This window comes from Pseudonocardia benzenivorans CB1190, from assembly GCF_000196675.2.
GTDB lineage: Bacteria > Actinomycetota > Actinomycetes > Mycobacteriales > Pseudonocardiaceae > Pseudonocardia > Pseudonocardia benzenivorans.
The window spans coordinates 2,222,532-2,279,093 of the sequence record NC_015312.1 but is presented as its reverse complement, the minus strand read 5'-3'; the positions used below and the strand labels follow the sequence as shown (position 1 = coordinate 2,279,093).

Annotated in this window: 51 protein-coding genes and 1 pseudogene (2 of these 52 running past the window's edge); 31 read left to right on the top strand and 21 right to left on the bottom strand. The window is 74.0% G+C overall.

Annotated elements, in window-relative coordinates:
* The 4 genes in view from PSED_RS10875 to PSED_RS10860 are tightly spaced (at most 53 nt apart) and all read left to right on the top strand, a layout consistent with a single transcriptional unit that may run on beyond the window.
* Window positions 1-528: the 3' portion of an ACP S-malonyltransferase gene (locus tag PSED_RS10875; protein WP_041759506.1), read on the top strand. Its footprint begins 405 nt before the window's first position; the window shows 528 of its 933 coding nt (coding positions 406-933); its start codon lies off the left edge, out of view; its stop codon occupies window positions 526-528.
* The gene (locus PSED_RS10870) at window positions 525-1,514 is read left to right on the top strand and encodes a beta-ketoacyl-ACP synthase III (protein WP_013674291.1); all 990 of its coding nucleotides are present in this window, start codon (window positions 525-527) and stop codon (window positions 1,512-1,514) included. Before PSED_RS10875 ends, PSED_RS10870 begins: the two co-directional genes overlap by 4 nt.
* A gap of 53 nt (window positions 1,515-1,567) precedes the next feature.
* Window positions 1,568-1,810, top strand: coding sequence for an acyl carrier protein (locus tag PSED_RS10865; protein ID WP_013674290.1), 243 nt, complete (start codon window positions 1,568-1,570; stop codon window positions 1,808-1,810).
* A complete protein-coding gene (locus PSED_RS10860; RefSeq protein ID WP_013674289.1) occupies window positions 1,807-3,051 on the top strand; it encodes a beta-ketoacyl-[acyl-carrier-protein] synthase family protein in 1,245 nt (414 codons plus the stop codon). The genes PSED_RS10865 and PSED_RS10860 overlap by 4 nt, the downstream gene beginning before the upstream one ends.
* Window positions 3,052-3,122: 71 nt before the next feature.
* On the opposite strand, the gene PSED_RS10855 is transcribed toward PSED_RS10860, so the two are convergent.
* From PSED_RS10855 to PSED_RS10840, 4 genes are all read right to left on the bottom strand, one after another.
* On the bottom strand, window positions 3,123-3,677 hold the full coding sequence (locus tag PSED_RS10855; RefSeq protein WP_013674288.1) for a hypothetical protein: 555 nt from the start codon (window positions 3,675-3,677) through the stop codon (window positions 3,123-3,125).
* A 120-nt stretch (window positions 3,678-3,797) separates the two neighbouring features.
* On the bottom strand, window positions 3,798-4,286 hold the full coding sequence (locus tag PSED_RS10850) for a DUF3145 domain-containing protein (protein WP_013674287.1): 489 nt from the start codon (window positions 4,284-4,286) through the stop codon (window positions 3,798-3,800).
* Window positions 4,287-4,465: 179 nt separating this feature from the next.
* Entirely contained in the window at window positions 4,466-5,545 is a 1,080-nt protein-coding gene (locus PSED_RS10845) for an MBL fold metallo-hydrolase (protein WP_013674286.1), read from the bottom strand.
* 10 nt (window positions 5,546-5,555) lie between these two features.
* Window positions 5,556-6,230: a transglutaminase-like domain-containing protein gene (locus tag PSED_RS10840; protein ID WP_041759502.1), complete on the bottom strand. Its 675-nt coding sequence runs from the start codon at window positions 6,228-6,230 to the stop codon at window positions 5,556-5,558.
* Between the two features lie 227 nt (window positions 6,231-6,457).
* On the opposite strand from PSED_RS10840, the gene PSED_RS10835 reads away from it, so the two are divergent.
* Entirely contained in the window at window positions 6,458-6,670 is a 213-nt protein-coding gene (locus tag PSED_RS10835) for a helix-turn-helix domain-containing protein (protein WP_013674284.1), read from the top strand.
* Between the two features lie 23 nt (window positions 6,671-6,693).
* Here the strand turns inward: PSED_RS10835 and PSED_RS10830 are convergent, their stop codons facing one another.
* Both PSED_RS10830 and PSED_RS10825 read right to left on the bottom strand, forming a co-directional pair.
* Complete coding sequence (locus PSED_RS10830; RefSeq protein WP_233899385.1) at window positions 6,694-7,419, bottom strand: pirin family protein; 726 nt, start codon at window positions 7,417-7,419, stop codon at window positions 6,694-6,696.
* 260 nt (window positions 7,420-7,679) lie between these two features.
* Window positions 7,680-8,186: an NUDIX hydrolase gene (locus PSED_RS10825; RefSeq protein ID WP_013674283.1), complete on the bottom strand. Its 507-nt coding sequence runs from the start codon at window positions 8,184-8,186 to the stop codon at window positions 7,680-7,682.
* Window positions 8,187-8,251: 65 nt separating this feature from the next.
* On the opposite strand from PSED_RS10825, the gene PSED_RS10820 reads away from it, so the two are divergent.
* The gene (locus tag PSED_RS10820; protein ID WP_013674282.1) at window positions 8,252-9,247 is read left to right on the top strand and encodes an alpha/beta fold hydrolase; all 996 of its coding nucleotides are present in this window, start codon (window positions 8,252-8,254) and stop codon (window positions 9,245-9,247) included.
* A gap of 237 nt (window positions 9,248-9,484) precedes the next feature.
* On the opposite strand, the gene PSED_RS10815 is transcribed toward PSED_RS10820, so the two are convergent.
* From PSED_RS10815 to PSED_RS10805, 3 genes are all read right to left on the bottom strand, one after another.
* The gene (locus PSED_RS10815) at window positions 9,485-12,349 is read right to left on the bottom strand and encodes a vitamin B12-dependent ribonucleotide reductase (RefSeq protein WP_013674281.1); all 2,865 of its coding nucleotides are present in this window, start codon (window positions 12,347-12,349) and stop codon (window positions 9,485-9,487) included.
* Between the two features lie 170 nt (window positions 12,350-12,519).
* Window positions 12,520-12,999 carry a transcriptional regulator NrdR gene (nrdR, locus tag PSED_RS10810; protein WP_013674280.1) on the bottom strand — a complete coding sequence of 160 codons (480 nt, stop codon included), beginning with the start codon at window positions 12,997-12,999 and terminating at the stop codon, window positions 12,520-12,522.
* Window positions 13,000-13,621: 622 nt separating this feature from the next.
* Window positions 13,622-13,900 carry a LysM peptidoglycan-binding domain-containing protein gene (locus tag PSED_RS10805; RefSeq protein WP_041760946.1) on the bottom strand — a complete coding sequence of 93 codons (279 nt, stop codon included), beginning with the start codon at window positions 13,898-13,900 and terminating at the stop codon, window positions 13,622-13,624.
* 871 nt (window positions 13,901-14,771) lie between these two features.
* On the opposite strand from PSED_RS10805, the gene lexA reads away from it, so the two are divergent.
* The 4 genes and pseudogenes from lexA to PSED_RS10790 all read left to right on the top strand — a co-directional run bounded on the left by lexA (window position 14,772) and on the right by PSED_RS10790 (window position 18,317).
* Window positions 14,772-15,503 (top strand): transcriptional repressor LexA, encoded by a 732-nt coding sequence (gene lexA / locus PSED_RS10800; protein WP_013674278.1) that lies wholly within the window; start codon window positions 14,772-14,774, stop codon window positions 15,501-15,503.
* A 731-nt stretch (window positions 15,504-16,234) separates the two neighbouring features.
* A pseudogene (locus tag PSED_RS35635) lies at window positions 16,235-16,738 on the top strand (pentapeptide repeat-containing protein); the annotation flags it as partial.
* Window positions 16,739-17,266: 528 nt separating this feature from the next.
* Window positions 17,267-17,851: a hypothetical protein gene (locus PSED_RS10795; RefSeq protein WP_013674277.1), complete on the top strand. Its 585-nt coding sequence runs from the start codon at window positions 17,267-17,269 to the stop codon at window positions 17,849-17,851.
* Window positions 17,852-17,906: 55 nt separating this feature from the next.
* On the top strand, window positions 17,907-18,317 hold the full coding sequence (locus tag PSED_RS10790; protein WP_013674276.1) for a hypothetical protein: 411 nt from the start codon (window positions 17,907-17,909) through the stop codon (window positions 18,315-18,317).
* A 708-nt stretch (window positions 18,318-19,025) separates the two neighbouring features.
* Here PSED_RS10790 and hflX read toward each other — a convergent pair.
* From hflX to PSED_RS10770, 4 genes are all read right to left on the bottom strand, one after another.
* Window positions 19,026-20,396, bottom strand: a complete 1,371-nt coding sequence (gene hflX, locus PSED_RS10785; RefSeq protein WP_233899443.1) for a GTPase HflX — start codon at window positions 20,394-20,396, stop codon at window positions 19,026-19,028.
* Between the two features lie 177 nt (window positions 20,397-20,573).
* Window positions 20,574-21,449, bottom strand: a complete 876-nt coding sequence (gene dapF / locus PSED_RS10780; protein ID WP_013674274.1) for a diaminopimelate epimerase — start codon at window positions 21,447-21,449, stop codon at window positions 20,574-20,576.
* Between the two features lie 5 nt (window positions 21,450-21,454).
* The gene (gene miaA / locus PSED_RS10775; protein ID WP_013674273.1) at window positions 21,455-22,450 is read right to left on the bottom strand and encodes a tRNA (adenosine(37)-N6)-dimethylallyltransferase MiaA; all 996 of its coding nucleotides are present in this window, start codon (window positions 22,448-22,450) and stop codon (window positions 21,455-21,457) included.
* On the bottom strand, window positions 22,447-23,166 hold the full coding sequence (locus PSED_RS10770) for a class III extradiol ring-cleavage dioxygenase family protein (RefSeq protein ID WP_013674272.1): 720 nt from the start codon (window positions 23,164-23,166) through the stop codon (window positions 22,447-22,449). Before PSED_RS10770 ends, miaA begins: the two co-directional genes overlap by 4 nt.
* Before the next feature lie 943 nt (window positions 23,167-24,109).
* On the opposite strand from PSED_RS10770, the gene PSED_RS10765 reads away from it, so the two are divergent.
* The 4 genes from PSED_RS10765 (at window position 24,110) to PSED_RS10750 (ending at window position 27,136) form a co-directional block, all read left to right on the top strand.
* Window positions 24,110-25,483 (top strand): DUF349 domain-containing protein, encoded by a 1,374-nt coding sequence (locus PSED_RS10765; protein WP_132975374.1) that lies wholly within the window; start codon window positions 24,110-24,112, stop codon window positions 25,481-25,483.
* Window positions 25,484-25,639: 156 nt separating this feature from the next.
* Window positions 25,640-25,930 (top strand): hypothetical protein, encoded by a 291-nt coding sequence (locus PSED_RS10760; protein WP_041759497.1) that lies wholly within the window; start codon window positions 25,640-25,642, stop codon window positions 25,928-25,930.
* A complete protein-coding gene (locus PSED_RS10755; protein WP_013674269.1) occupies window positions 25,927-26,634 on the top strand; it encodes an SDR family NAD(P)-dependent oxidoreductase in 708 nt (235 codons plus the stop codon). Before PSED_RS10760 ends, PSED_RS10755 begins: the two co-directional genes overlap by 4 nt.
* A gap of 106 nt (window positions 26,635-26,740) precedes the next feature.
* Window positions 26,741-27,136 carry a cupin domain-containing protein gene (locus PSED_RS10750; RefSeq protein WP_013674268.1) on the top strand — a complete coding sequence of 132 codons (396 nt, stop codon included), beginning with the start codon at window positions 26,741-26,743 and terminating at the stop codon, window positions 27,134-27,136.
* A gap of 6 nt (window positions 27,137-27,142) precedes the next feature.
* Here PSED_RS10750 and PSED_RS10745 read toward each other — a convergent pair whose 3' ends face one another.
* The gene (locus PSED_RS10745; protein WP_013674267.1) at window positions 27,143-28,582 is read right to left on the bottom strand and encodes an MFS transporter; all 1,440 of its coding nucleotides are present in this window, start codon (window positions 28,580-28,582) and stop codon (window positions 27,143-27,145) included.
* 109 nt (window positions 28,583-28,691) lie between these two features.
* Between PSED_RS10745 and PSED_RS10740 the strand changes: the two genes are divergently transcribed.
* Window positions 28,692-30,707, top strand: coding sequence for a M13 family metallopeptidase (locus PSED_RS10740; protein ID WP_013674266.1), 2,016 nt, complete (start codon window positions 28,692-28,694; stop codon window positions 30,705-30,707).
* 25 nt (window positions 30,708-30,732) lie between these two features.
* Here the strand turns inward: PSED_RS10740 and PSED_RS10735 are convergent, their stop codons facing one another.
* The 4 genes from PSED_RS10735 to PSED_RS10720 all read right to left on the bottom strand — a co-directional run bounded on the left by PSED_RS10735 (window position 30,733) and on the right by PSED_RS10720 (window position 37,488).
* Complete coding sequence (locus tag PSED_RS10735) at window positions 30,733-31,977, bottom strand: carboxylate--amine ligase (RefSeq protein ID WP_013674265.1); 1,245 nt, start codon at window positions 31,975-31,977, stop codon at window positions 30,733-30,735.
* A 346-nt stretch (window positions 31,978-32,323) separates the two neighbouring features.
* Window positions 32,324-34,177 carry an acyltransferase family protein gene (locus tag PSED_RS10730; RefSeq protein WP_013674264.1) on the bottom strand — a complete coding sequence of 618 codons (1,854 nt, stop codon included), beginning with the start codon at window positions 34,175-34,177 and terminating at the stop codon, window positions 32,324-32,326.
* 132 nt (window positions 34,178-34,309) lie between these two features.
* Entirely contained in the window at window positions 34,310-36,121 is a 1,812-nt protein-coding gene (locus PSED_RS10725; protein ID WP_013674263.1) for a bifunctional homocysteine S-methyltransferase/methylenetetrahydrofolate reductase, read from the bottom strand.
* Window positions 36,118-37,488 (bottom strand): PucR family transcriptional regulator, encoded by a 1,371-nt coding sequence (locus PSED_RS10720; protein WP_041759495.1) that lies wholly within the window; start codon window positions 37,486-37,488, stop codon window positions 36,118-36,120. Before PSED_RS10720 ends, PSED_RS10725 begins: the two co-directional genes overlap by 4 nt.
* A 279-nt stretch (window positions 37,489-37,767) precedes the next feature.
* On the opposite strand from PSED_RS10720, the gene PSED_RS10715 reads away from it, so the two are divergent.
* The 12 genes from PSED_RS10715 (at window position 37,768) to PSED_RS10660 (ending at window position 51,356) form a co-directional block, all read left to right on the top strand.
* A complete protein-coding gene (locus PSED_RS10715) occupies window positions 37,768-38,340 on the top strand; it encodes a methylenetetrahydrofolate reductase C-terminal domain-containing protein (RefSeq protein ID WP_013674261.1) in 573 nt (190 codons plus the stop codon).
* Complete coding sequence (locus PSED_RS10710; protein ID WP_013674260.1) at window positions 38,337-39,323, top strand: methylenetetrahydrofolate reductase; 987 nt, start codon at window positions 38,337-38,339, stop codon at window positions 39,321-39,323. Before PSED_RS10715 ends, PSED_RS10710 begins: the two co-directional genes overlap by 4 nt.
* Window positions 39,313-40,815 (top strand): hypothetical protein, encoded by a 1,503-nt coding sequence (locus tag PSED_RS10705; protein WP_013674259.1) that lies wholly within the window; start codon window positions 39,313-39,315, stop codon window positions 40,813-40,815. The genes PSED_RS10710 and PSED_RS10705 overlap by 11 nt, the downstream gene beginning before the upstream one ends.
* Window positions 40,815-41,945, top strand: coding sequence for a uroporphyrinogen decarboxylase/cobalamine-independent methonine synthase family protein (locus PSED_RS10700; protein ID WP_013674258.1), 1,131 nt, complete (start codon window positions 40,815-40,817; stop codon window positions 41,943-41,945). The genes PSED_RS10705 and PSED_RS10700 overlap by 1 nt, the downstream gene beginning before the upstream one ends.
* Window positions 41,946-41,947: 2 nt before the next feature.
* Window positions 41,948-43,183 carry a methionine adenosyltransferase gene (gene metK / locus PSED_RS10695; RefSeq protein ID WP_013674257.1) on the top strand — a complete coding sequence of 412 codons (1,236 nt, stop codon included), beginning with the start codon at window positions 41,948-41,950 and terminating at the stop codon, window positions 43,181-43,183.
* The gene (gene purU, locus PSED_RS10690) at window positions 43,183-44,109 is read left to right on the top strand and encodes a formyltetrahydrofolate deformylase (protein WP_013674256.1); all 927 of its coding nucleotides are present in this window, start codon (window positions 43,183-43,185) and stop codon (window positions 44,107-44,109) included. The genes metK and purU overlap by 1 nt, the downstream gene beginning before the upstream one ends.
* 17 nt (window positions 44,110-44,126) lie before the next feature.
* Window positions 44,127-45,125 carry a carbohydrate kinase family protein gene (locus PSED_RS10685; protein WP_013674255.1) on the top strand — a complete coding sequence of 333 codons (999 nt, stop codon included), beginning with the start codon at window positions 44,127-44,129 and terminating at the stop codon, window positions 45,123-45,125.
* The gene (gene folD / locus PSED_RS10680) at window positions 45,122-45,955 is read left to right on the top strand and encodes a bifunctional methylenetetrahydrofolate dehydrogenase/methenyltetrahydrofolate cyclohydrolase FolD (protein ID WP_013674254.1); all 834 of its coding nucleotides are present in this window, start codon (window positions 45,122-45,124) and stop codon (window positions 45,953-45,955) included. The genes PSED_RS10685 and folD overlap by 4 nt, the downstream gene beginning before the upstream one ends.
* Before the next feature lie 362 nt (window positions 45,956-46,317).
* Complete coding sequence (locus PSED_RS10675; protein ID WP_013674253.1) at window positions 46,318-46,737, top strand: PEP-utilizing enzyme; 420 nt, start codon at window positions 46,318-46,320, stop codon at window positions 46,735-46,737.
* A 14-nt stretch (window positions 46,738-46,751) separates the two neighbouring features.
* Window positions 46,752-48,185: a hypothetical protein gene (locus PSED_RS10670; RefSeq protein WP_013674252.1), complete on the top strand. Its 1,434-nt coding sequence runs from the start codon at window positions 46,752-46,754 to the stop codon at window positions 48,183-48,185.
* Window positions 48,186-48,273: 88 nt separating this feature from the next.
* Window positions 48,274-48,894 (top strand): MarR family transcriptional regulator, encoded by a 621-nt coding sequence (locus PSED_RS10665; protein WP_013674251.1) that lies wholly within the window; start codon window positions 48,274-48,276, stop codon window positions 48,892-48,894.
* Window positions 48,891-51,356 (top strand): pyruvate, phosphate dikinase, encoded by a 2,466-nt coding sequence (locus tag PSED_RS10660; RefSeq protein WP_013674250.1) that lies wholly within the window; start codon window positions 48,891-48,893, stop codon window positions 51,354-51,356. Before PSED_RS10665 ends, PSED_RS10660 begins: the two co-directional genes overlap by 4 nt.
* 38 nt (window positions 51,357-51,394) lie before the next feature.
* Here the strand turns inward: PSED_RS10660 and PSED_RS10655 are convergent, their stop codons facing one another.
* From PSED_RS10655 to PSED_RS10645, 3 genes are read right to left on the bottom strand one after another with little or no spacing between them, the layout of a single operon-like run.
* Window positions 51,395-52,138: a tyrosine-protein phosphatase gene (locus PSED_RS10655; RefSeq protein WP_013674249.1), complete on the bottom strand. Its 744-nt coding sequence runs from the start codon at window positions 52,136-52,138 to the stop codon at window positions 51,395-51,397.
* A complete protein-coding gene (locus tag PSED_RS10650) occupies window positions 52,135-53,097 on the bottom strand; it encodes an HAD family hydrolase (protein ID WP_013674248.1) in 963 nt (320 codons plus the stop codon). The genes PSED_RS10655 and PSED_RS10650 overlap by 4 nt, the downstream gene beginning before the upstream one ends.
* Before the next feature lie 7 nt (window positions 53,098-53,104).
* A complete protein-coding gene (locus PSED_RS10645; protein ID WP_013674247.1) occupies window positions 53,105-54,112 on the bottom strand; it encodes a DUF7064 domain-containing protein in 1,008 nt (335 codons plus the stop codon).
* 195 nt (window positions 54,113-54,307) lie between these two features.
* Between PSED_RS10645 and PSED_RS10640 the strand changes: the two genes are divergently transcribed.
* The 4 genes from PSED_RS10640 to eutJ all read left to right on the top strand — a co-directional run.
* Complete coding sequence (locus PSED_RS10640) at window positions 54,308-54,601, top strand: EutN/CcmL family microcompartment protein (protein ID WP_013674246.1); 294 nt, start codon at window positions 54,308-54,310, stop codon at window positions 54,599-54,601.
* A 38-nt stretch (window positions 54,602-54,639) separates the two neighbouring features.
* Window positions 54,640-54,969, top strand: a complete 330-nt coding sequence (locus PSED_RS10635; protein ID WP_013674245.1) for a BMC domain-containing protein — start codon at window positions 54,640-54,642, stop codon at window positions 54,967-54,969.
* Between the two features lie 84 nt (window positions 54,970-55,053).
* The gene (locus PSED_RS10630) at window positions 55,054-56,442 is read left to right on the top strand and encodes an aldehyde dehydrogenase family protein (RefSeq protein WP_013674244.1); all 1,389 of its coding nucleotides are present in this window, start codon (window positions 55,054-55,056) and stop codon (window positions 56,440-56,442) included.
* Window positions 56,443-56,562: the 5' portion of an ethanolamine utilization protein EutJ gene (eutJ, locus tag PSED_RS10625; protein WP_013674243.1), read on the top strand. Its footprint extends 747 nt past the window's final position; the window shows 120 of its 867 coding nt (coding positions 1-120); it begins with the start codon at window positions 56,443-56,445; its stop codon lies off the right edge, out of view.

The following is a 56,562-nucleotide window of genomic DNA, read 5'->3' as shown; positions in this document are numbered from 1 at the left end:
GGGAACCCCGACGACGTGCTCGCACGGCTGTCCGAGCTCGGCCTCGAACCGGCGAACATGAACGGCGCCGGGCAGATCGTCGCGGCCGGACCGCTGTCCGCGCTCGCGGCGCTGGCCGAGAACCCGCCCGAGCGCAGCCGGGTGAAGGCGCTGCCCGTCGCGGGTGCGTTCCACACGCGGTTCATGGCTCCCGCCGAGGACGCCGTGCGCACGCACGCCGCCGGCATCGAGCCCGCCGACCCCGAGCGGCCGCTGCTGTCCAACGCCGACGGGACCGTCGTGACCTCGGGCGCCGAGGCGCTGTCGCGGCTGGTCTCGCAGGTGACCCGGCCGGTGCGCTGGGACATGTGCATGGCCACATTGCGTGAGAGGGAGGTGACCGCGGTGATCGAGCTGCCGCCCGCGGGGGCGCTGGTCGGACTCGTCAAGCGCGAGCTGAAGGGGACGGCCACGTTGGCACTGAAGACGCCCGACGACCTCGACGCCGCGGCCGCCCTGGTCGCCGAGCACGCGGGGGCGCAGGCATGAGCGCTCGGTTGACCCTCCCGGCGGCGGTGCCAGGCGCACGCATCCTCGGCGTCGGCAGCTACCAGCCCGAGAAGATCCTCACCAACGACGACCTGGCGAAGCGCGTCGACACCAACGACCAGTGGATCCGCGAGCGCGTCGGCATCGTCGAGCGCCGCGTCGCCGCCGAGGACGAGCTGCTGGTGGACATGGCCGCCGAGGCCGGCCGCAGCGCCGTCAAGGACGCCGGGCTCACCCCGGCCGACGTCGACACCGTCATCGTCGCGACGTGCACGATGCGCTACCCCATCCCGAACGCCGCCGCGCAGACCGCCGAGAAGATCGGCGTCAGCGCTCCCGGCGCGTTCGACCTCAACGCCGCCTGTGCCGGGTTCAGCTACGGGATGGGTGCCGGTGCCGATCTCATCCGCGCGGGCTCGGCCCGCACGGTGCTGGTGATCGGCGCCGAGAAGCTCACCGACTGGCTCGACTGGGACGACCGCTCGACGTGCATCATCTTCGCCGACGGTGCCGGGGCGGCCGTGCTCGGTCCGGCCCCCGACGCGGAGTCGGTGGGCGTCGGGCCGGTGGCGTGGGGGTCCGCGGGCGACCTGTCCTCGATGATCGAGATCCGCGAGCACAACCAGGCGCTCGCCCAGGAGGGCCAGTCGGTCTTCCGCTGGGCCACGACGAAGATCGCGCCCGTCGCGCTGCGTGCCGTCGAGCTCGCCGGCCTCACGCCCGCCGACATCGACGTGCTCATCCCGCACCAGGCCAACCTGCGGATCGTCGAGTCCGTCGCCAAGCGGCTGCGGGCCAAGGGCGCGCGCGAGGACATGGTCGTGGCCGACGACATCATCCACTCCGGAAACACCTCGTCGGCGTCGATCCCGCTGGCGCTCGACCACATGCGTGCCGACGGCCGGGTCCGCTCCGGCGACGTCGCGCTGCTGGTCGGGTTCGGTGCGGGCCTGTCCTATGCCGCCCAGGTCGTGGTCTGTCCCTAGGATTCCGTTCCGACCACGCGACACCCCGAGTTTCCCACCAGAAGGAGCACCCAGTGGCTGACAACGCCGAGATCCTGTCCGGCCTCTCCGAGATCGTCGAGGAGGTCGCCGGTATCGACGCCGGTGACGTCTCGGCCGAGAAGTCCTTCGTCGACGACCTCGACATCGACTCGCTCTCGATGGTCGAGATCGCCGTCCAGGCCGAGGACAAGTTCGGTGTGAAGATCCCCGACGAGCAGCTCGCCGAGCTCAAGACGGTGGGCGACGCGGTGGACTACATCGCGAAGAACCAGTGACGGGGGCCCCAGTCGAGGTCGTCGTCACCGGGTACGGCGCGACCACCCCGCTCGGCGGGGACGCCGCGTCGACCTGGGAGGCGCTGCTGGCCGGGAAGTCGGGTGTCGGACGGACCGACGCGGAGTTCGTCGAGCGCTTCGACCTGCCCGTGAAGATCTCCGCGCAGCTGGCCGTCGAGCCCACCGAGGTCATCCCGCGGGTCCAGGCCCGCCGGCTCGACCGGTGCGAGCAGGTCGCGATCGTCGCGGCCCGCGAGGCGTGGGCGCACGCCGGGCTCGGCGGCGACGAGCCGAAGGTCGAGCCGGAGCGGGTGGCGGCGGTCGTCGGCACCGGCATCGGCGGGGCGATGACCCTGCTCGGCCAGGACGACCTGCTCGAGTCCGGCGGCCTGCGCAAGGTGTCGCCGCTGACAGTCCCGATGCTCATGCCCAACGGCCCCGCGGCCGTCGTCAGCCTCGAACTGGGGGCCCGTGCCGGTGTCCACGCGCCGGTGTCGGCGTGCGCGTCCGGCGCCGAGGCGCTGGCCTGGGCGTACCGGCTCATCCAGGAGGGCGACGCCGACGTCGTCGTGGCCGGGGGCGCCGAGGCCTGCATCACCGGCATCACGGTGGCCGGCTTCGTGCAGTCCCGCACGTTGAGCAGCCGCAACGACGAGCCCGAGAGGGCGTCGCGGCCGTTCGACACCGGCCGCGACGGGTTCGTGCTCGGCGAGGGGGCCGGCATCCTGGTCCTGGAGCGGGCCGACTTCGCCAGGGCCCGGGGGGCGACGATCCACGGCCGGCTCGCCGGTCACGGACTCACCGCCGACGCGTACCACATCACCGGGCCCGACCCGGAGGGCTCGGGCCAGTCCCGGGCAATGCTCAAGGCCGTCCGCAGCGCCGGCCTGGAACCGTCGGACATCGACCACGTCAACTGTCACGCGACCTCGACGGTCGTCGGCGACGTGGGCGAGTCGGCCGCGATCCGCAAGGCGCTCGGCGACCGGCCGGTGCTCACCGCACCCAAGTCGTCGATGGGACACCTGGTCGGTGCCGCGGGCGCGGTCGAGAGCCTGTTCACGATGCTCTCGATCAAGGAGGGCGTCGTCCCGGCGACGCTGAACCTGGAGAACCTCGACCCGGGCGTCGAGCTCGACGTCGTGGCCGGGGAGCCGCGCAAGATGGAGCTCAACGCCGCGGTGAACAACTCGTTCGGGTTCGGCGGGCACAACGCCTCCGTGGTGTTCACGAAGGTCTGAGCAAGGTCTGAGGAAGGCCGACGGGCCCGGCACGCATGCTGCGTGCCGGGCCCGTCGTCAGTCGTGGGCGGTCAGCAGGGCTCGGAGAGCAGGCTGCCCGCCGAGCCGGTCTCCAGCCGCGGCGGCGCGCCCGTCATCGGGTACGTGCCGCGCCAGCAGATCCGCGGCACCCGCAGGTCGGCCGGGGCGTCGTCGAGCGACTGCGTGGACACGAACCGGACCAGCACCAGCAGCCGGCCGGGCGCGAGATCGTCGATGCGGTCGACGCGGATCGTGCCGTCGGTGGCCGTGTCGATCGACGCCGTCCACTGCTCCCGCGGCTGCTGCGCCACCCGCTCGGGCACGACCGTGGCGCTCCACAGGTCGTAGTCCCGGGAGTTGATGGCGTCGAAGTAGTGCTGCAGCTGGCTGCGCACCGCGTCGGCCGACGGATGCCGCTCCGCGTCGGCGCTGAGCTCGACCGTGGGCGCTCCCGCGCCCGAGGACGGCGGCGCGGGCGGCGCGCCGGTGGGCGCCACGCCCTCGAACGACCGTCCGCCCAGTACGTACGCGGACACCCCGGCCGCGATCAGCAACGCCAGCAGCGCGACGGCGAGCGCAGGCGTGTACCGGACCCCCGACCTCACGTGGCGTCGTCCTCCCCCGTCGTGCCGCGCCCGGGCCCAGTCTCCCCGACGGCCACGATCAGGTGACGACGACCCCGTCCCGGACGATCACCGCGCCCGTCGGCCGGTCCGGTCCCCCGCTCAGCCGACCTGGTGCAGCCAGGTGACGGGCGCGCCGTCGCCCGCCAGCCGGAAGGGCTCCAGCGCCGCGTCCCACGCCGAACCGAGCAGCGCATCGATGCTCGCGTGCACCTTCGCCGCCGCGGCACCGGCCACGACGGCGCGCAGCTGGTCCTCACCGACGACGATGTCGCCGTTCGCGCTCGTCCGACCGCTCCACATGCCGAGGCCGGGGACGTAGCAGAACCGCTGACCGTCGACACCCGGACTGGGCTCCTCGGTGACCTCGAAGCGCAGCATCGGCCAGGCGCGCAGCGCGCTCGCGAGAGCACCGCCGGTGCCCGCGGGACCGGACCAGGTGACCTCGGTCCGGAGCTGTCCGTGCGCAGCGGACTGGGGGGTCCATTGAAGGCTGACCTTGCCCCCGAGGACCCCTGACATCGCCCATTCGACATGCGGGCAGACCGCAGTCGGCGACGAGTGGACGAAAACCACGCCGCGTGTGCTCACTGCAGACCTCCGCTGTTCGACGAGGAAACGTCTTCCCCTACGTCCTCGCGTGCAGTGGTGGTGCAGTCGTGTGTCGTTCGGTTCGGCCGGGCGGACCCGGCGGTGATCGGCTGTCGGTGATCACTCTGCCCGATCTCGCGCCGCGACGCCAAACATCCTCGGCGCGTCGGGCGTGTCGGTCACGCCGGGCGGTAGCGCAGCAGCCCGGCGGGGCCCTCGCTCTCCGCCGGCCGGTCCACGTCGGCGAGGCCGCGCTCGACGAGGACCTCCAGGTGCACCCCCGTCTCGAGGATGGCGAGCATGCGGTTGAACGGGTCGAGCTCGGCCAACGTGCGCTCCCGACGGGTCCAGGTGAGCGTCGCGGCGACCTCGGCGACGGTGGTCCGGCCCTGCGCGAGGCCCGCGAGCGTCGCGTCGAGCCGCTGCGCGTGGTGGGCCAGCAGCTCGTCGACGCGCTCGTGCACGCGGCGCCCGACGCGCCCGTGCGCGGGCAGCATCGCGGCGTCCGGACGGTCGCGCAGCAGCTGCAGCGACGTCAGGAAGTCGGTGAGCGGGCTCGGCGGCGCGACGGGCTCGAAGCCGATCGACGGCGTGATCGTCGGGAGTACGTGGTCGCCGGTGAACAGCAGGTCGTGCTCCGGGTCGGCGAAGACCATGTGGCCACGGGTGTGCCCCGGCGTCGCGATGGCGGTCAGCGTACGCGCGGCCGGGCCCTCCTCCGGTCCGACGGTGATCACCGCGCCGTCGTCGAGCCATTCGTCGGGCGGCTCCCACAGTCGCAGGTCCATGGGCGGCGGGGCGTTGCGCTCGATGAGATCGGCGAGGTCGTCCGCGCCCGCGGCGCGCAGCCGCTCCATGTGCGACGAGCCGCCGCTCATCCGGTCGGGCCGGTTGATCTCGTCGAGCCCGACCTTCTCCCCCGCCCCCAGCAGCACCCGGCTGCCGAAGCGGCGGCGCAGCTCCACGCCCATCGTGTAGTGGTCGCGGTGCGAGTGCGTGACCAGGAAGCGCCTCACCTCGGGCAGCCCGGTGCCCAGCGCGGCGAGCGCCGAGCCGAGGAGGTCCTCGGCGATCTCCAGCGCCCAGCCCGAGTCGACGAGCGTCCAGCCGCCGACGTCCTCGATGGCGTAGACGTTGACCGCACGCAGCCCGTCGTTCGGCAGCGGCAGCGGGATGCGGTACACGCCGGGGGCGACACGGAACGTCCCGGGGGCCGTCCAGTCGCCGTTCGGGTCGTCGTCGAGGATCGTCGTGCTCACCCTTGGCACCCTAGGCGGACGTGGGCGCGGTGAACTCGTCGGAACCGGCGTGAGACCGGCCACCGAACATCGCCTCACCGTACGTGCTGCGGAACGTGGCCATGATCGCGTCGAACGGCAGGTCGGCGAAGGGGCCGTGGTCGGTGACGTACTCCATGTACTCGCTGCCGTCACCGGAGTACGGGTGCATGAGCGCGTCGTGCCGGCCGTCGAACTCGATCGGGTCGACCCCGAAGCGCGCGCACAGCTCCCGGTTGAACGCCGGCGTGGCCTTGACCCAGCGGCCGTCGAGCCACAGCTCGGTGTAGCCGTGGTAGACGAACAGGTCGTTGCCGTTCATCATCGCGCGCAGCCGGGCGGTGTTCAGGTGGTTGCGCACGTCGGCGAAGCCCAGCCTGGCCGGGATGTCGAGGGCCCTGGCCGCCGCGGTGAGCAGGACCGCCTTGGGGACGCACCAGTTGCGCGGCGTCGTCGCGACCGTGCTCGCCCGGTAGTCCTCGGGATCGGTGCTGATGACGAAGGGGTCGTACCAGATGCCGTCGCGGACCGCGGCGAACAGCGCCGCGCCCCGCCGGACCGGGTCGTCCTCGGTGCCCGCGGACCGCTCGGCGAACTCGCGCACGGCCGGCGCGTCCGAGTCGACGAAGCCGCCCGGCGCCAGATGGTCCTCCGGTCGGTCCGACACCTGTTGTCCCTGCGACACGTCGCTCCTCCCTCACGGTGCGTCGTCCAATGATCGCACGCCGTCATCGCCCCTTCAGGGCCTCTCGTCATACCACCCGGTCGAGGACGTTTTCGCACTCCGGAGGTGACGCTTCGTCGATTAGTGTCGCCGTGCAGCAAATTGGTCAGGTGACCGCTGCGGGTGGGCCGTTCGCCGCTCGTGACGGCGCGGGAGAAGTGGGGTCGACGATGGTGGCAGGCAGTCCGGAAGGCGCGGGGGTCGGGCGGACGCCGTTCCTCACCGTGGCCGAGGTCGCCGAGCGGATGCGCGTGTCGAAGATGACGGTCTACCGGCTGCTGCACAGCGGTCGGCTCCCCGCGGTCCGCTTCGGGCGGTCGTTCCGGGTACAGCCGGCGGCGGTCGACGAGCTCATCGAGTCGGCGCGCTACGAGGCGGGCTGACCTCCCCTGCGGGACGCTGCCGCTCAGCGGGTCCGGCCACGCGGGCGCAGCGGGACCGGTGGCATCGCCGGGGCCGCGAGCGGTGCGCCGTCGTAGCCGGTGACGGCGCCGTAGCGGGCCGGGCCGGTGCCGCCGATCTCGGCCTGCCAGGCCTCGCGGGCGGCGCGCACCTCGTCGCCGCTGCGGCCGACGAAGTTCCACCACATGACGATCTCCTCGCCGAAGGGCACCCCGCCGAGCAGCAGCAACCGACTCCCCGACTCGGCACGCAGCCGCAGCTGCGACCGCCCGCAGCCCAGATAGCACAGCGACCCCGGCTCCAGGACGCCGTCGACGTCGGGCGCGCCCGAGACCGTCAGCACGGCGTGCTCGAAGTCGGGCTCCAACGGCAGCACGACGTCGGCACCGGCATCGAGTTCGACGTCGACCCCGACCAGCGGCGTGTGCACCCGTCCCGGCGACACGGCCTCGGCCAGCTCGCCGAGCAGCACCGTGGCCCGCAGCCCGCGACCGGTGACGACCGGCAGGTCCGCGTGGAACTCGAAGCGCGGGTCGCCCGCGCGGGCGCCGTCGGGCAGCGCGACCCACAGCTGGGCGCCGTGCAGCACCGGGGCGTGCGGATCGGGTGACTGCTCGGCGTGCGCGATCCCGCGGCCGGCCGTCATGAGGGCGAGCTCGCCCGGCTCGATCAGCCGGTCGGACCCGAGGCTGTCGCGGTGGTGGACCGTGCCCTCGAGCAGCCAGCTCACCGTCTGCAGGCCGATGTGCGGGTGCGGCGGGAACCTGCATGCCGGGCGCGGCGGCGACGTCGTCGGGCCCGTAGTGGTCGACGAAGCACCAGGCCCCGACCATGCGGCGGCCCAGTGTCGGCAGCAGCCGGCGGACCCGCGTGGACCCGCCCAGCTCGACCGTCCGGGCCGGCAGCAGCTCGCGGACCGGTTCGGCCCCGGCCTCGCCACCGCAGATCTCGACCACCGGACGGGTGGAGGTGTCGCTCACCGCAGCTGCCTCATGACGACACCGTAGGACGACGTCCGTCCGGGGTGAACCCGAACTCCGAGACCGGCGGCGGCACGGCGCCGCGGGCGAGCTGGTCGAGCACCCAGCGCTCGTGCGGGACGACGGGCTCCGGCAGCGCGTCGAGCGGGAACCACCGGACGTCTGCGGCCTTCGCCTCCGCGGCCCGTGGCTCGCCCCGCCAGGCGCGGCAGGTGAAGAAGAAGTCCACGCGCTCGTCGACGGGCAGGCCCGTGGCCCGGGTGCGGTGCATCGCGGTGAGCGCCACGAGGTCGGCCGGGTCGACGACGACGCCCAGCTCCTCCGCCGCCTCGCGCACCGCCGCTCGGGTGACCGACTCCGCCTCCTCGACGTGCCCCGCGGCCGCGGCGGCCCAGTGGCCGTCCATGAACCCGGTGCCGCGGCGGAGCTGGAGCAGGACCTCCTCGCCCCGCGGACCCGTCCGCAACAGCAGGACGTAGGCGGCGGGGACGAGCCGGAACCGGTCGGTCACGATCATCGACCCTACTGCGCCGCAACGCGTCGGAAACTCCGGCGTGACGAGCGACGCCTAGCGTCGGCGCGATGCGGAGCGGGTGGACGGGCACCGCGGCGGGACGGCTCGGCGCCGTGCCGCCGCGGGACGCCGAGCTGCGGTTCCGCACCGTCCACGGCTACCGCCGGGCGTTCCGCGTCGCCGGCGCCGGACCCCCACTCGTGCTCGTGCACGGGATCGGCGACAGCTCGCGCACGTGGGCGCCGGTGCTGCCGGCGCTGGCCCGTCGACACCTGGTGATCGCGCCCGACCTCCTGGGCCACGGCGAGTCGGACAAGCCGCGCGCGGACTACTCCGTCGCCGCCTACGCCAACGGCATCCGCGACCTGCTCGGCGTGCTCGGGATCGCGCGGGCGACGCTCGTCGGACACTCGCTCGGCGGTGGCGTCGCGATGCAGTTCGCCTACCAGTTCCCGGAGCGCACCGAGCGGCTCGTGCTCGTCGGCAGCGGCGGCGCCGGGCCGGACGTGACGCCGGTCCTGCGCGCGATGACCCTGCCGGGGGCCGCGACGCTGCTCGGCGCGCTGCGGCTGCCGACGATGCGACTGCAGGCGGAAGCCGTCGTCGCGGCGCTGCGGCTGCTCGGGACCGACATCGGGCTCGACGCGCCCGACCTGCTGCGGGTCGTCGACGCGCTGCCCGACGCCACCTCCCGCGCGGCCTTCATCCGGACCCTGCGGGCCGTCGTCGACTGGCGCGGTCAGGTCGTGACGATGCTCGACCGCTGCTACCTCACCCGCGGGATGCCGGTCCTACTGGTGTGGGGCGCACGCGACGCGATCGTGCCCGTCGAGCACGGCCGGCGGGCGCACGAGGCGATGCCCGGCAGCCGGCTGGAGATCTTCGAGACCTCCGGACACTTCCCGTTCCACACCGACCCCGCGCGGTTCGTCGCGCTCGTCGACGAGTTCGTCGCGGGCACCGCCCCGGCGAGCTGGAGCCCCGAGCAGTGGCGCCAGCTGCTGCGTGCCGACGGCAGGGTCCCGGGCAGCGTCTCGGTCACCGGGGAGCGGTCGGCGACCTGACCTCCGGGCCCAGCGGGTCGGTCCGGGCCGTGGCCGCGGTCGGTCCGCGTGGAGGATCGTGCCGACGGCCTCGCCCGCGAGCGCGGCCGCGGACTGCGCGAGGGCGACCCGTTGCCGACGGGGACGCACCGCACGGTGCTCTCCGCGCGTCGCGCGTCATGCGGCGTCCGAAAACCCCGACGGGGCCGGGCCGTCTCGCGGTCCGGCCCCGTCGGTCGTGCAGGGATGCCTCGGGTGTCAGCTGCAGCCGCTGGTCGACCCGCAGCCCTCGCACAGGTAGCACGATCCGGCGGGCCGCATCTTGGTGCCGCAGGTCAGGCACAGCGGCGCGTCGGCCGCCTTGCCCAGGCGCAGCTCCAGCAGCTCCGTCGAGCTGCCGACGTTCGCGGGCGGGGTCGGCGCGGCGGGCGCGGCCGGCCGCTCGTCGATCGACACCGTCGAGCGCAGGCTCTCCAGGTCGACGTCGGTCGCGGGCTCGGGCTCGCCGTAGGCCGTCGCGACCTGCTCCGAGCGCTCGTCGGCGGAGAAGATGCCCAGCTCGGCGCGCTTGTCGTAGCTGAGGTGGTCGAGCGCGAGACGACGGAACAGGTAGTCGAGCACGCTCGTCGCGATCCGGATGTCCGGGTCGTCGGTCATGCCGGCGGGCTCGAAGCGCAGGTTGGAGAACTTCGAGACGTAGAACTCCAGCGGGATGCCGTACTGCAGACCCACCGAGATCGACATCGAGAAGGCGTCCATCACGCCGGCCAGCGTCGAACCCTGCTTGCCGAGCTTGACGAAGATCTCGCCCAGGCCGTCGTCGGGATAGGAGCCCGCCGTCAGGTAGCCCTCGGCGCCCCCCACGGTGAACGACACCGTCTCGCTCGGGCGCTTCTTCGGCAGCCGGCGCCGGACCGGGCGGTACTCGACGGGCGCCTCCGCGTCGGCCGAGGCGTCCTTGCGGGCCTCCTTGCCCGCCGACAGCGGCTGGCCCACCTTGCAGTTGTCGCGGTAGATCGCGAGCGCCTTCAGGCCGAGCTTCCAGCCCTCCATGTAGATCCGCTCGACATCCTCGACGCTCGCGGCCTCGGGCATGTTGACGGTCTTCGAGATCGCGCCGGACAGGAACGGCTGCACGGCGGCCATCATCCGGACGTGGCCCATCGGGGCGATGGACCGCTCCCCCATGGCGCAGTCGAAGACCTCGTAGTGCTCGGTGCGCAGGCCCGGTGCGTCGATGACGTGCCCGTGCTCGGCGACGTACTCCACGATCGCCTCGGCCTGCTCGGCCTGGTAGCCCAGCTTCTGCAGCGCGCGCGGCACGGTCTGGTTGACGATCTGCATCGAGCCGCCGCCGACCAGCTTCTTGAACTTGACCAGCGCCAGGTCCGGCTCGATGCCGGTCGTGTCGCAGTCCATCATCAGGCCGATCGTGCCCGTCGGGGCCAGCACGGAGGCCTGCGCGTTGCGCCAGCCGTTGCGCTCGCCGATCGCCAGGCACTCCTTCCAGGTGATCGTGGCCAGCCGGTGGATGTGGGTGCTGGCGGCAAGCGTGCGCACGTCGTCGTTGGCAGCGGCGTGCTTGCGCATGACCCGCTGGTGCCCCTCGGCGTTGCGGGCGTAGCCCTCGTACGGGCCGACGACGCCGGCCAGCTCGGCCGAGCGCTTGTAGGCGGCGCCCGTCATCAGCGACGTGATCGACGCCGCCAGCGCGCGGCCGCCCTCGGAGTCGTAGGCGTGCCCAGTGGCCATGAGCAGCGCGCCGAGGTTGGCGTAGCCGATGCCCAGCTGGCGGAACTTGCGGGTGGTGTCGCCGATCGGCTCCGTCGGGAAGTCGGCGAAGCAGATGGAGATGTCCATCGCCGTGATGATGAACTCCACGGCCCGGCGGAAGCGCTCCGCGTCGAACATCCCGTCGTCGCCGAGGAACGTGAGCAGGTTCAGCGACGCGAGGTTGCAGCTGGAGTTGTCCAGGTGCATGTACTCCGAGCACGGGTTCGACGCCGTGATGCGGCCCGACTCCGGCGTGGTGTGCCAGTCGTTGATCGTGCCGTCGTACTGGATGCCCGGGTCGGCGCACTCCCACGCGGCCTGCGCGATGCCGCGGAAGAGGGTGCGGGCGTCGACGCTGTCGATCACCTCGCCCGTCATCCGGCCGCGCAGACCGAAGCTCGTGCCCTCCTCGACGGCGCGCATGAACTCGTCGGTGACGCGCACGGAGTTGTTGGCGTTCTGGTACTGCACCGACGTGATGTCGGCGCCGCCCAGGTCCATGTCGAACCCGGCGTCGCGCAGCACCCGGACCTTGGCCTCCTCCTTCGCCTTGGTCTCGACGAACTCCTCGATGTCGGGGTGGTCGACGTCGAGGACGACCATCTTGGCCGCGCGCCGCGTCGCGCCGCCCGACTTGATCGTCCCCGCGCTGGCGTCGGCACCGCGCATGAACGAGACGGGACCGCTGGCCGTGCCGCCGCTCGAGAGCAGCTCCTTCGACGACCGGATGCGGGAGAGGTTCAGCCCCGCGCCGGAGCCGCCCTTGAAGATCAGGCCCTCCTCGCGGTACCAGTTGAGGATCGACTCCATCGTGTCGTCGACCGCCAGGATGAAGCAGGCGCTGACCTGCTGCGGCGACGACGTACCGACGTTGAACCACACGGGCGAGTTGAAGCTGAACACCTGGTGCAGCAGCATCCAGGTGAGCTCGTGGGCGAAGATCTCCGCGTCCTCGTCGGTCGCGAAGTAGCCGTTCTCCACGCCCGAGCGGTGGTAGACGCCGACGACCCGGTCGATCAGCTGGCGCAGGCTCGACTCGCGTTGCGGCGAGCCGACCGCCCCGCGGAAGTACTTGCTGGTGACGATGTTCGTGGCGTTGACCGACCACGACGACGGGAACTCGACGCCGCGCTGCTCGAAGTTGACCGTGCCGTCGCGCCAGTTGGTCATGACGACGTCACGACGCTCCCAGGTCACCTCGTCGTACGGGTGCACCCCGGCCGTCGTGTACAGCCGCTCGACGGTGAGCCCGGCGGGCCGCTTCCGCCGGTCGGACCGGCTCCCGGCCTTCGCGCCGCGTGCGTTCCCGGCCGCGTCCCCCGAGGCCGTCGCCCCGACCGTCTCCGTCATCCTCGTCCTCTTCCCCTGAGCAACCGTGGTGCAGTCGTGTCGCACCCTGTCAACGACCACGCCGGCGATAAGGGCGCCGAGCGGGCCGTTGCGTGTGCCGACCGGCCGGTGTCGCGCGCCGGCCGGGCGACCCGCCGCGACGAGGTCTCCCCCGTCCCGGCGTGTTACTGCTAGTCGCGATCCGCGCCGTCGGCTGCTTCCCCGGCGACCGACCGCCGCAGATCCGCGATCTCCTTCTCGAAGTCCTCGATCGAGGAGAAGGAGCGGTACACGCTCGCGAAGCGCAGGTAGGCCACCTCGTCGAGCTCGCGCAACGGCCCGAGAATCGCCAGGCCCACCTCGTGGCTCGGGATCTCGGCCGTCCCGCCCGCCCGGACCGCTTCCTCCACGCGGTGCGCCAGCTGCTGCAGCGCGTCCTCGTCGACGGGGCGGCCCTGGCACGCGCGTCGTACTCCGCCGACCACCTTGTCGCGGCTGAACGGTTCGGTCACCCCGCTGCGCTTGACCACCGCGAGCACCGGCTCCTCGACGGTGGTGAACCGCCGACCGCACGACGCGCAGGAGCGACGACGGCGGGTGGCCTGCCCGTCCTCGACCTCACGAGAGTCGATGACGCGGCAGTCCGAGTGGCGGCAGAACGGGCAGCGCACAGTAGTGATCCTCTCTCCGAGAGCGACCGACAACCCCAACCTGTGGCCGAACAACACGTATGTAACCACAAGATGTAGGGGTGTGGGCGCTCGGGGCGCCCACGCGTCCCATGTTCGCCCGATCCGGCGAGGCCAGCGCCCCGACAGCCCGGCGCGTCGCCTACGGTACGGCGTGTCGCGCACCCTGCGCGGTCGACGACCCGTGTCCGGACCCACACGGAGGGCACCCGGGCGCGGGGCGCGAGCACCCGCACGGATCCCCGCCGACCCCTGCGGCCGCCATCCACACTGGCACCCGCCGCCCCGGCACCGACCCGGCACCCACCGCCGGCCACGCTCCGCCATCGGGTAACACGGCACGCTCCGCCACCGAGCCGACGATCGGGTGCACGGCAGAGCGCCGGTCGGCGCCGGCGGCTCCGCGACGGGTCCCACGGCGCCGGGCAATGGAGGCTGAGCATCGAAGGGCGCACGGCGGCCGCACCGGCCGACCGCAGCCGCACGGGCCGCAGCCGGACGGGCCGCAGCCGGACGGGCCGCAGCCGGACGGACGCAGCGAAACGACATGAGCGACGGCAGTGACACAGCAGCGAAGGGGTACCGGAGGCCCGCCCGCCTCTGACTAGGCCCGCGGCACAGTGAGGATCTGGCCGGGTCGCAGCGCAGCCGAATGGAGGCCGTTGAGCTCGGCGATGCGGGCGGCAGCCACGGCAGGGTCGGCATCGGGGACCGTGCGCCGGGCGATGTCCCACACCGTGTCGCCACGTTGGACCACGACCTGGGCGGTGCTCATGGGGATGCCGGGGCCGGCGTCGCGGGCGATCTCGCCCAACGACCCGAGCGCGACCACCACGACGGCGGCGCACACCCCGAGCACCAGGACCGCGACCGCCCGCCGCACCCGGTAGCGCAGCGCCAGCGGAGTCCGTCGGAGTGCCCGGGACCGAACAGGCCGCGGATGCACCCGCGGCGGCGCGACGCAACGAGGACGTGCCACACCGGGGGCGACGCTCGCCCCGGCCGGGCGTCGGCCGCGCGCCGACGGATGCCGCAGCAACGCACGGTCGATCTCGGACAGGCGCTGCGCGTCCACATCGGACGAGTCGAGGCGGGGACCGAGCCCCCCGTCGCCCCCCGTGGTCGGCTCGAGGCCGCCCGGCAGCACGGTCAACGACGGGCGCGTCCCCCGCCGCGCCATCGTCGACCCCGACCGCCGAGGTACACCGGCCTCGGCCCGCGATGCGTCCCGCTGTGCGCTGCCCCGCCGCGCGGCCTCCCGCGGACGCGCAGGCCGCGGCCCGCGGCCCCGGCGTCGCGGCCGGGCGCCGCCCTCGTCGGCGTCCCGCACCGCTTCGGGCCGGTGCGACGCCTGCCTCGGCGACCGGTCCGCGGCCGTCCCGCCGGAACCCGCGGCTCCGGCACCGTTCCCGGCGGGCCCACCCGTCCCTGCGCCCGCACATCCGGGAGCCGTGCTGACAGACATGGCAGTTCCCTTCCCGTCGGCGCCGGCTCCTCGGTCGGCGACACACGTGGACCGGACGGCCCGACCTCGGCGGCGATCGCCCGCCGCGCCCGATCGGATACCCTCCGTTCGCACAAGCGTTCGATCGAACGCTCGTGCGAATGTGTACCACCGGGCCCCGACAAATTTTCGCGACGCGCCGCGTGTCGTTCGAACATGTGTTTGGCGGCGGAGATGATCGGGTCTACGGTGCGGTGCGACGGCGGCGGGGACGAACGGCCCCACCGCGCCGATCGAGGAGGCGGACGAGATGGCACGGGACGAGACCGGTACCGACCGTGAGGCCGGGCAGGTGCGTTCCTTCCCGGACCCGGCCGAGGCGGCGGGGGACGACACGTCGCTGACCCCGCGGCAGCGGAAGGTGCTGGAGGTCATCCGCGACTGGGTGGAGCGTTTCGGGTACCCGCCGAGCGTCCGCGAGATCGGCGACGCCGTCGGCTTGACGTCGACGTCCTCGGTCCACCACCAGCTGCGCAGCCTGGAGCGCAAGGGATACCTGCGCCGCGACCCCAACCGCACGCGGGCGGTGGACGTCCGCGCCCCCGAGGACGTCGCCGACGCCGACGCGGACTCCCGCGATCCCGGCACGACGCGTGACGAGCACCCCGCCCCCGCCTACGTCCCGCTGCTGGGTGACATCGCCGCTGGTGGGCCGATCCTCGCGGAACAGGCGGTGCAGAGCGTGTTCCCGCTGCCGCGCGAGATCGTCGGCGAGGGCACGCTGTTCCTGCTCAACGTGCGCGGCGACTCGATGGTCGAGGCGGCGATCACCGACGGCGACTGGGTGGTCGTGCGCCAGCAGCCGGTCGCGGAACAGGGTGAGATCGTCGCGGCGATGATCGACGGCGAGGCGACGGTCAAGACGTTCCGCCGCCGCGACGGGCACGTCTGGCTCATGCCGGCCAACCCCGCGTACGACCCCATTCCCGGCGACGAGGCCACGATCCTCGGCCGCGTCGTCGCGGTGCTGCGCAGACTCTGAGAGTCACGACGCGCCTGCGACGCAGGCCCCGAGGTCCGCGACCTACGGGGATGCTCGGCACGTCAGCCGGTGAGCGACCGCGGGCGGCTTTCCACGCGCGGGCCGTCGCGAGATCGTCGGCGCGACGGTCATCGGCTCGAACGGCCGGCTCGCCGCCCCACCACGCAGAGCTCGCGCCCGCGGCGCTCGCGAGTGGCGATGGTCGCCATGGCGACCGTCGCCGCTCACAGGGGGTCACACGAGCCGAGGCCTCCCGGGCCGACCCGGCGGCTGCCGTGGCCCGGCCGGAGGCTCTGCCGCCGACGTCGGCGCGGGTCGACAACTCGACGGGCTCGACGTACCGCCGCACCGTCGCTCGACCCGATGCTCAGCCGAGCGACGACTCAGCCGGTGATACGCGCGATGCGTCCGGCTCACGGCCCCGGTCGGTGTGGGCGCCCCGCGTCCTCGTGCGGACGTGACGATCCACGGTCGGCGTCCGCGCGTTCCTCTGCGGCGGCTCGGTGCCCGTCCACACGCAACGGCTCGGGTGCCGGGGCACCCGGCGGCGTTCGGGGTGCGTCCTCGTCGCGCGCGTCCCGGCGGATGGCGGTCGTCGATGCGGCGCCGGGTTCGGCAGCCTCCGCGCCGTTCGATCGCGTTCCGTTCACGCCCTGACCGTTCACGCCCTGACCGTTCGCGCCCTGACCGTTCGCTGCCTGCCCGTTTGCGCCTGCACCGTTCGGCATCGGATGGTTCGAAGACGGCAGGCTCGTGGGTCGCCCCTTCGCCGGGTGAGCCTCCGGACCCGTCCTGTTCGCCGGCCGGCTTGTCGACGGATCTGCGTCCAGGCGCGCGTCGGTCACCGACGGCCTGTTCGGCGGCTGTGCATTGGACGGCTGTCCATTGGCCGCCGAGCCCGTCAGCGGCTGGCCGTTCGCCGAGGGGTCGTTCCGCGGCTGAGCATTCGACGGCTGACCGTTCGGCGGCTGACCATTTGGCGACTGCCCATTCGGCGGCTGACCATTCGACGGCTGCCCATTCGACGGCTGACCATTCGACGGCTGCCCATTCGACGGCTGACCATTCGACAGCTGAGCATTCGGCCCAGCGACCTCGGAGCGCCGCCCCTCACTCCGGTCCCGTCCCCGCGCGCCCGGACCCGTGCCGTTCTGCGCAGGGCCGTTCTGCGCAGGGCCGTTCTGACCAGCGCCGTTCTGACCAGCGCCGTTCTGACCAGCGCCGTTCTGACCAGCGCCGTTCTGACCAGCGCCGTTCTGACCAGCGCCGTTCTGACCAGCGCCGTTCTGACCAGCGCCGGCCGGAGTAGCACCGGTTGGACTCTGGGCGCGGCCACCGGCGGCGTCGCGCTGGCGGCCGGCGGGATCGCCCGGCTCTCGTCGCGTACCGCTCGGACCGGCACCGTTCGTACCGGCACTGTTCGCACCAGCAGCGTTCGGACCGGGACCGTTCGGACCGGGACCGTTCGCACCAGGACCGTTCGCACCACGCTCCGGACCGGGCCCGCCCGGACCAGCGCCGGTTCGAGCAGGTCCGTCCGCGCCCCGACCGTGCGGAACGGGCCCCTCCGGTCCCGGCCGGTTCGGGCCACGGGATGGCAGGCCGGGGCCGGCATTGCCCGGCCCCGCACTGTGCGATGCACCGCCCGGCCCCGGAGCAGGGCCTGTCGGCCGCGGCGGGCCGGGCGGGAACGGCGGGCCGGGAGGCGCGGTCGAGCCCGGCGGCAGGGGCGCGCGCGGCCCGGGTCCCGGTCGCGGACCGGGATGCTGCGCCGGACCGGGATGCTGCGCCGGACCGGGATGCTGCGCCGGACCGCCGGGGCCGAGGGGACGAGCGCCGTCAGGACCCTGTCCCCCACCACGGGGACCACCGGGACCGGCCGGCGGACCAGCTGGGCCGCGCTCCCCGGCGCGCGCACCGAGCGGCACCGGGCCACGGGGCCGCGCCGGACCGTCGGAGCGAACCGGGCCGTCGGAGCGAACGGGGCCATCAGGCCGAACCCGGCCATCGGGCCGGACCGCGCCGCGCTGGGCCGGACCGGGCTGGGCCGGACCGGGTTGGCCCGGACCCACTTGCGCCGGACCTGGTTGCGCCGGACCTGGTTGCGCCGGACCTGGTTGCGCCGGACCGGGCTGAGCCGGACCTGGTTGCGCCGGACCGGGCTGAGCCGGACCTGGTTGCGCCGGACCGGGCTGAGCCGGACCGGTTTGGACCGGACCCGACCGCAGCAGGCCGGGTGGAGCCGAGCCGTCGGAACGTCCCGGATCGTCGGGAACGTTGCCGGTACCCGGAGCGCCCACTGCCTGCGGACCGGGCGGCGCCGCGGCGACGACCGTCGCGTCGGGTGACGTCGCGCCGTCGTCGGACTCCGCGTGCTGAGCCGGGGCCGCGGCATCCGCCCCGATGAGCGTCGGCTCGGCGGCGGCCTCGGCCTCGAGCCGCCGCAGCTCCCGGCGCGACCGGCTGAACGACCGCAGCGCCATCAGGATCGCGCCCAGCACGAGCACCGCCGCGGTGCCGACGGCGCCGAGCATCGCCGGCGACCAGGTGCGGTCCTCCGGCGCGACGGTGTCGTCCGCCGTGGGCGGGGGCGCCTGCGAGGTGTCGGCGGCCGCCAGCATCGCGACCGCGCCGTCGACCGAGCGCAGCGCACCGGGCGTACCGCCCCGGGTCTCCCCCGCCGACCAGAGCGCGCCCGCGGCGTCGAGCGAGATGGCCTCGCCCTGCGGTTCGTCGGGCAGCGGGATGCGCATCGGGGTGGTCCCCAGCGCGGCGACGATCGCGGCGGCGTCGCCGGGAGCCGCGACCTTGTAGAGCCAGGCATCGGTGTAGCTGCGCAGCGCGACGGCCGTGCCGTCGGGGCTGGTAGCAGCGCCTGTGACCAGCCGCGACCCGATCCCCCCGAGCGGACCGCCCTGGGTGTCGGACGAGGGCAGCGACACCTGGCCGACCTTGGTCAGCGGCGTCGGCCCGACGCCGGTCGGCGCCGCCTGCGGACGGTAGATGCCGGCCGCGGTGACCGGGTCCTTGGTGACGATGACGGGCACGCCGTCGGACCCGACGAGCAGCGCCTCGGCGTCGTGCGGGCCGTCGGGATAGGTGAAGCGGTAGAGCTTGGACGCACCGGACGCCGGCAGCGTGACGACGGCGACGGTGTTGCGCGCGGACCGGTTGTCGCCGATGTCGGCCACCCACAGCGCCCCGTCGGGTCCGCGGGCGAGGTCCTCGGCGTCGAACGGGTTGGTGGTCGCGGTGCGGCTGCCGGTGACGGCGCAGGTCTGCGGGTCGATGGAGTACGCCGCGACGCGGTTGCCGCCGTCGGACATCGCCCACACCGTCGGCTTGTCCGGTGTCCCGTCCACGACGAGCCCGGACAGCTCCGCGAGCCGCGGGTCGTCGACCGTGCAGTGGGTGCGCACCCCAGGGGGCGGATCGGCGGCGAGGGCCGTCCCGGCTCCGCCCATCATGGCGGCCCCCAGGACCAGGACGACCGCGGCCGCGCGTCTGATCACCGTCGCGAGCTCACCGCGGTGCCACCAGGTGGGCGGAGACGGCCGTCGCGAGCTCGGGGCCGACGCGGGCTCGCATCCTGGTCCCGTCGGCGACGTGCTCCTCCTCGAGCACGACGCCGTCGGAGTGCACCCGGGCGACGAGCGCGCCCTCGGCGTACGGGACGAGCAGCTCGACCTCGACCTCCGGGTTGGGCAGCAGCTCGGCGATCCGCCTGCGCAGCAGCGACACGCCGGCACCGGTGTGCGCGGACACGAACACCGCGTCGGGCAGCAGGTGCCGCAACCGCGCCAGCTGCAGATCGCCCGCCGCGTCGATCTTGTTGACGACGAGCAGCTCGGGCGGCATCCGCCCCTGCTGCTCCTCGCCGATCTCGACGAGGACCTTGCGTACCGCGGCGATCTGGTCCTCGGGCAGGGGGTCGGACGCGTCGACGACGTGCACCAGCAGGTCGGCCTGCGCGGTCTCCTCGAGCGTCGACCGGAAGGCCTCGACGAGCTGGTGGGGCAGGTGCCGGACGAACCCGACGGTGTCGGTCAGCGTGTAGTCGCGCCCGTCGGGCGTCTCGGCGCGCCGCGTCGTCGGGTCGAGCGTCGCGAACAACGCGTCCTCGACGAGCACACCGGCATCGGTCAGCGCGTTGAGCAGGCTCGACTTGCCGGCGTTGGTGTACCCGACGATCGCGACCCCGGGGACCTCGTTGCGCCGCCGCGACCCGCGCTGGGTCTCGCGGACGGTGCGCATCGCGGCGATCTCGCGGCGCAGCTTGGACATGCGATGGCGGATGCGCCGCCGGTCGAGCTCGATCTTCGTCTCACCGGGGCCACGCCCGCCGATGCCGACGCCGCCCGCGGCGCGGCCGCCGACCTGCCGGGACAGCGCCTCACCCCAGCCGCGCAGCCGCGGCAGCAGGTACGAGAGCTGGGCCAGCTCGACCTGGGCCTTGCCGTCGCGCGAGCGGGCGTGCTGGGCGAAGATGTCGAGGATCAGCGCCGTCCGGTCGATGACCTTGACCTTGAGCTTCTCCTCGAGCTGACGCAGCTGGCCCGGCGAGAGCTCGCCGTCGGCGATCACGGTGTCGGCCCCGGCGCCCTGGACGGCGGCGCGCAGCTCGTCGACCTTCCCGGACCCGATGAAGGTCGCCGGGTCGGGACGGCTGCGCCGCTGGACGAGCCCGTCGAGCACCTGTGAGCCCGCCGTCTCGGCCAGCCGGGCGAGCTCGACGAGCGAGGCCTCGGCCTGCTGGGCGGTCCCGGTGGTCCACACGCCGACGAGCACCACGCGCTCGAGGCGCAGCTGCCGGTACTCGACCTCGGTGACGTCGGTGAGCTCGGTCGACAGGCCGGCGACACGCCGCAGCGACGTGCGCTCCTCGAGCTCCATGTCGCCCGTCGACGGTTCGCGGCCTGCGGCTGCGGCCACCGCGGTGTCGAGCCCCGCGCCGTCGGAGCGCGGGGCGAACATGCCGGAGATGTCGAGTCGGGATTCAGTCATCGTGACGCCCATCCTCCCACGTCGCCACGACCCTGTCCGCCGCATTCCCCCGGTTCGCCCGGTCGGTCAGCCCTGTGCGTCCCACCACACGTCGTCGATCTCCCCGTGCGCCAGCACGACGGCGGGGCCCTGCAGGACCGTCGACCCGTCGGGTTCGACGGTGACGCGCAGCCGCCCTCCCGGCGTCGTCACACCGACGGTGCCCCGGTCGCGGCCGGCCGCCCGCAGCGCCGCGACCACGGCCGCGACGGTGCCGGTACCGCAGGAGCGCGTCTCCCCGACGCCCCGTTCGTGGACGCGCATCGTGACCTCGTCGCCCGACACCGGCGTCACGAACTCGACGTTCACCCCGTGCGGGAACAGGGCCGGGTCGTGGCCGGGCGGGACGCCGAGGTCGAGGGCGGCGAGGGCCCCGGCGTCGGCCGCGGTCACGCACGCCAGGTGCGGGTTGCCGACGTCGACGGCGACCCCGGCGTAGGCGTGCCCGCGCACGGTCGCGGTGCTCTCGTCGCCGACCCGCGCGACGCCCATCCCGACCGAGACCTCACCGTCGGCCCCGTCGCCGCCGGCGAAGCGGACGGTGCGGACTCCCCCGCGGGTGCCGAGCGCGAGCTCGGCGCCGGGGCCGTCGGGCAGCAGGGCCTCGAGCGCGAGGTAGCGGGCGAAGACGCGCACGCCGTTGCCGCACATCTCGGCGACGCTGCCGTCGCCGTTGCGGTAGTCCATGAACCATTCGACGCCCGGCACCGGAGCGGGGACGTCGGGCCCGGCGGCGGCCCAGCGCACGACGCGGAGCACGCCGTCGGCGCCGAGGCCGCGGCGGCGGTCGCACACCGCGGCGACGCGGGCCGGGCTGAGGTCGAGCGCGCCCTCGGGGTCGGGCAGCACGACGAAGTCGTTCTCGGTGCCGTGGCCCTTCGCGAACCGGATCCCGCTGCTCACGGGCCTCAGGGTAGCGATCCGGAGGTGAGGGCCCCGAGGACCTGCGCGGCGAGGTCGGCGGCGGCGCCGTCGAACCAGCGGATCCGGTGGTCGCGGCGGAACCACGAGCGCTGCCGGCGGACGAACCGGCGCGTCGCGACGACCGTGCGCTGCGCGGCATCGGTGACAGCGGCGTCGTCGAGCGGGACGGCGGCGAGCCGGGCGCCATCTGCCGGGGCGTCGCGGTCCTCGGAGTCAGGGGCGCCGGCCGCGGCGGCGAGGGCGTCGATCACCTGCTGGTAGCCCAGCGCGCGCGACGCCGTGCGACCCTCGCGCAGGCCGCGGGCGAGCAGCGTCCGGGTCTCCTCGACGAGCCCGGCGGCCAGCATCAGGTCGACGCGCGTCGCGATGCGGTCGTCGAGCTCGGCGACGTCCCGGTCCACGCCGACGAGGACGGCGTCGTAGCGGGGGGCACCGATGCGCGGCATCGTCGCCGTGAAGGGCCGCCCGGTGATCTCGATGACCTCCAGCGCCCGCACGATGCGCCGCCCGTTGCCGGGCAGCACGGCGGCTGCGGCGGCCGGGTCGAGCGCGGCGAGGCGGGCGTGCAGCGCCCCCGGACCGCGCTCGGCCAGCTCGGCCTCCAGCCGCGCCCGGACCGCCGCGTCGGTGCCGGGGAACTCCAGTTCGTCGACGACCGCCTGCACGTATAGCCCGGAGCCACCGACGAGCACCGGCGTGCGGCCCGCCGCGCGCAGCCGCTCGATCACCACGCGGGCCTCGCGCTGGTAGGCAGCGACCGAGGCGGTCTCGGTGACGTCGAGGACGTCGAGGAGGTGGTGCGGGACACCGCGCCGCTCGGCGACGGTGAGCTTCGCGGTGCCGACGTCCATCCCGCGGTAGAGCTGCATCGCGTCGGCGTTGACGACCTCCCCGCCGAGCTCGCGGGCGAGCGCGAGACCGAGGTCGGACTTGCCCGTCGCGGTGGGCCCGACGACCACGACGAGCGGCGGCGCGCTCATCCCGGCGTCCAGAACGCGACGTGGTAGGCCACCCCGAACGGCGCCGTCGAGCACAGCAGCTCGGCGTCCCAGCGGCGGTCGGCGGTGGCGCCGGCGAGCACCTGCCAGGGCGCCCGGCCGCCCGCCCACAGCTGCGTGGCGAGCTCCGCGTCGAGCGCGGCGAGGGCCGCGGTGTCGGCCGCTGCGAGCGCGGTCGCGACCCGGGCGTCGAACCGGGTCGCGCGGGTGTCGAAGTGGCCGGGGGCCTTCTCCGTGTGCGTCGCCGCGCCGTCGCCGACGACGAGGAGCCCGACGCCGTCGGGTTCCGCGGCGAGGGCCCGGCCGAGGGCGAGGCAGTCGGCGGGGGCGGCGTCGGGCGCGACGAGCTCGCCGCGCACGGCGATCGCGGCTCCCGTGCCGGCCGCGAGCCAGCCCGCGACGAGCAGCGGCAGCGGCAGGTCCCTGTCGACGGGTCCGCGGTCCGTCGCGAGGCCGGTGTCCAGCGCGACCCGCACGTCGACCCCGAAACCGACGAACGAGCCCACCGTCGCGGGCGCGACCGTGCGCCGACCGCCACGGTCGGCTCCCACGGCGATCCAGCGGGAGGCCCGCGCCGCGAGCAGCGCGGCGGCGGTCCGGCACGCGTCGCGCACGTCGACCGTCTCCGCCGCTGCCGCCCCGGCCAGCTCGGGGACCAGCAGCGGTGGTTCGGGCACGACGGCGACCGCGGAGATCACGGCACCGAGCGTAGCCAGCGGGAGCGGTCATGCCCGCGTCTCGTCGCCCCACAGGGCCCGTTGACGGCGCGACCGGTTCCGCCACGTGCGCATTCCTGTTTGAATCGCTGTCAGCAGCCCGGTCCGCGAGGGATCGGTGCGGCACGTGCAACGGGCTCCGCCGCGGCGGAGCGCCCGGCCCGCTTCGGGCACGGGCCTGACGAGGGAGGTACGGGTGTCGGACGAGCAGGCGACCAGTAACGACGGCCGGCAGGGCGAGGAGGCCGCGTCGATCGCCGCCCCTCCGACAGCCGGCGAGGGACCCGACCCGGCGACGGGCGCAGGCGAGCAGGCCGCCGACGCGAGCGAGCAGGCCGCCGCGAGCGCGAGCGCGGACGAGCAGGCCGCTGCCGACTCGAGCGAACAGGCCGCCGCGAGCACGGACGAGCAGGCCGCGGAAGGCGCCGACGCGGGGGCGGGAGCGACGAACGCCGCCCCCGACGCCGAACCCACGGGCGACGCCCCCGCGGCCGCGACCATCCCCGGCCAGGCCACGGCGTCGGCCACGACCGACACGCCCGCCGGCAACGACCGGGCGGCAACCGGCGACACCGCGGCCACCGACGACACCGCGGGGCCGGACACGGCCACGGCGGAGAACAGCCGCGCGGCGCAGGACACCCCGGCAGCGCAGGACACCCCGGCGGCGCAGGACACCCCGGCGGATCCGGGGCCGATCTCCACACCGGCCCCCGCCGACCACGCCGCACCCGATCACGACGCACCCGATCACGACGCACCCGATCACGCCGCGGCCCGCCACGACGCACCCGATCACGCCGCGGCCCGCCACGACACGCCCGGACAGCACCCGGCCGGACAGCACACCGACGAGCCCGCGCGCACCTCGGTCGCCGCACCGCCGCGGCCGGTCCCCGGCCCGCCGCCCACCCCCCGCGCGCCGCTGCCCGGTCCCCCGCCCGGCGGCCGCCCGCGCCCGGTCCCGCCGCCCCGTGCCGCAAAGCCGCCGGCGAAGCCCCTCGAGTCCCCCGCCGCGCAGGCCGCCGCCGCGCCGACGCCGGTCGCGGCCGTACCCGCCGCGGCGATCTCGGTACCCGAGGCAGGCCCCGATCCGGCGCGCTGGGGTCGGGTCGACGACGAGGGCCGCATCTTCCTCGTGACGGCCGAGAGCGAGCGCGAGGTCGGCTCATGGCAGGCCGGCGCGCCGCAGGAGGGGCTGGCGCACTACGCCCGCCGGTTCGACGACATGCGTACCGAGGCCGAGCTGCTCACCGTCCGGCTCACGACGGGCGGCGGCGACCCGAAGCAGGCGCTGCACAGTGCCACCGCGATGCGCGACGGGCTCGCCGATGCCGCCGTCGTCGGCGACGTCGCGGCCCTCAAGGCACACCTCGACGAGCTGGTGACGCTCGCGGAGGCGGCGGTCGGCGCCGCGCGCTCGGCCCGGTCGGCCCAGCGCGAGGCCGCCGTGGCCCGCAAGGAGGAGCTCGCCGCGGAGGCCGAGAAGCTCGCCGCCGAGGCCACGCAGTGGAAGCAGGCGGGCGACCGCTTCAAGGCGATCCTCGACGAGTGGCGCACGATCAAGGGCATCGACCGGCGCACCGACGAGGCGCTGTGGAAGCGGTACTCCCGGGCCCGAGAGGCGTTCAACCGCCGCCGCGGCTCGCACTTCGCCGATCTCGACCGGCAGCGGGCGAGCGCGAAGGCCCGCAAGGAGGAGCTGGCCACCGAGGCCGAGGCGCTGGCCGACTCGACCGACTGGGGCCCCACGGCCGCGCGGTACCGCGAGCTCATGGCGGAGTGGAAGGCGGCCGGGCGGGCGCAGAAGGACGCCGACGACGCGCTGTGGCAGCGCTTCCGCAGCGCCCAGGATGCGTTCTTCTCGCGGCGGACCGAGACGTTCGCCGCGCGCGACGCCGAGTTCGCCGCCAACGCCGACGCCAAGCGGGCCCTGCTGGCCGAGGCCGACAAGATCGACACCGACGACGCCGACGCCGCTCGGGCCGCGCTGCGCGGCATCCAGGAGCGGTGGGAGGCGATCGGTAAGGTCCCGCGCGACGACATCCGTCCGCTCGAGGCGGGCCTGCGTGCGATCGAGGAGAGGGTCCGCGAGGCCGTCGACCGCCAGTGGCGGCGCACCGACCCCGAGACGGAGGCCCGCGTCTCGCAGTTCCGCGACCGCGTCGCGCAGTTCGAGGCGCAGGCGCAGAAGGCCGAAGCGGCGGGCGACGCGAAGCGGGCCGCCGAGGCCCGCGCGCAGGCCGACCAGTGGCGCGAGTGGCTGCGGACCGCGGAGGAGTCGGTTCACCAGCGCTGATGGCGCGGCGGACGGGGACGATCCGGACGGGCGTCCCGACGGGGCTCGACGCTGTCTGCAGGCGGTCCATCAGCGACTACACAGCGTAGCCATCGACGGGTCGGCGTTCTGCGATCCGGCGGCGGCCGGCCGAGAATTCTCGTGCCTTGTTCCTCGGTGCAGATCGCTCCCGACAGGCTAATATCCAGCGGGTTCGCAGCGGTTGAGGTCCACGATGCTCGCATCGGCAGGAAAATCGCCGATCCGGCGGATGGGTACGCCATGAGGGACATGTGGGAGAAATCGGTCACGGACAGCGACCATGCGCGGCCTCCCGACCGCAGCGCGGCGGGCGTCTCCTCAACCTTGGACGGGGCCATCGACGGGGCCGACGACGCTGCCTTCGACGGGGCCTTTGACGGGGCCTCTGACGGAGCCTTCGACGGGGAGCGGCGGCGCACCCGATGATGATCGACGCGGCCGTGGTCACCGGCGCCAGCAGCGGAATCGGCCGCGCGGTCGCGGTCGCACTCGGCCCGCACGCCAAACAACTCGTCCTCATCGGCCGCGACCCCGCCCGGCTCGCCGACGCGGCCGCCGCCACCCACAACGGCGCCGCCACCGTGCTCACCACCGACCTCGCCGACCCGGACGCCGTGCCCGTACTCGGCCACCACCTCGCCGACCTGCTGGGCGGCGTCGACGTCCTCGTCCACTCCGCCGGCGACTACGCCAGCGGTGAGGTCCCCGACACCGACGCCGCGACCTTCGACCATCTCTACGCCGTCAACGTCCGCGCCCCCTACGAGCTGACCCGCGAACTCCTCCCCCACCTGCGCGCCCGCCACGGCGACGTCATCTTCATGAACTCCACCCAGGGCCTGGCCGCCTACCCCGGGGTCAGCCAGTACGCCGCCACCAAACACGCCCTCACCGCCGTCGCCGACAGCCTCCGCGGCGAGGTCAACGCCGCCGGGGTCCGGGTCACGACGCTGCACCTCGGACGCACCGCCACCCCGATGCAGGAACGCATCCACGCCGCCGCGCACCGCCCCTACCGGGCCGCGGACCTCGTCCAGCCCCAGGACGTCGCCGACGTCGTGCTCTCGGTGCTGGCCCTGCCCCGCCGGACGCAGGTCAACTCCGTGACGATCTGGCCCACCCACCCCTGACGCGGACGCGCCGCTGGGATGCGCGTCACAGCTCGGGCCGCGCCGCGGGTGCGAGGGTGGTGAGGACCCCGGGACCCCGCCGGGGCGCCGATCCGAGGGAGCGCCGATGACCGCCGGCAACACCGCCAACCCGTACCTGCGTCGCGTCGACACCGACGCGCTGGCCGCCACCGGCGCGGGCGAGCGGTTCTCGCAGAACCTCATCGGGCAGGCCACCGGCGCGCAGTCCTGCCACGTCGACTGGATCCGCACCCCGGCGGGCGGCGGCTCCCCCGCGGGCCTGCACGTGCACGAGGTGGACCAGGTGTTCTGGGTGCTCCAGGGCACGATGAGCATCGAGGTCGACGGCCAGGAGTTCGACGCGCCCGCGGGCAGCCTCGTCGTCTTCCCCGCCGGTGTGCCGCACCGCAACTGGAACGCCGGCAGCGAGCCGACGGTCCACCTCGCCGTGAACACCCCGGCACCGGACCCGGCGGTCCCCTTCGCCCGGACGGTGGGCTGACCGGGGTCAGGACCGCCCGGTCACGACGTCACCCGCGGTCCGCGAGAGCCGCAGCGTCTCGATCGCCGGCACCACGAGCACGACGACGAGGAGCAGGAACGCGATGCGGTAGGGCGTCGCGGGGGCGTCGGACAGGCCGACGAGGTGCCCGACGGGGTCGCCGAGCCGCACGAACAGCGCTCCGACCGCGACACCCAGGCCCGCGCCGAGCTCCTGCAGCGTCGACATCAGGGTGTTGGCGCCGGTCATCCGCTCCTGCTCGACGTCGGCGAACGCGACGCTGTTGTAGGCGCTGAAGCCGGTGGACCGCACGACCCCGCTGGCCAGCAGCAGCAGGAGCAGCACCGGCAACGGGGTCGCCGCCGTCAGGAACGCCATCCCGACCAGGCACGCCGCCGATGCGGCGATGGAGAACAGGACGACGGCCCGGATCCCGAAGCGCCGCATGAGCGGCGTGGTCGCCGGCTTGATCCCGACGTTGCCGACGAACAACGCGATCACCACCAGCCCCGCCTGCGCCGCCGACCAGCCGAAGCCGAGCTGGAACAGCAGCGGGAGCAGGAACGGGATGGCGGTGATCACCATCCGGTAGACCGACCCGCCTGCCGCGGTCAGCCGGTAGGTGGCGAGGGCCAGCACCCGCAGGTCGACCAGCGGCCGACGGGTCCGCAGCAGGTAGGCCACGGCCGCGGTGAGCAGCACGGCCGCCAGCACCAGCGCGGCGACGGCCGATCCCCAGCGGCCGCCGCCGATGCTCTCCAGCCCGACGACGAGCGCGGCGGCGCCCGCGGCCGTGAGGACGAACCCGCGCCAGTCGAGCGGGTCGCGGCGGGGCGCGCGGACGTCGGGCACGATCCGTAGCGCGAGCACCAGGGCGACGAGCCCCAACGGCAGGTTGACGACGAAGATCCACCGCCACGACGCGTAGTTGGCCAGCAGGCCACCGAGCGCGGGCGCGACGACGGGCGCGACGAGCGCGGGCCAGGTGAGGAAGGCGATGGCGCGCACCAGGTCGCGCTTGTCCGTCGTCCGCAGCACCGCGAGCCGCCCGACCGGCACCATCATCGCCCCGCCGACGCCCTGCAGCACACGGGTCGCGGTGAGCACCGGCAGCGACGGCGCGAGCGCGCAGCCCGCCGACGCCAGGGTGAACACGACGAGGGCGGCGACGAAGATCCGGCGGGCGCCGAACCGGTCGGAGAGCCACCCGCTGATCGGGATGAGCACCGCGAGCGTGAGGAGGTAGCCGGTGATCGCGACGTTGACGTCGACGGCCGCGACCCCGAGGTCGGCCGCGATGTGCGGCGCGGCGGGCGCGATGACCGTCCCGTCGAGGATCTCCATGAAGAACGCGCCCGCGACGAGCAGGGCGAGCGGGCGGTGCAGTCCGGTCGGTGCCGGGGGCGAGGACGGAGTTCCGACGACACGGCCGTCCGCCTCGACCATCGAGCCCTCCTCCGGGCCCGGCCGTCCTCCGGAGATCGGCAGCCCGGTTACACCGTAGGCGAACGTCCGGCGGCCCTCGCCCGGTCGTGGGTCAGGGCACAATGCACCCATGACGACCTCCCCGACCTCACCCCCGGCGGAGTCCCCCGCGGAGGCCCCGACGGGGTCCCCGCGGTCCGGGCTCGACCTGCGCTGGGTCGACTCCGGCATCCGTCCGCAGGACGACCTGTTCGGGCACGTCAACGGCAAATGGCTCAAGGAGCACGAGATCCCGGCCGACCGCTCGCAGGACGGCGCCTTCCACGCGTTGCGCGACAACGCCGAGGCCGACGTCCGGGCGATCGTCGAGGAGGCCGCGGCCTCCTCCGCCGCGCCGGGCACCGACGCGCGCCGCATCGGCGATCTCTACACGTCGTTCATGGACGTCGAACGGATCGAGGCCCTGGGCATCGAGCCGCTGCGGCCGCTGCTCGCCGAGGTGGCCGACGCGGCCGACACGGCCGCGCTGGCGGCGGTGCTGGGCCGGCGGCAGCGCGAGGGCCGCACGGCGCTGTTCGGCGCGTTCGTCAGCACGGACGCGAAGGACTCGTCGCGCTACCTCGTGCACCTGTCGCAGTCGGGCCTCGGGCTGCCCGACGAGTCGTACTACCGCGAGGACTCCTACGCCGAGCTGCGCGAGAAGTACGTCGCGCACCTGGCACGGCTGGCCGAGCTGGCCGGGCTGGCGGAGCCGGCGGCAGTGGCGTCGACGGTGATGGAGCTGGAGACGGCGCTCGCCGCGGCGTCCTGGGACCGGGTCACCAACCGCGACGCGGAGAAGACCTACACGCTGATGACGGGCGCGGCGCTGGCCGAGAACGCCCAGGGCTTCGAGTGGGACGTCTGGATCGAGGCGCTCGGCGCGCCCGCGGGCGCCTTCGACGAGGTCGTCGTCCGGCAGCCGACGTTCGTGACCGAGGCGGCGGCGATGTGGCGCGACCGCCCGCTGGAGCAGTGGAAGGCGTGGCTCGCGATCCGCACGGTGTCCTCGTGCGCCGATTACCTGAACGAGGCGCTGGTCGAGGCCGACTTCGACTTCTACGGGCGCACCCTGTCGGGGACCCCGGAGCTGCGGGAGCGGTGGAAGCGCGGCGTCGGGCTCGTCGAGGGCGCCCTGGGCGAGGCCGTCGGACAGCTCTACGTGAAGCGGCACTTCCCGCCCGCGGCCAAGGAGCGCATGGTCGAGCTCGTCGCGAACCTGGTCGAGGCCTACCGGCAGTCGATCTCGTCGCTCGACTGGATGGGGCCGGAGACGCGCGAGCGGGCCCTGGAGAAGCTGGGCCGGTTCACCCCGAAGATCGGCTACCCCGACGAGTGGAAGGACTACTCGGCGCTCGAGGTCGACCCGGGCGACCTGCTGGGCAACGTCCGGCGCGCCGGCGAGTGGTCGACCGACTTCCAGTTCGCGAAGCTCGGCAAGCCGGTCGACCGCAACGAGTGGCTGATGACGCCGCAGACCGTCAACGCCTACTACCACCCGCGGATGAACGAGATCGTCTTCCCGGCCGCGATCCTGCAGCCGCCCTTCTTCGACCCGGAGGCCGACGACGCCGCCAACTACGGGGGCATCGGCGCGGTCATCGGGCACGAGATCGGCCACGGTTTCGACGACCAGGGCAGCAAGTACGACGGCGACGGCAACATGACCGACTGGTGGCAGGCCGACGACCGCGCCGAGTTCGACCGGCGCGCGCAGGCGCTGATCGACCAGTACAGCGAGCTGTCCCCGATCGGGCTGCCCGAGCACAAGGTCAACGGCGCGCTGACCGTCGGCGAGAACATCGGCGACCTGGGCGGGCTCACGATCGCGCTCAAGGCCTACCGGATCTCCCTCGGCGACGGGGAGGCCCCGGTGATCGACGGGTTCACCGGTCTGCAGCGGGTGCTCCTGGGCTGGGCGCAGGTGTGGCGCGCCGTCACCCGCGAGGCCGAGGCCGTCCGACGGCTGACGATCGACCCGCACTCGCCGCCGGACCTGCGCTGCAACGCCGTCGTCACCAACCTCGACGCGTTCCACGAGGCGTTCGACGTGCAGCAGGAGGACGCGCTCTACACCCCGCCCGCCGAGCGCGTGCGGATCTGGTGACGCCCGCCCGGGTGGCGGCGCGGGCCTACGACGGCCGGCCGCCGCCCGGGCTGCACGCCGTGCGGACGAGCGGCGGTGACAGCGGGGCGCGCACGTCGACCGCGACGGGCGCGGCCGCCGGCCTGCCGACGCGGCCCCGGGCCTTGAGCAGCGTGCTCGCCAGCTGGTGCAGCGCCGGCAGTGGGTCGCGCGCGGCGAAGGCGCCGAAGTCGCGGGTCCCGCGCAGCGACCGGGCGGCCCGGCCGTAGGTGGTCTCGCCGCGGCGTACCCGGGCGATGACGGCCTGGGCGTCCTTGACGGGCAGTAGGACCTTGCGGCCGTCGACCTGCGGGCGCTGCGGGCCCACCGGAAGCCCGGCGAGCGTCGCGTAGAGCCGCCACGGCCCCTCGACACCGCAGGCCTGCGCGAGGCCGAAGTTGCCCGGCACCCGGACGTTGACCTCGATGAGGTACAGCTCACCGGTTCCGGCGTGACGCTTGGTCTCACACGCGGCGAGCCCGACGTAGCCGGTGTGGTCGAGCAGCCGCCGGGTGAGCGCGACGGTCTCGGGCACCGGCACGGCCTCGGTCAACGAGCCCACGCCGTAGTCCATCGGCCACTGCCGCAGCTTGCGCCGCCCGTAGCTCAACGGGTAGCCGCCGTCGTGGTCGCGAACCATGACCGCGCCCTCGAGCAGGGTCTCCGGTCCGGGGACGAGCTCGGTGAACAGGATCGGGACGCCGAGGTCGAGCAACGGCACCGCGTGCGCCAGCGCGTCGGCGCGCGACGCGATGTGCACGGTGCCGACGCCGACGAGCTCCTTGGCGACGTGCCCCAGCGTCGGCTTGAGGACGCACGGGTAGGTGAGCTCGCCGAGCAGGTCGTCGAGGTCCGCACGGTCGGCGACGTGGTGCATCCACGGCGCCCGCACGCCCGCCTCGGCGGCGATCCGGTAGGTCGTGCGCTTGTCCATCAGGTCGAGGTGGGCGCCGCCCGGGGCCTCGAACGACCGCAGCCGGGCGGGGATGCGCGCGCGGTGGCGGACGACCCACTCCGACGCGGCGTCCGACCCGCAGATCAGCACCCCGTCGTCGACGCCGGCCAGCGCGTCGAGCCAGGCGCGGGGGTGCTCGCGGATGTCGGGCATGACCTGGCCGCGCACCCCGCGGCTGCGGGTCACGTGGGCGTACTCGGGGGTCGCGAGCGCGTGCACCCGGACCCCGCGCCGGGTGAGCTCCCGCGCGACCGTCAGGCACCCGTCGTTCGGATGGAGCAGCACCGCGTCGATCATCGACCCTCCTTTCCTGCCTCAACGCACATTCTCGGAAAAGGAAACTAGAGCACCCCCCGCGCTCGCGCGCGTCGCGGGTACCGGCCCATTCGGACGGCCGTTGTGATAAAGGCGTGACCACCACGTTTCGGAGGCGAGCCGGGGACGTGCGGTCACGAGCGGTGCCGCGGCCCACCCGGTCGAAGTGCAGCAGGCACGTTATGTCCGGTTCTGTTGTGACGCTCCGTACTGCGCACACTCGCGTGTCGCCGGTTACCAACCCTAAATTAACTGTCGGCAAAAACCCGCCGGAACAATTGGGACCCGCCGTGTGCGAATGGCGAATGGGCCGGTCGGACCCGTCGGGTCAGCCGAGTGCCTGCCGGACGGCGGTGGCGAGCACCGTCCGGCCGCGGACGGTCGGGTGCACGCCGTCGGGCCCGATGATCGACGGGTCCGCCGCGACGATCGCCGCCCAGTCGACGAACGCCGCGCGCGGGCCGGCCGCCGCGACGGCCTCGCGCAGGGTCGCGTTGTTCGCGTCCTGCCAGCGTCGCGGCACCGACACCCCGACGAACACGATCCGCTCGGCGCGCGCGGCGCTCACGACGGCGTCGACGTCGCGCCGGCTGATGGTCCCGTTGGCCCCGAGGTCGACCACCACGGGCCCGTCGTGCGCGGTCACCCACGCGGCGACGATCGCGGGCGCGGTGCTGAACTGCCTGCCCACCTTCCCGTCGACGGTCGTCTGCGGGCCGAGCGCGGTCGTCAGCGCGTCGGCGCTGCCGAGGGTGATCGAGTCGCCGACGACGAGCACCGGGCGCCCCACCCCGCCGCTCGGGGTGGCGGGCGCGGTCGTCGGGGTCGCCGGGGCCCCGGCCGCCGTGGAGGCCCCCGGTGCGACGGGTGCGGCGCTTCCCGGGTCGGCGGGCGCGGCGTCGACGGGTGGCTCGTCGTCGGCGGCCGCGGCGGGCGGCACCGGGGCGGCGCCGGGAGTTCCCGTCACGGCGACGATCCCGCAGGCGGTCAGCGTCAGCGCGAGCACCCCGCACGTCGCGACGGCCGCGGTGCCGGCCTTCGCCCGCGCGCACACCCGCCGGATCGCCCCACGCCGGATCGGCGTCTCCAGGAACCGGTAGGACAGCTCCGCGACCAGGAACGTCGCCACGACCCGGCCGAGGTCGACCAGCCACGCCGGCGCCGGGACGTCGATCCCCGGCCGGGTCAGCACGAAGATCGGCCAGTGGTAGAGGTAGATGCCGTACGAGCGGCGGCCGAGCCAGATCAGGGGGCGGCGCGCGAGCACGCTCGTGACCACGCCGTTGCGGGCCGCGGCGACGATCACGACCGCGGTCAGCAGCCCGGCACGCAGGAAGCCGCCGCGCTCGTAGAGCTGGTCGTCGAACTCCGAGGCCGTCGACAGGGCGACGACCAGCGCCACCAGCGCCACGCCCCCACCGAAGTCGACGATCGCGCGCCGCGGCCTCGACAGCCGGCGCGACCACGCCTCGGGGCCGTAGACCAGTGCGAGCGCCGCCCCGACGAGGAACCCCGCCGAGCGGGCGTCGGTGCCGTAGTAGACGCGGATGTTCGAGTCCGGGTCGTAGAGCAGGGCCATCACCACGGCCGACCCCATCGCCAGCAGCAGCGCGACGGCCGCGGCCCGCCTGCGGGCCACCATCGCGAGCACGCCGACGAACAGCAGCGGCCAGAGCAGGTACAGCTGGCCCTCGACGCCGAGTGACCAGATGTGCAGCAGCGGCGAGGGCCGCGCGAACGCCTCGCCGTACGGGATGCCGGCGATGACCAGGTGCCAGTTCTGGACGTAGGTCAAGGACGCGAACGCGTCGTCCCGGATGCCACCGACGTCACCGGGCAGCAGCAGCCGGTAGACGACGACCGTCGCGAGCACGCAGGCGACCAGCGCCGGGACGAGCCTGCGCGCGCGGGCCAGGAAGAACGCCTTCGCGTCGACCCGTCCGCGGGCGCGCAGCTCGGCCACGAGCAGCTGCGTGACGAGGAACCCGCTGAGGGTGAAGAAGATCTCGACGCCGAGGAAGCCGCCACCGGCCCACGAGAGCTCGAGGTGGTAGACGAGGACCGCGACGACGGCGAGCGCGCGCAGGCCGTCGAGACCCGGCGCGTACGGGACCGCCGACACGCGCCTGCGGGTGTCGCCGACGCGACGGGGATCGGCGCGCGGCACGAGCTGCTCGACCATCCGCCCCCTCGCCCGTCAGCCGACCAGGTGACGATGTCACGAGGTGTGCCGCCTGAGCACCTACGAGATCGGCGTGTCGCGAGAGACCGGGGAGACGCAACCCCACGTTCGTGACGACCGGGAGGAGTAGGGCTATCCGAGCAGTCGGCGGACTGCCTCGACGACGTCGGACCCACCCGTCACGACGACACCCTTCGCCATGCCGCGGACCTGGTCCGCGAGCGCGACGGCCAGGTCGATGCCGGCGGCGCGGGCGTCGGGGCCCGCGTCCTGCAGGGCCGCCAGTGTCGCGGCGGGGATCGTGACGTCGGGAACCTCGTGGGCGAGGTAGTCGGCCTCGTCGAAGCCGGTCAGCGGCCGGACCGCGACGAGCACGGGCACCCGCCCGTCGACGGCCTCCAGCACCCGCTCCAGGCCGGCGAGCTCGTGCACGGGCCGGGTGATGAGGAACTGCGCACCCGCGGCGATCTTGTCCAGGGCCCCCGCCGCGGCCCGGCCGGGGTCGCGGCTGCCGGGGTTGACCCGGGCCCCGATCTCGAACGACGTCTTCGTCCCCAGCCGCAGCCCGTGGTAGTCGGTGCCATCGTTGAGGCCCGCGAGCAGCTCGATGAGCCCGAGCGAGTCGACGTCCCAGATGCCGTCGACATGTGGGTAGTCGCCCAGCAGGGGCGGTGTCCCGGTCTCGCACACGACGCCGCGCACCCCGAGGGCGTGCGCGCCGAGCAGGTCGGCCTGCAGCGCCATGATCGTGCGGTCCCACGTGGTGACGCTCGCGAGCGTGGTCAGGCCGAGCCGGTTGTGCAGGTGCAGCGCGAGGTCGACGGAGTTCACCTGCGCCCGAGGGCTCGACGACGCGGCGACCGACACCAACCCGACGCCGGCCTGCTGCAGCTCGGCCGCGAGCTCGAGCGCCTCGTCGACCCCGCCCGTCGGCGCGGGCCGCAGCTCCACGGCGACGACGTGCCCCGGCGCCGAGAAGGGCCCGTCGGTCTCGGGCCGCTCGGGGACGACGGCGGTCGCGGCGACCCGCTCGGCGACCTCGGCCGCGCGCTGGCTCCGGTGCTCGGCGACGGCCGCGGCCGCGGCGGCGAGCTGGCTCGGCGTCGTCCCGCAGCAGCCCCCGACGAGCGCGGCGCCGGCGTCGAGCAGCTGGCGGGTGTAGCGGACGAAGTAGTCGGCGTCGATGTCGTACTCGAACCGCGCGGGCCCGACGCGCCGCGGCAGTCCGGCGTTGGGCTGCACGGTGAGCGGAACCGCCGTGTGCACCCGCAGCTCGCGCAGCACCGCGAGGCAGCCCTGCGGGCCGAGCGTGCAGTTGACCCCCATCGCCGCGAGCGGGAACCCTGCGAGCGCGGTGACGACCTCGTGCGGGGTGTGGCCGGAGAGCGTGTGCCGATCGGAGCCGAACGTCGCCTGCGCGATCACGGGCACGTCGCCGGTGCGGCGCGCGACCTCCAGCGCCACCTCGGAGGCCTCGACGAGCTCGTCGAGGTGCCCGAACGTCTCCAGCAGCACCACGTCGACACCGGCGCCGACGAGCACCTCGACCTGCTCGCGCACCGCGGCCCTGCGCTCCTCGGCCGCGACCCGCCTGCGCTGGTGGACGCTGACGGCGGGGGCGACCGAGCCCGCGACCAGCACCGCCCGGTCGGCGCGGGCGGCGGCCTCGCGCGCGAGCCGGGCGCCGGCGGCGTTGATGCGGGCGACGTCGTCGGCCGCGCCGTACTCGGCCAGTCGCAGCCGGCTCGCGCCGAACGTGTTGGTCTGCACCAGGTCCACCCCGGCACCGACGTAGCTGTCGTGGATGGTGCGGACCAGCTCGGGCTCGGTGAGGTTGAGCGCGGGCAGCGCCTGGTCGAGCGAGTTGCCCGCGGCGTGCAGCATCGTCCCCATCGCCCCGTCGCCGACCAGCACCGACGTCGTGAGCAGCTCCCGGACGTTCATCGTCGGCCTCCGCCCGCCCTGTCGCCCAGCGCATCGAGGATCTCGACGGCGACCTCGGCCATCAGCCGGTCGCGCCGCACGTCGAGCGACAGGCCGGTGATCTCCTCGATGCGCCGGATGCGGTAGCTGACGGTGTTCGGGTGCACGTGCAGCTTCTCCGCGGCCCGGCGCGGGGAGTTGTTGTGCTCGAAGTAGGCCGACAGGGTCGCCAGGTACTCCATGCCGCCGGTCCGCTCCTCCGCCAGCAACGCGCCGACGACCTCCTCGGCGAAGTCGCGCAGGTCGGTGACGTCGGGAACGCGCAGCAACAGCCGGTGGATGCCGAGGTCGGCGAACGCCGTGACCCCGCCGAACTCGCCGAGCTTCTCGCTCGCCGCCAGCGCGTGCCGGGCCTCGGCGTAGGAGCGGGCGATCTCGGCGGCCGTGTCGCAGGGGTTGCCGACGCCGACCGCGACCGGGACCGACGCGCCCGCCCTGCCCGACATGGCCGCGACGCAGCCCGCCGCGACGGCGCGGGCGGTGGCGAGCGGCCCCGGTGCGACGCCCCGGCCCGGTGCGCCGCCGGCCGTCGCCGGGACGATGGCGACGATCTCGTCGGCCCGGGCGGCGACGATCGCCTCGGGCGCGAGCCGGCCGAGCGCGGTCTCGACGGCGGGGAACGCCGTCGCGGCCCGGTCGCCCGCCAGGCTGACCGCGACCGCGCAGTACCCGCGGCCCGGCTCGAAGCCCAGGTGCTGGGCCCAGCGTTCGACCTCGGGGTCGTCGCGGTCGCGCACCAGCAGCAGACCCTCGACAAGCTCCTGGCGGGCCCGGCCCGCCGCGGCGGTGACGACCAGCTCCCGGCCGAGCACGACACCGCACACCATCGCCGCGTGCTCGGTCACGAGCAGCCGCATGTCCTCGGTGAGGTCGCTGCCGGCGTGGCTGGCGGTCAGCAGGTACCCGGAGACGTCGTCGCCGACCGAGACGGGCGCGACGACCGTCGCCGCCCCGGCCGCCGCCGAACCCGGGACGGTCAGCGCCCGGCGGGTCCGCGCCGCGGCGGCGAGCACCGTGCGCAGCCCGGCAACCCCGGCCTGCTCGCGGACCCCGCCGACGAGGTCGTCGCCGCCGGGGAGCCCGGCCCGGGCGAGCTCGTCGAGCCGCCGGTCGAGCACGACGACCCCCGCGCCGACGCCCTCGGCGAGGAAGGTGACGACGTCGGCCAGCTCGGTGTTCTGCGCGGCGAGCGCCGACAGGTGCCCGCACATGCTCACCACGCGGCGCAGCACAGCCGCCTCGTCGCCCGCGGGCCGGCGCAGCGCGTGCGCGACCGGTACGCGTGAGGGCACGGGCGGGGTGCTCGCCGTCGAGCCCGGGGCGGCCATGCGCGGACTGTACGTGCGGCCCTTCCGGGCGCACAACGCGTGAGACCTCGGTTGTCCTTCGGCACAATGCAGCACCGGTGCCGGTTGTGATCGCCCCCACCACCGCCGCCGACGGGCACTCGACGGTGCGGGAATCCGCGGTTCGCCCTGCGGGAACACCGTTGTCGGGCCTGTGTGCGGGCACAACAGCCCGCGACCGACGTTGGCCGTCGGGCACGATGACGCGACCACCGGGCAGCTGCGAACCTCGATGGACGGCCGACCGGGAGGAGGCGTGACGTGGCGACGGACGACCTCACGGCGGACGCGGCGGCACGCCGTGGCTGGCCGCGGCCGTTCCGCCCGCGCATCGGCGCGCGGCTGGGCTACCTCCTGCACGCGGGGCTCGCGACCAACCGGCTCTACGCGCGGGTCGCGGCCTGGCTGGAGCGGCGGCCCCGGGCCTACGCGGCGTTCACCACCGTCGAGCGCGTGACCAAGCAGGAGCTGTTCGGCTGCCGGATGTGCGGGCAGTGCGCGCTCCCGGCCACGGGCTACACCTGCCCGATGACCTGCCCCAAGCAGCTGCGCAACGGGCCGTGCGGCGGGGTCTCGGCGAGCGGGGGCTGCGAGGTGCATCCCGAGCTGCCGTGCGTGTGGGTCGTCGCGTACGAGCGCAGCGAGCAGGCGGGCCACGGCGCCGACCTGGACCTGCTGCAGCGCCCCGTCGACCAGCGCCTGCGCGACCAGAGCTCCTGGGTCAACTACTGGCAGGGACGCGACGAGGACCTGTGGACGGCCGCCGACGCCGAGGGCGCGCGGCCGCTGCTGCACCGCGAGCTGGGCCTGCACCCCGTCGGGGGCGTGCGATGACTCTGCGGGGGGCGTTCGAGGCGGGCCGGTTCGCCGTCACCGCCGAGATCGGGCCGCCTCGCGGCGCCGACGCCGAGGCGATCACCCGCAAGGCCGACCTGCTGCGCGGCTGGGTCGACGCGGCCAACGTCACCGACAACCAGGGTGCGCACGTGCGGATGTCCAGCTTCGCCGGGAGCCTGCTGGCGATGCGCGCGGGCGTCGAGCCGGTGATGCAGCTGACCTGCCGGGACCGCAACCGCATCGCCCTGCAGTCCGACCTGCTCGCCGCGGGCGCGCTCGGCATCCCCAACGTCCTGCTGCTGACCGGCGACCATCCGCGCTTCGGCGACCACCCCGACGCCGCCCCGGTCTTCGACCTCGACTCCACCCAGCTCGTGTGGGCCGCCCGGTCGTTGCGCGACGGGGGCACGCTGGCGTCGGGCCGCGAGATCGGTGCGCGCCCGGACTGGCTGGTGGGTGCCGTGGAGAACCCGTTCGCCCCGCCGCGGCGGTTCCGCGCCCGGCGGCTGGCGAAGAAGGTCGCGGCCGGCGCGGAGTTCGTGCAGACCCAGTACGTCTTCGACGTCGACGTCTTCACGACGTGGCTGGCCGAGCTGCGCGACCTGGGTGTCACCGAGCGCTGCCGGGTCCTCGCGGGCGTCGGCCCGATCCGGTCGCTGCGGGTGCTGGAGTTCCTGCGCCACGGGGTCCCCGGCATCCACGTGCCCGACCAGGTGGTCCGCCGGCTGCGCGGCGTGCCGGCCGACCGGGTCGCCGCCGAGGGCGTCACGATGTGCGTCGAGACGATCCAGCAGCTCGCCGAGCTGCCCGGCGTCGCGGGCGTGCACCTCATGGCTTTCGGGTACGAGCGCGGCGTCCCGGAGATCCTGGAACGCGCGGGCATCGCGCCACGACCCGCTCCACGCCCGGCCCCACGCCCGGCACTGACCGGTTCCGCACCGGGCGCGGTCACCACGGAGGGACTCGGACATGCTGGTTGACTTCCGGCCCCACTCCCGCCTGCGCGGGACCACCCCGATCGACATCACGACCGCGCTGGTCCCGGTCGTCGAGGCGCTCTCGGAGGACTCCACGGACCTGTCGAAGGTCCGGCTGGTCTGCGACTGGGTGCAGTACCGGGAGAACTTCCGCGACGTCGTCGAGCTGCGGCCGATCCTGGCCGAACCGGAGCGACTGCCCGCCGGCGGTCCCGTGATCGAGCAGGTCGGTGTGCGCGACGACGACATGGAGGTCGCCGTCGACGTGCGGCGCAGCGGCAAGGTGGCGCTCAAGGAGCACACCGCCGAGCTGCTGCGCGAGCACGCGGGCGGCGGCACCGGTGGCCGGGTGACGCTGGAGGAGTGGGGGCCGGGCAGCGCGAGCTGCATCTGGTCGTTCAACGCGCGCTACTGGGCCGACCTGGACCTGTGGGAGAAGTCCACCGGCCGCGGCTACGAGCAGGCGCTGCCCGGCGGGGAGAGCGACGCCCGCAACCACGACGCGGCGCGCGACCTCATCCGCAAGCTCTTCGCGGTGTGGGACCCCCTGTCGGACAACAACGCCCTCCCGGAGGAGCTCTACGTCGTCGAGCTTGGGGTGGGCAACGGCAGCCAGGCCAAGGTGTTCCTCGACGAGTTCCGCGCGCTCGACCTCGCCCACGGCCGCGGCTACTACCGCCGGCTGCACTACCTGATGTGCGACTACTCCCAGCACGTGCTCGACCTCGCCCGCGAGACCGTGTGCGACCACCTCGCGCACGTCAGCTCGTTCGCGCTCGACGCGACACGGCCGCGGACGTCGCTGGGGTTCCTGCGCTACAAGGTGTTCCTGGTCTACATCTCCAACGTCTACGACAACCTGCCGACCGACGAGGTCGCCCAGCTCGGCGGGCGCACCTACCAGGTGCAGACCCGCGCGTACCTGCCGCCCGAGCAGGCGCGCGCGCTGGCGGGACAGGCGAACACCACGCCCGACCAGGTCGGCGCGCTGGTGCACAAGCTGCTGCGGCTCGGCCCGGCGCTGCTCGCCGAGGCGGCCCCGGCGAACTTCGCCGACACCGACGCGGCGGTGACCTTCTGGCGGGCGGCGTGGAGCGCGATCCGGCTGGAGGAGCGCTACGTCCCGCTCGCCGGGCTCGACCTCTACGAGATCGCCCCCGAGGTCGGCGGCGAGATGCTGCGCCCGCTACTGGAGTCGGGCGCGGACGTGCGGATGCACGTCAACAACGGGGCGCTCGCGAGCTTCGTCGACAGCCTGCAGCTGCTGCACCCCTTCGGCAAGCTCGTCTGCCACGACCTGTTCGTGACCGACGTCCAGTCCTACCGCTCGCACTTCCGCGGACCCGGCAAGTACGACGGCTCCGTGGTCAACTGGGTCAACGGCCCGCTGCTCGCCCACGTCGGGCGCCGGCACGGGTTCGACGTGCACTACGCCCCGTTCTCACACCGCTCGGGGGGCAACATCGTGACGATGACGGCGCAGGTGAGGGACTGATGTCGGCGCCCAGGAACGCCGCGCTGATGGGCCGGGTGCCGCTGTTGCCGACGACCGTCGTCGGCTCGTACCCGGTCCCGGAGTGGATGGAGCGGCTCAAGACCGACTACTACCGCAGCCGGATGAGCTTCGCCCAGCTCACCGACCTGCACGAGATGGCGATCAAGGCCGCGCTGCGCGACCAGGAACTGGCCGGGATCGACATCGTCTCCGACGGCGAGCTGCGCCGCGACAACGACATCGACTACTTCCTGGCCCGGATGCCCGGCGTGGAGATCCCGCAGACGGCCAAGGACTTCTACTTCGACTACTACGAGGCGCGGGTGCCGGCGCCGCTGCCCGACCGGTTCGCGACCGCCCCGCTGGGTCTGGCCGACGACTTCACGTTCACCGCCGAGCAGACGTCGGGCCCGGTCAAGTTCTCCTTCACCGGGCCGTTCTCGCTGTCGCGGCGCATCCACGACTCGGCCTACGCCGACCAGCGCGAGCTCGTGCTGGCGATCGCGAGGGTGCTCAACGCCGAGGCGCACGCGCTGGCCGAGCGGGGCGCGCAGCTGCTGCAGATCGACGAGCCGTTCCTCGCCGGCTACCCCGACGCGGTCGGAACGGCGATCGAGGCGGTCAACATCGTCACCGAGGGCGTGGACGTCACCTGGGGTCTGCACGTCTGCTACGGCAACCGCTACGCCCGACCGCTGTGGGAGGGCCACTACGACTTCCTGTTCCCCGCCGTCCTCGACGCCCGCGTCGACCAGCTGGTGCTGGAGTTCGCGCGCAAGGGCTACGAGGATCTCCCCGTGATCGAGAAGTTCGGCTGGGACCGCACCATCGGCCTCGGCGTCGTCGACGTGAAGTCGTCGGAGGTCGAGACACCCGAGCTGATCGCGTCCCGCATCCGCAGCGCGCTCGAGCTCGTCCCGGCCGAACGCCTCGTCGTCAACCCCGACTGCGGGTTGCGCAACGTGACCGGCGCGGTCGCCCGCGCCAAGCTCGCCGCCATGGTCGCCGGCACGGCCGCCGTGCGTGCCGAGCTCGCCCCCCGCATCACAGCACCGCCGGTGAACGACATCGCTGCGGCGAGCGAGTCACCCACAGAGACAGCACCAGAGTCCGTCGCCCGAGGAGCATGACGATGAGCCAGCAGGAGTCGCACGACTACCTCTTCACCTCCGAGTCGGTGACGGAGGGGCACCCTGACAAGATCGCCGACGCGATCTCCGACGCGGTGCTCGACGCCGCGCTCACGGCGGACCCGTACTCGCGGGTGGCCTGCGAGACCCTGATCACGACGGGCATGGTCGTGCTGGCGGGCGAGATCACCACGCCCGGGCAGCTCGACTACACCCAGATCGTGCGCGACACCGTCAACCGCATCGGCTACGACGACGGCCGCTACGGCTTCGACGGGCACAGCTGCGCGGTGCTCGTCGCGCTGGACAAGCAGTCCCCCGACATCGCCCAGGGCGTCGACCAGGCCCACGAGCACCGCGGCAAGCTCTCCGACGACGAGCTCGACAAGGCGGGCGCCGGCGACCAGGGCATGATGTTCGGCTACGCCACCGACGAGACCCCCGAGCTGATGCCGATGCCGATCGCGTTGGCGCACAGGCTCTCCCGCCGCCTCGCCGAGGTGCGCCGCGGCGGCCTGGACTACCTGCGTCCCGACGGCAAGACCCAGGTCTCGGTCCGCTACCACGACAACGTGCCGGTCGCCGTCGAGCGCGTGCTGATCTCCACCCAGCACGCCGAGGAGGCGACCAACGACCAGATCCGCGAGGACCTGTGGAACCAGGTCGTCACGCAGGTGCTGCCGGCCGAGTTCTACGACGCCGACGAGCTGCGCTCGAGCCTGCTGGTCAACCCGACCGGCCGGTTCGTCATCGGCGGCCCCGTCGGTGACGCGGGCCTGACCGGGCGCAAGATCATCGTCGACACGTACGGCGGGTTCGCCCGCCACGGCGGCGGCGCGTTCTCCGGCAAGGACCCGTCGAAGGTCGACCGCTCGGCCGCGTACGCCGCGCGCTACGTCGCCAAGAACGTGGTGGCCGCCGGGCTCGCGCAGCGGGCCGAGGTGCAGGTCGCGTACGCGATCGGCGTGGCCCGGCCGGTGTCGGTGCTCGTCGACACCTTCGGCACCGAGCGGATCTCGCGCGGCAACATCGAGAAGCTCGTCGCCGAGCACTTCGACCTGCGGCCCGCCGCGTTCCGGTCCTACCTGGGCCTGCACGCCCCGATCTACTCCGCCACCTCCGCCTACGGGCACTTCGGCCGCACCGACGTCGACCTGCCCTGGGAGCGCACCGACCGCGCCGAGGCCCTGCGCCAGGCCGCCGGGCTGTCGGCCGACGCCGCTCCCGCCACGGCCTGATGACCGTCCTCCACGACGACCGCCGCGCCACCCCCGGCGCGGCGGTCGGGGCCGCCGGCCTCGCCGACGGCGACCGCGACCTGGGCAGGCTCGTCGTGTCGTGTGTGGACGGACCGGGGATCGTCGCACGGATCTCGTCGTTCCTGCACCGGCACGGCGCCAACATCGTCCAGTCCGACCAGGACTCGACGGGAGCCACCGGCGGCCGGTTCTTCCTGCGCATCGTCTTCCACCTGTCCGGGCTGGCGACGAGCCTGTCCGCTCTCGACGAGGCCTTCGAGGCCGAGGTCGCCGGGCCGCTCGGCGGGACCTACCGGTTCCGCGAGGTCGCGGTGCCCACGCGGGTGGCGCTGTTCGTGTCGCGCTACGACCACTGCCTGCTCGACCTGCTGTGGCGAGCGCGGCGCGGCGAGCTGCCGATCGACGTCGTGACCGTCGTGTCCAACCACCCCGACCTCGCCGACGACGTCGCGTCCTTCGGGGTGCCCTTCGAGCACGTCCCGGTGACGAGGGCGACCAAGCCGCAGGCCGAGCAGCGACAGCTGGACCTGTTGCGCGGCAAGGTGGACCTGGTCGTGCTCGCGCGCTACATGCAGATCCTGTCGGGCGACTTCCTCGACCGGGTCGGCGTCCCGGTGATCAACATCCATCACTCGTTCCTGCCCGCGTTCGCCGGGGCCGGACCGTACGAACGGGCCCGCGAGCGCGGGGTGAAGATCATCGGCGCGACCGCGCACTACGCCACCGAGGACCTCGACGAGGGCCCGATCATCGAGCAGGACGTCGTCCGGGTGAACCACCGCGCGACCGTGGCGGAGCTGACCCGCCGCGGCGCGGACATCGAACGCACCGTGCTGGCCCGCGCCGTCGCCTGGCACTGCGAGGACCGGGTACTCGTCAACGGCCGCACCACGATCGTCTTCTGACCACTGGAGATTCGCCGATGCCTGTCGGGACCACAGCCGTCGCGGGATCGATCGCGACCGACCACCTCATGCACTTCCCGGGCCGCTTCGCCGATCAGCTGGTCGCCGAGCGCCTCGACCGGATCTCGCTGAGCTTCCTCGTCGACGACCTGGTCGTGCACCGCGGTGGGGTCGGCGCCAACATCGCGTTCGGCATGGGCGTGCTGGGTCAGCGCCCGGTGCTGGTCGGAGCCGTCGGCAACGACTTCGACGACTTCCGCGCCTGGCTGGAGCGCCACGGCGTCGAGACCGGCGCGGTGCTCGTCGTCGACTCGGCGAACACCCCGCGCTTCACCTGCACGACCGACGACGACCAGTGCCAGCTCGCGTCGTTCTACCCCGGCGCGATGACCGAGGCGAAGAACATCGCGCTGGCCCCGATCGTGGAGCGCTTCGGCACCGAGCTGGTGCTGATCGGCGCGAGCGACCCCGACGCGATGGTCGCCCAGACCGAGGAGGCCCGGGCGCTGGGCGTCGCGTTCGCCGCCGACCCGTCCCAGCAGCTCCCGCGGCTCGACGGCGACCAGTGCCGCGCGCTGGTCGACGGGGCGCGCTACCTGTTCACCAACGAGTACGAGTGGGAGCTGTTGACCCGCAAGACCGGCTGGGACGCCGACGAGATCACCCGGCGGGTGGGCCTGCGGATCACGACGTTGTCCGACAAGGGTGTGCGGATCGTCGGCGCCGACGGCACCGACATCGAGCTCGGCGTCGTCCCGGCCCGGGCGATCAAGGACCCGACCGGCGTCGGCGACGGCTTCCGCGCCGGGTTCCTCGCCGGGGTCGACGGCGGACTGTCCGTGGAGCGGGCCGCGCAGCTGGGCACGCTCGTCGCGACGCTGGTGCTGGAGACCGACGGCGCGCAGGAGTGGACGATCTCGCCGACGTCGGACCTGCCCCGCCTGCGCGACGCCCACGGCGCCGCCGCCGCCACGGACATCGAGCCCGTGCTGCGGGCGGCCCTGGGACGCCCGTGACCGCGCGGATCATCGACGGGAAGGCCGTCGCCGCCCGGGTGCGCGCCGAGGTGGCGCGTGACGTGGCCGCGCTCGACCGGGTCCCCGGGCTCGCCACCCTGCTGGTCGGCGACGACCCCGCCTCGGCGATCTACGTCCGCAACAAGCGCCGGCTCTGCGTCGAGGCCGGGATGGCCGACCTGCACCGGCACCTGCCCGGCGACGTCTCGCAGGCCGAGCTCGCCGCCGTCATCGACGAGCTCGCCGCCGACCCGGACGTCACCGGCATCCTGCTGCAGCTCCCGCTCCCCGGGCACCTCGACGCCGCGCCGCTGATCGCCCGCATCCCCGCGGACAAGGACGTCGACGGGCTCACCGAGGTCAGCGCGGGCCGCCTCGCGCTCGGCCGTCCCGGGCTGCGGCCCTGCACGCCCAGCGGCGTGATGGTGCTGCTCGACGAGGCCGGCGTGGACCTCGCGGGGGCCGAGGCCGTCGTCGTGGGCCGCTCCGATCTCGTCGGCAAGCCCCAGGGCGCGCTGTTGCTGGCGCGCAACGCCACCGTCACGACCTGCCACTCCCGCACCCGCGACCTCGCCGCGGTCTGCCGGCGCGCCGACGTCCTCGTCGTCGCGGCCGGCAGGCCCGGCCTCATCGGCGCCGACGCCGTGAAGCCCGGCGCCGTCGTGATCGACGTCGGCATCCACCGCGGCGAGCACGGACTGGTCGGCGACGTTCGCACCGCCGAGGTCGCCGAGGTCGCGGGCGCGATCACCCCCGTCCCGGGCGGCGTCGGCCCCATGACGATCGCGATGCTCCTGCGCAACACGGTGACGGCAGCCAAAGGCCTGTGAGCGGCGATGGTCGCCATCGCGACCATCGCCGTTCACGACCGTCCCGCGCTCCCCCGGCCCCCGCGCGCGGTCCCGACCTCCGTCCGTGACGGCACCCGGACCTGTGCCTCCGGTGTGCGTCCGTCCGGGTCGTGCGCCGTGCGCGCTGCGTGCCGTCGGCCCGTCGCGACCTGCGGTCGGAGCGCGGCGCCCCGCTATCCGGGCCGGACAACGGCCGCGGACAGTTCTATCCGCGCGGTCCATCGGCGACCCTGGTGATCCACGGCACTGTGACGGACGCTACTCCGCGTGGCCACCGCGCGGCGGCACGGTCACCGCGGGCGGCGTGGCCGGGGCACCCACGAGTTCAAGGAGGAACATCGATGGCCGACGTGCTGGCCGAGGGCTACAACGTCTTCGACACCGCAAAATCCCCCAGCGGAACGGTGAAGTACCTGGAGTCCCCCGCCGACGTCATCGGCCTGATCCAGTCGGGCAGGCTGGCCGAGCACATCCTGCTGGTCCAGGGCGGCACCACGACGTTCCTCGCGCCGGCCCTGAGCATGGGCGCGATCGGCGTGATCACGATGTCCGGCGCCCCGGAGTCGCACCTGGGCATCCTCTCCCGCGAGTTCCAGACCCCGTGTGTGATGACCGCGCACCTGACCTCCAGCGAGTCGCGCTACGTCGTCGGCAACACCGACCCGTCGCACTTCGAGGAGATCGCCAAGGCCCTCGACGGGCGCAAGGTACGGCTCGACTGCACCGACCACGAGGTCGGCCGCGTCGTGGCGGACGACTGAGGGAGGAGCCGACGATGACCACCACCGAGGGCAAGCGCGCGACCTACAAGCAGCGGTACGAGGAGGCCGACGACGGCCTCCGGTTCCAGAGCCTCACCTACACCGGCAACTTCGTCGGCATGGAGCCCGTCACCGACGGGATCAAGGGCGACAAGACGATGAAGTCGCGTGCCCGCAGCAAGGTCCTGGAGAAGGTGTCCAAGGACGACGTGCTGCGCGACGAGTTCACCATCGACGAGCTCAACGACCTCAACAACTACCTCGCCTGGAACATCTGGGACGTGCTGGTCATGCGCGCCACCGAGGGCGTCAGCGGCATGATCCCCCGCCAGGAGTACGAGATCCTGGCCTTCATGCACGAGTTCTACCGCTGGCCGGAGATCCTGCGCATGACGACCGCGGAGGTCGGCGGCGGCCAGGGGATCATGGACATCGGGGCGACCGCCCGCCGCGAGATCGGGACCAAGGTCAACGCGGTGCACGACTGGTGCATCGGCGCCGTCGGCTTCGGCATGGGCCGCTGCGGCCTGCTCGCGCTGGAGGCCATCGGTCCGGACGACTACGTCGGCGAGTCCAACGAGATCCTGAAGTTCATGCAGCGGGTGCTGTGGGGCAAGCGTCAGGACGGCTACATCCTCAACTCCCAGGACCGCTACCGGTGCCGCATCCACGAGGAGGACTTCCTCCAGCAGCTCACCGGCCAGGTCGAGCCGCTGGAGAACGGCAGCCCCAAGCACGCCGCGTTCACCCAGTTCAACGCGGCCGCCGAGCTGCTGTCGTTCCTCGACCACTACGACTGCCGTCTCGGACTGGGCGACACCGGACCCTACGAGCTGCCCGACGGCAACCTGCTGATCCTGCGCGACCTCTTCGTCAACGAGGAGGTCTTCCACTGGAGCGACGTCTGCGAGGACGCCGGCCTGCCGCACTGCTACACGCTCGCGCTGGTCGTCGACCCCGAGAAGATGGCGCTCGAGGAGATCCGGGTCAACGACATCTCCACGACGTTCACCCGGCCCAAGAACTACATCGAGGCGATCGTCGGGGGCGCGGTGTTCGCGCGCGAGAAGTGGAACACCCCGATGGGCGAGGTCTACCCCATCAAGATCGACGACCTGGGCGAGCACCTCGGCCGTGTCCAGCAGGCGACGCTCAAGCTCTACACCAAGACGTCGAGGATGTGCCGCCGCGACCTCATCTGGAACGGCCAGTACGTCTACTACATCGACATGATCCTCCCGCACCTGCGGCTGGCCGGGACCTACGACAAGGCCTGCCGCGACTACGACCTGTGGGAGATCGACCAGCGCGTCGCGAACTACTACTACGACATCACCAAGCGCGGCTTCGCCCAGGAGACCGTGCCGAGCAAGATCTTCTCCGGCGCCGGGTACCTGCCGTTCTCCGACAAGGCGAGCCTGCGCAACTCCAAGGGCCGCTGGCTCTAGGAGACGTCGGCCGGACGATCGCCCGCCCCACCACCGGGCGGCGCGGCGGACCCCGCCGCGCCGCCCGGTCCGGCGTGAAGGACACCTGATGACCGCACTCGCCTCCGACAAGACCGACTACGACGTCCTCAACACCGTCGCGCTGAAGAAGATGGCGACCCCCCAGGTCGTGGCCGAGGCCTGCGGGCTGCCCCGGACCGAGGTCGAGGCCGCACTGGACCGGCTGGCCGCGCAGGGGCTGCTCGTCGTTGCGGGCGGCGCCGCGCTGCCGACCGACGAGGCCGAGCCCGCGCTCGCCGCGGCCGCCGCCCGGCGCTACGGCGCGGTGCGCGCCGACGCCGAGGTGGGCGGGCTCGTCGAGCGGTTCGAGACCGTCAACTCGCAGTTCCTCACCACGATGTCGTCCTGGCAGCAGGTCGACGTCGGCGGCCGCAAGGTGGCCAACGACCACTCCGACGCCGAGTACGACGACAAGGTCATCGCACGGTTGGACAAGCTGATCGCGCGGCTCGGCCCCCTGCTCGAGGCACTCGCGGGCCACGACGCGCGGTTCGGCACCTACCCGGCCCGCTTCCGGTCCGCGCTGGAGCGCATCGACCGGGGCGAGCACGAGTACGTCTCGTCCCCGACGCTGGACTCCGTGCACAACGTCTGGTTCGAGTTCCACGAGGACCTGCTGCGCACGCTGGGCCGGGAACGGACGGAATGACCGCCTTCACGCTCGCGTTCGACGAGGCCGATCCCGCGGACGTCGACCGGCTCGGCGGCAAGGGCAGCGGCCTCGCCCGGATGACGCGCCAGGGCCTGCGCGTCCCGGCCGGCTACGTGATCGGCACCGACGCGTGCCGCGCCTACCTGGGCACCAGGACCCTTCCCGACGGCCTCGCCGACGAGGTCCTCGCCCGGCTCGCCGCACTCGAGGCCCGGACCGGCAAGACCTTCGGCGGCGGGCCCGTCCCGCTGCTGCTCTCGGTCCGGTCGGGCGCCCCGGTCTCCATGCCGGGGATGATGGACACCATCCTCAACCTCGGGCTCGACCGCACGGCCGCCGTCGCGCTCGCCGAGGCCACCGGTGACAGCCGCTTCGTCGCCGACGTGGTCGCCCGCTTCCACGCGATGTACGCCGAGACCGTCCTCGGCGCCCTGGATCCCGGTGCCGGGATCGGCGACCTCGTGGCCGACGTCGGCCCCCGCGACGACGCCGGCGCGGTGTACGACCGCGTCTGGGCGGCGTGCGAGGCGGCGCTCGCCGACGACACCGGCGACTCCGTTCCCGCCGACCCGCGCGCCCAGCTCGTCGGCGCGGTCGAGGCCGTCTTCCGCTCCTGGAACACCCGCAGGGCCCGCACGTACCGGGACTTCCACAAGATCCCGCACGATCTCGGGACCGCCGTCGTCGTGCAGGCGATGGTCTTCGGCAACCTGTCCGACGACTCCGGCTCCGGCGTCGTGTTCACCCGCAACCCGGTCACGGGCGAGCCGGGCCTGTTCGGCGAGTATCTCGCGCACAGCCAGGGCGAGGACGTCGTCGCCGGGACCCGGACCCCCGACCCGGTCACCGAGGCGCTGGCCCCCGACCTGCTCGCCGAGCTGCGCGCGACGTGCTCCGAGCTGGAACGCGCGCAGGGCGACGTCCTGGACATCGAGTTCACCGTCGAGCGCTCGACGCTCTACCTGCTGCAGGTGCGCAGCGCGAAACGCACCCCGGAGGCCGCCGTCCGGATCGCCGCCGACATCGTCGCCGAAGGGCTCACGACGCCCGCGACCGCGCTCCGGGGGGTCTCCGTCGAGCAGGTGCGGCAGGTGCAGCGGCCCGGATTCGCCGACACCGACGTCGAGCGGGCGCGCTCCGCCGGACGCCTGTTGACGACGGGCATCGGCGCCTGCCCCGGCCAGGTCAGCGGCGTGCTCGTGCTCGACCCCGACCGGGCGGGCGAGCGGGCCGCCGGCGGCGAGGACGTCGTGCTGGCGCGGACCGTCACCAGCCCCGCCGACCTGCACGGGATGATCGCCGCGCAGGGCATCGTCACCGCGACGGGCGGTTCGACGAGCCACGCCGCCGTCGTGGCCCGGGCGCTCGGCACGGCCTGCGTCGTCGGCGCGGGCGCGCTGCGCGTCGACGAGGCGGCCCGGACCCTGGAGGTCGACGGGCGCAGGCTGCACGAGGGCGACGACGTCTCCCTCGACGGCTCGACGGGCGAGCTGTTCGCCGGCCGCTTCGCCGTCTCGACCCCGGCCGCCGCCACCGGTGCGCTGGGCGACCTGCTCGGGATCGCCGCCGCCGCGGGGGCGGGCGAGGTGCTGGCCCGGGTCACCCTGCCGGCCGACGTCGACGCCGCCCGGGAGGCCGGCGCCGCAGGTCTGGTCACCGCGATCGACGACGTCCTCGTCGCCACCGGGCACCTCGACGGGCTCGTCGCGCACCTGCTCGCCGACGGCGGCGTCGAGGCGCTCGACGGTGTCGCCGACCTCGTCGCGCAGGAGTTCGCCCCGGTCCTCGCGGCGGCGGGCGACGTCGAGGTCGGGGTCCGCGCGATCGACCTCGTCGCCGACGAGGCCCGGGAGCTGCTGCAGCAGACCGCCGTCACGACGCGGCACCCGGAGCTGACCGTGCCGCTCGGCCGCCCCGCGCTGGTGGAGGCGCAGCTGCGCGGGCTCGAACGCGCCGTCGAGAAGGCGGGCGGGGCGCCGCGGGTGCACCTGGCCGTCCGGCACGTCTCCGACGCCGCCGAGGCGACCGCGCTGCGCGAGCTGGGCCGCGGCGCCGCGGTGGGGGTGGGCGCCTACGTCACGGGCCCCCGGGCGGCGTTCGCCGCCGAGGCGATCGCGGCCGCGGCCGACGTGCTGTGGGTCGAGGTGCGGACGTTGCAGGCCGCGGTGTTCGGCATCCCTGCCCGGCACCTGCTGACGGCCGAGCCGCTCGACGGCTACGTCCGCCGCGGGCTGCTCTCCTGCGACCCGCGGACCACCCTGGACCCCGCGGTCGCGGACCTGCTGGTCCGCGTCGCGGCGGCGCAGGAGGCCGGCTGCCGGGTGGGCATGCGGCTGTCGGGGCAGGTGTCGGAGGAGATGGTCGCGCAGCTGCACGGGCTGGGCTTCCGGCGGTTCGCCGTCGACGCCGCCGAGGTCCGGCCGCTGCTGCTGGCGCTCGGCAAGGCCGCGCTGCAGTAGGCCTGGCGGCAGCCGGGCGACCCGGCCCCGCTCGGCCGCTACGCGGCGGCGAGCAGACCCGCGCGGAGCCGGGCGATCTCCTGGTCGCTGATGCCGCGTTCGCGCGCCCAGTCGCGGGCGCCGCCGAAACGCGCGTCGAGCTCGGCGAGGAAGCCGCGGATGGTGTACTCGAGCGCGTCGTAGACCTCGGCGGGCACCGTCGCCATGTGGTCGCGGTAGCGCGGCCAGCCGAGGAACCGCTCCTTGATGCGCGGCATGTTGAGCCCGGACCGCAGGTAGTCGGCGACGATGTCCTCGTCGTCGACCCCGAGCAGCCGCAGCAGCAGGGCGACGACGAGACCCGTGCGGTCCTTGCCGGCCGCGCAGTGCAGCAGCACGGGTCGCCCGGCCATCGCCGCGACGATGCGCACGACCGTCGACAGCACCGAGCCCGGCGACTCCAGGTGCTCGACGTAGAAGCGCAGGCTCTGCTCGTGCGCGGGAAGGTCGGAGACGGGCAGGTCGCGCAGCGGGGCGTTGAGGTAGCTGACCGGCACCTCGGCCATGGGGCCGCGGCCCTCGGACACGGCTTCCGGCCCGATCCGCAGGTCGACGATGAGCTCGAGCCGCAGCCGGTCGGTGAGGTGGGAGACGTCTGCGGGGGTGAGCGCCTGCAGGGTGTCGCTGCGGAAGAGCACACCCCTGCGGACGTGCAGGTCCTCCCCCGCGCGCAGGCCGCCGAGATCGCGGAAGTTGAACGCGCCGACGAGCCCGCCCGCGGCGTCCGACAACGAGCCGGTCATCGCCCCACCACCCGCCGGACGGCGTCGAGCAGCTCCGCGTCGACGGCGGCGGCCCGCGCCGGCGTGGCGGCGGGCGCGGGCGGGGCGTCAGGAGGAGTGCGGGGCGCGGCGACAGGAGTGAGCGGCGCGGCGGCGCGGCGCCGCGCGCGGCGCGTCTCGGCGGCACGGGCGCGCTCGGCGTCGGTCCCTCGTGAGTGGCGAGGGTCGCCATGGCGACCCTCGCCACTCACAGCGGCGCAGGCGCCGGTCGCGGGCGTCGCGGCGGCGTCGCCCAGCAGGTGCGCGGTGATCTCCTGCGGCCACAGCGCGACGAACTCCGCCCCGGCCGCGGTGAGCTCCTCGACGCTGTGCATCCCCCACGCCACGCCGACCACCCGGATCCCGACCTCCAGCCCGTCGCGGACGTCGCCCGCGGTGTCGGTGACGAGCACCGTGGCGGCCGGGCCGGGCACCGGGCGCGCGTCGGCCTCGTCGTAGTCGGCGGCGCACCGACGGCCGAAGCCGCTGCCCGGGTCGGCGAGGAACGTGCGCATGGCGGTGCGCTTGTCGGGGGTGACGTCGCCACCGAAGACGTGGGCGAAGCAGAACGCCAGGTCGTTGGTGGTCAGCACCCGCCGGAGCACCTGCATGGCGTTGGACGACATCACGGCCAGCGTCGTCTCCGAGGCGAGCCGGCGCACCACCTCGGCGACCCCGGGCACGAGCGGCGGGGTGTACTCGGCGCGCAGCAGGTGCAGGAAGTCCTCGCGGACGAGGGCGGCGTGCGCCTCGTCGCGGCACAGCTTCGCGATCGAGTCGTAGATGTTGCCGCGGAACAGGTCGAAGTACTTCTCGGGCTCGTCGACGCCCAGGTCGTGGCGCCGGTTGAGCTTCTCGAAGACCTCCCAGGACGCGACCCGCGTCTGGACGAGCGTCCCGTCCAGGTCGAAGATCACCGCCTGGACGGGCGGCGGGCTCACCGTGGGCTCACGCGCGCGTGCCCGCCGCGGCGGCGTGCACGCGGTCGTAGACCCGACCCAGCTCCCCCATGCCGACGAAGTCCATGCACTCGCCGTGGGCGGTGCGGCCGTCGAGGGTCCAGCGCAGCAGGCTGTTGTGGCCGACGACGCCGGGCTGGGACTGCCACGGGAACGTCGTCAGCGCGTCGCCGACGGCCTCCCAGGTGCGGCCGTCGGCGTCGGACACGGTGATCTCGATGTGCTCGGGGTAGAGGCCGGACCGGGTCGTCTCCCCCGACCCGGACGCGAGACCCCGGACGACGCCGTTGTCGAGGACGTAGCCGTGGGTCATCGTCAGCGGCGACGGACCGTCGGGGCCGTTCGCGGTGTCGAAGTCGAACAGGGCGTGCAGCGCGAGGTCGGGTCCGACGTGGGCGTGCATCCAGCTCAGCCGCGACGTCTGGCGCTCGGCGCGCACGCCCCAGCTGTGGTCCATGGTGGACACGCAGTCGATCGGCGTCGTCACGCCGCGCAGCCGGATCTCGCCCTCGAACCGGCCGGTCTGGTCGAAGTGCCCGGCGTAGGCGTGGCCCCAGGTCAGGTCCATGTCCCGGCCGGCGGCCCGGGGATCCTGGTCGGGGTCGTTGATGTCGTAGGGCTCCATGAGCGCGGTGTAGCGGAAGTGCAGCTCCAGATCGGCCGCGGCGTCGGAGTAGTCGACGTCCCAGACCTTGTTCGGCTCGGAGCAGACGACGTGCAGGCCGTTGGCGAGCGTGTAGTCGAGCAGGCTCGCAGGGGCCACGAGGTGCTCCCAGGCGTCCCAGTAGTCGGCGGCCCACGGCATCGTCACGCGGCGGCTGTTGACCGACACGGTCGAGCCGACGACGCCGAGCGGCTCGCGGAACAGCCCGTAGACGCCGATGTTCATGGGCCGGTCGGTGTCCTGGCCCGCGTAGAGACCGAAGTAGTTCGTCTCGGCCCACAGCGGGTCGTCGCTGGTCGGGGCGTGGAACTGCGCGTCCTCGGGACGGATCACCGATGAACCTCCTCGCGCGGGGCGTCGTGTCCGGACCAGTCTGGCCGGTCCGGCCCGCGCAGCCAGTGCGTCGCAGGACAACGGCACCCGGCGACGTTGTCCGTGCGGGATAAGGCAGCCGGCGGGCGGGCCGCCCTACTGTCCGGCCAGCGGAGCCGCCCGGCGCGGTCCGCCGACCGACGGGGGTGACCGGGCATGCAGCTGGCCAAGGTGCTGGGCCAGGTCGTCTCGACGGTGAAGGACCCCGGGCTCGAGCGGTTCACCCTGCTGCTGGTGCAGGACGCCGCCGGCGCCGACCCCGAGCAGACGCGCGGCACGGCGTACGTGGCCGTGGACACCGTCGGCGCCGGGGTGGGCGAGGTGGTCCTCGTCGCGACCGGGGGCGCCGCACGGGTCGCCGCCGGTGCCGACGCCCCCACCGACCGGGCGGTCGTCGCCATCGCCGACACCGTGATCCGCTCGGGAACCGTGAGCTACCGCAAGGCCTGAGCCGCCCGAGCACTCAGCACACCGACATGGAGGACGACATGGCGACCACCGCCGCGGGAACCCCTGCCGCACCATCGACGCCGCGCGGCGCGCTGGGCCTGATCGAGACCAAGGGCCTGGTCGGTGCCATCGAGGCGGCCGACGCGATGGTCAAGGCCGCGAACGTGCAGATCGTCGGCCACCGCGAGATCGGCGGCGGCCTGGTGACGGTCATGGTCCGTGGCGACGTCGGCGCGGTGAAGGCCGCCACCGACGCCGGGGCGGTGGCCGCGGGCAAGGCGGGCGAGGTCGTGTCCGTGCACGTCATCCCGCGCCCGCACGACGAGACCGAGGGCATCCTCGCCGTCCTCACCCGCCCGAAGGGCTGACCCGCGCAGAGGTGGCGGGCGCCGGCGCGCGGCGACCCGCTGCCCCGCCGCGCCCGCAGTTCCGTCCGACCTCCGAGGTGGGAGATGACCGCAGCACTGGACGCCGATCTGGCCGGCCTCGCGGACGTCCGCGTGAAGGCCCGGGCCGCGCGGCGCGCGTTCGAGCAGCTCGACGGCACCGACCAGGACACGCTCGACGGCTACGTGCGGGCGATGGCCCGGGCCGGCACCGCCGCGGCCGAGGAGCTGGCCCGGCTCGCCGTCGACGAGACCGGGTACGGCGTCTACGAGCACAAGATCCACAAGAACCGCTACAACACCGGGTTCGTCGCGCGCTGGATGCTGCAGCGCCGGGCCGTCGGCGTCCTGTGGGTCGACGACGAGGCGCGGGTGACGGCCGTCGGCTGCCCGATGGGCGTCATCGCCGGGATCATCCCGGTGACCAACCCGACGTCGACGGCGCTGTTCAAGTGCCTGGCCGCGGTGAAGTCCGGCAACGCGGTCGTGCTCGCGCCGCATCCGCGGGCGGCCCGCTGCACGTTGCGCGCCGCGGAGATCATGGCCGCGGCCGCGACGCGGGCCGGTGCCCCGGAGGGGCTGATCTCCTGCCTGGAGAACCCGACGCTGCCCGCGACCCGGGAACTGATGAGCCGCCGGGAGATCGCGCTCGTGCTCGCGACGGGCGGCCCGGGCATGGTCCGGGCCGCGTACTCGAGCGGCAAGCCGACGATCGCCGTCGGCGCCGGGAACGTGCCGGCCTACGTCGGGGCCAGCGTGCCCGACCCGGCCGAGGCCGCCGAGATGATCATCACGTCGAAGTCGTTCGACAACGGGACCGCCTGCGTCGCCGAGCAGTCCGTCGTCGTCGCCGACGCGGTCGCACCCGCATTCCTGGCCGAGTTCGAGGCCCGCGGCGCGTACTGGATGAACGCCCCGCAGCAGGCCGCGCTGGTCCGCGTGCTGTTCGACGACCGCGGCGCGCTGCGTCCCGACGCGGTGGGGCAGACCGCACTCCGGCTGGCCGAGCTGGCCGGGTTCGCCGTGCCGTCGACGACGCGGGTCCTCGCGTGCGAGCTCGACCGCGTCGGCGCGGACACCCCGCTCTCGCGGGAGATCCTCGGCCCGGTGCTGTCGGTCTACCGGGTGCCCGACGCAGCGGCCGGGCTGCGCCGGTGCCGCGAGATCCTCGCCCTCGACGGCGAGGGCCACACCACCGCGGTGCACGCGTCGTCGCCCGAGGAGATCGCGCCGTTCGGGGCGCTGCCCGCGGGGCGGATCGTCGTCAACACCCCGGCGCTGTTCGGCGGCATGGGCTTCTCGACCGAGGTCGACCCCTCCTTCCAGCTGGGCACCGGGACGTGGAGCGGGTCGATCTGCTCGGACAACGTCACGCCGCTGCACCTGATCAACATCAAGCGGATCGCGCACGAGGTCCGGCCGTGGCGCACGGTCTACGACCCGGTGGAGCTGTAGATGCCGCTCCTGACGACGTGCAGCGCGATCCCGGCGACGCGCTCCCTCCTGGAGCGGGCGGCCGCGGTCGCCGCGCTGGCGGGCGGCGATCCGGACGCGGCCGGCGCCGCGCGGGCCGCG

What these genes read in the sequence shown, in the direction of transcription:
- PSED_RS10790 (WP_013674276.1), top strand. Translation starts at nt 17,907, where the DNA reads ATGAGCGTCGGCTCGGCGGCGGCCTCGGCCTCGAGCCGCCGCAGCTCC.
- PSED_RS10835 (WP_013674284.1), top strand. Translation starts at nt 6,458, where the DNA reads ATGGTGGCAGGCAGTCCGGAAGGCGCGGGGGTCGGGCGGACGCCGTTC.
- PSED_RS10720 (WP_041759495.1), bottom strand. Translation starts at nt 37,488, where the DNA reads ATGGCCGCCCCGGGCTCGACGGCGAGCACCCCGCCCGTGCCCTCACGC.
- PSED_RS10630 (WP_013674244.1), top strand. Translation starts at nt 55,054, where the DNA reads ATGACCGCAGCACTGGACGCCGATCTGGCCGGCCTCGCGGACGTCCGC.
- PSED_RS10700 (WP_013674258.1), top strand. Translation starts at nt 40,815, where the DNA reads ATGTCGGCGCCCAGGAACGCCGCGCTGATGGGCCGGGTGCCGCTGTTG.
- PSED_RS10660 (WP_013674250.1), top strand. Translation starts at nt 48,891, where the DNA reads ATGACCGCCTTCACGCTCGCGTTCGACGAGGCCGATCCCGCGGACGTC.
- metK (WP_013674257.1), top strand. Translation starts at nt 41,948, where the DNA reads ATGAGCCAGCAGGAGTCGCACGACTACCTCTTCACCTCCGAGTCGGTG.
- purU (WP_013674256.1), top strand. Translation starts at nt 43,183, where the DNA reads ATGACCGTCCTCCACGACGACCGCCGCGCCACCCCCGGCGCGGCGGTC.
- PSED_RS10870 (WP_013674291.1), top strand. Translation starts at nt 525, where the DNA reads ATGAGCGCTCGGTTGACCCTCCCGGCGGCGGTGCCAGGCGCACGCATC.
- PSED_RS10655 (WP_013674249.1), bottom strand. Translation starts at nt 52,138, where the DNA reads ATGACCGGCTCGTTGTCGGACGCCGCGGGCGGGCTCGTCGGCGCGTTC.
- PSED_RS10725 (WP_013674263.1), bottom strand. Translation starts at nt 36,121, where the DNA reads ATGAACGTCCGGGAGCTGCTCACGACGTCGGTGCTGGTCGGCGACGGG.
- PSED_RS10825 (WP_013674283.1), bottom strand. Translation starts at nt 8,186, where the DNA reads ATGATCGTGACCGACCGGTTCCGGCTCGTCCCCGCCGCCTACGTCCTG.
- PSED_RS10750 (WP_013674268.1), top strand. Translation starts at nt 26,741, where the DNA reads ATGACCGCCGGCAACACCGCCAACCCGTACCTGCGTCGCGTCGACACC.
- PSED_RS10795 (WP_013674277.1), top strand. Translation starts at nt 17,267, where the DNA reads ATGCTGCGCCGGACCGGGATGCTGCGCCGGACCGGGATGCTGCGCCGG.
- PSED_RS10670 (WP_013674252.1), top strand. Translation starts at nt 46,752, where the DNA reads ATGACCACCACCGAGGGCAAGCGCGCGACCTACAAGCAGCGGTACGAG.
- PSED_RS10710 (WP_013674260.1), top strand. Translation starts at nt 38,337, where the DNA reads ATGACTCTGCGGGGGGCGTTCGAGGCGGGCCGGTTCGCCGTCACCGCC.
- PSED_RS10730 (WP_013674264.1), bottom strand. Translation starts at nt 34,177, where the DNA reads ATGGTCGAGCAGCTCGTGCCGCGCGCCGATCCCCGTCGCGTCGGCGAC.
- PSED_RS10740 (WP_013674266.1), top strand. Translation starts at nt 28,692, where the DNA reads ATGACGACCTCCCCGACCTCACCCCCGGCGGAGTCCCCCGCGGAGGCC.
- PSED_RS10745 (WP_013674267.1), bottom strand. Translation starts at nt 28,582, where the DNA reads ATGGTCGAGGCGGACGGCCGTGTCGTCGGAACTCCGTCCTCGCCCCCG.
- PSED_RS10815 (WP_013674281.1), bottom strand. Translation starts at nt 12,349, where the DNA reads ATGACGGAGACGGTCGGGGCGACGGCCTCGGGGGACGCGGCCGGGAAC.
- PSED_RS10820 (WP_013674282.1), top strand. Translation starts at nt 8,252, where the DNA reads ATGCGGAGCGGGTGGACGGGCACCGCGGCGGGACGGCTCGGCGCCGTG.
- PSED_RS10685 (WP_013674255.1), top strand. Translation starts at nt 44,127, where the DNA reads ATGCCTGTCGGGACCACAGCCGTCGCGGGATCGATCGCGACCGACCAC.
- PSED_RS10640 (WP_013674246.1), top strand. Translation starts at nt 54,308, where the DNA reads ATGCAGCTGGCCAAGGTGCTGGGCCAGGTCGTCTCGACGGTGAAGGAC.
- hflX (WP_233899443.1), bottom strand. Translation starts at nt 20,396, where the DNA reads ATGGAGCTCGAGGAGCGCACGTCGCTGCGGCGTGTCGCCGGCCTGTCG.
- PSED_RS10675 (WP_013674253.1), top strand. Translation starts at nt 46,318, where the DNA reads ATGGCCGACGTGCTGGCCGAGGGCTACAACGTCTTCGACACCGCAAAA.
- lexA (WP_013674278.1), top strand. Translation starts at nt 14,772, where the DNA reads ATGGCACGGGACGAGACCGGTACCGACCGTGAGGCCGGGCAGGTGCGT.
- PSED_RS10755 (WP_013674269.1), top strand. Translation starts at nt 25,927, where the DNA reads ATGATGATCGACGCGGCCGTGGTCACCGGCGCCAGCAGCGGAATCGGC.
- PSED_RS10705 (WP_013674259.1), top strand. Translation starts at nt 39,313, where the DNA reads ATGCTGGTTGACTTCCGGCCCCACTCCCGCCTGCGCGGGACCACCCCG.
- PSED_RS10665 (WP_013674251.1), top strand. Translation starts at nt 48,274, where the DNA reads ATGACCGCACTCGCCTCCGACAAGACCGACTACGACGTCCTCAACACC.
- PSED_RS10735 (WP_013674265.1), bottom strand. Translation starts at nt 31,977, where the DNA reads ATGATCGACGCGGTGCTGCTCCATCCGAACGACGGGTGCCTGACGGTC.
- PSED_RS10635 (WP_013674245.1), top strand. Translation starts at nt 54,640, where the DNA reads ATGGCGACCACCGCCGCGGGAACCCCTGCCGCACCATCGACGCCGCGC.
- miaA (WP_013674273.1), bottom strand. Translation starts at nt 22,450, where the DNA reads ATGAGCGCGCCGCCGCTCGTCGTGGTCGTCGGGCCCACCGCGACGGGC.